The organism is Streptococcus hyointestinalis (assembly GCF_041225505.1).
Taxonomy (GTDB): domain Bacteria; phylum Bacillota; class Bacilli; order Lactobacillales; family Streptococcaceae; genus Streptococcus; species Streptococcus hyointestinalis_B.
This window is the reverse complement of sequence record NZ_JBCLSK010000001.1, coordinates 1-56386: the sequence shown is the minus strand read 5'-3', so window position 1 is coordinate 56386 and position 56386 is coordinate 1. Positions and strand designations below refer to the sequence as shown.

The following is a 56386-nucleotide window of genomic DNA, read 5'->3' as shown; positions in this document are numbered from 1 at the left end:
TCAGCTCACCCTCTGCCTTTAAGTCTGCCATATCAACAGCTCTAGCCGTATCAAAGACAAGACTAGCGTCATACTGCACCAAGTCAGGCACCTCATCTGCTAAGGCATAGTAACTCTTATCTCCCGTCAGCGTCAAGCAGACCTCAGGATAGCTAGCGCAAACCTGCGCCAAGCGCTCAATCTCATCATAGGTCAACTCCTCAGAAACCATCAAGTCCCAATTTTTAGTGTTGTAAACACTACAGCCATTGTTCATGATGATGTACTCCTCATCTGTCAACCCAAGCTGCTCAAAATAGGGCACAATGCCAGATTTTGGACGCCCTGTACACAGAACAATCTTGATACCTGCTTGGCTGGCTTTTTGGATGGCAGCGATATTTTCAGCAGGAATTTTCTTTTGGCTGTTTAAAAGCGTCCCGTCCATGTCAATGGCAATCAATTTTACACTCATCTTTTCTCCTCATTTCTAGCGTTCTTGTGACTATACTTTTAGTTTACCATTTTTAGTGCCGTCTGAAAACAATCTTGTCAAACAAAGTGACTTTTAGTACAATAAAACCAGTAACTACACACAAGGAGATGTTATGCCTACTATCGTTGCTAAGCGTGTTTCAAACTATGAATTGTTTTATGATTTGGTCTTTGTCTATGCGACCAGTCGCCTAACGACGCTGCTCCACCAAGATCATCTAGCTTTTGGAGTCATTCTCAACTTCATCATCTCAAGTATCCTAGTGCTATCCATATGGATGCAACAAAATTTTTACCTCAATAAATACGGCGAGCGTGACCGGCTTGATATTTTTACAAATATCCCTTCTATGTTTATCGTAGGGAACTTTGCGCTTAATATCGGCAAGCTCAACTACACGACAGTTGATGTCCTCGTCTACAATGGGCTCTTGATACTGGCTTATGCACTCATCGTTTACTAGTACTACATGCGAGGGCGCCAGCACGGCTTCACACAAGACATCAAGGTCAGCATGTGGACTTTAACGGGCTCAATGGTAGGCTTTGCCCTTTTGACAGGACTCTGGCTTTTGATGGCACCTCTGGCTCACTCTGGCTGGATTGCTACCATTCATCGCTATTTCTATGTGGCTTGGCTCTTGCCCGTTATTTTTCCCTTTTTCTTTTACAAGCGTTTTGATGAGACCTTGATGAATTTTCCACACCTTGTGGAGCGTTGTCAGTTGATTACCATTATCAGCTTTGGTGAGACGGTGCTTGGTATCATCCAAACCTATCCGCTAGTCGATTATCCTATAGCTGGCTTTGCTTTCTTTGTCGGCATGTCTATGATGTTTATCGCCTATATCTCACAGACCTATCTCAACATTGAGCACCACCAAATGATTCAGGCGCATGGATTGATTGCCGCTCATGTTATCTTGGTCATTGGGGTCAACATCATGACAGTAGCTATTGAGTTTTTTGCCAATCCACACCATGCTGAGGCTGGCTTTATCCTCTTTTTAGTCTCTCTTTATATCTACTATATCGGGCTACTCTCAACATCTATCTACAATCGTGAGACCTATCGGATACGCAGACGTAACCTCGCTGAGTATGCTTCATGGTTACTTATCTATAGTTTCCTCTTTTACGCCTTACGTCACGACCTTGTCTTTCTCAGCATTGCCTATGCTGTCTTTGGCTATATCATGACTCGTGTTGGCATGCTACAACGCAGACGAGCTCGAGAAGCTGCAGGAATTACACTGTAAACTAAAAAAGCGACTAGGTCGCTTTTTTAGTTTAGACTTCATCACCAAGCTCGTACTTGGTATCTTTTAGGGCACGTTTTAGGGAAAGTTTGAAGGGTTTACCTGTCACTGTGACTTGCCCTTTTTCAAGGTTGACGTCTACTTTTTCAACGCCACGAACAGCACTTAATTTTTCGGTTACGGTGTTTGCACACCCTTCACATTTCATACCTGATACTTGATATGTTTTTTCCATAAGAATACCTTCTTTCTATGATATACGGTTATTCAAAATACATAGGCGAACAATGGTGATGGTGTTCAAAAGAACTCCGATCACACTCAACAGCTGACTCGATGATATTTTGCGCTTGAAAGATATGATGAATCTGGTCTCGCACCAAGTCCATATCAGCGCCCTTTTGGCACTCGATATGCACCATGGCGATGTGATGTCTGCCATCAATTGACCAGACATTGAGCTGATTGATAGCCTTTAGACCGTCAATGGTCATCATTTCTCTCTTTAGCGGTTCAATAGCCAAGCTCGCTGGGCGTTTTTCTAAAAAGATTTGAAGATTTGAGATAAATTTTGGCAGTGCTTTATAGAGGATAAAGACTGCGATAACAAGGGACAATAAAGGATCGAGGAAGTACCAATCGGTAAAGCGTAAGATGATAGAAACAACAATCACAGCCAACCAACCCAGCGTATCCTCCAAGAAATGCAGGCTCAAAATCGACTCCTGCTCTGAGTGCTCACCGTCTAAAACACGACTAGCAAGCACATTGACCACAACGGCTAGAATTCCTAAAACCAGCATGCCATCATAGTTGACTGGCTGCGGGTTAAAGAGCTTGCCGACATTTTCAATCAAGACAAAGAGCGAACCTACAATGAGGATAACCGAGGTTAGCATGGCGCCTAGAAGGCTAAAGCGCAGGTAACCAAGCGTATAGTTACCATCGCTCTCCCGCCTTGAGAAGCGCTCAAAGTAGTAAGATAGACCAATGGCTAGCGCATCTCCCAAATCATGCACCGAGTCCGCTACAATGGCACTGGAGTTAAAGAGGGTACCAAAGAGCAGCTCGACAATGGCAAAGCCTAAATTTGAGATAAAGGCGATAAATATCGGTCGGCTAGAACTTTTCTGTGACTTCGTTGTTGTCTCCATAAATACTCCTTTATGATAATTTCATGACCTTTAGACGTAGAGCATTTAGGATAACTGATACAGAGCTAAAGCCCATAGCAAGTCCTGCTAGCATTGGATTGAGGAGCGGTCCACCAAACAAGTGAAGCACACCCATAGCTACTGGGATAGCAAGGACGTTATAGATAAATGCCCAAAAGAGATTCTCTTTAATAATTTTAATCGTCAAACGACTAATTGTCAAACTTTTTACCACATCAGGGAGTTCAGGCTTCATGAGGATAATATCCGCAGACTCGATAGCAATATCAGTCCCAGACCCCATGGCAATACCTACGTCACTGCTTGCAAGGGCAGGTGCGTCATTGATACCGTCCCCGACCATAGCGACATTGCGTCCTTTTTCTTTTAGGTCAAGAATAGCTTGCGCTTTTTGGTCAGGAAGCACGTCACTGATGACTTGGTCGATACCGACTTGTTTGGCAATGGCTTTTGCGGTCTTGCTGTTATCACCTGTTAACATAACAACATTGAGTCCTAGGCTATGGAGTTTATCCACAGTTTCTTTACTGTCTGCCTTGACTTGGTCAGCTAGGGCAATCACAGCAAGAACCTTGCTGTCTTGTCCCACATAGATAGGGGTTTGACCAAGCTCAGCTGCTGTGTGTACAGCTTCTGTAGCTGGTACGATGTCAATCGCTTTGTCTGCCATGAGTTTGTCATTGCCGACATAGAGGGTGCGTCCTGCAATATCCGCTTGCAAGCCAAGACCTGTCAGAGACATGAAGTTATCCACAGTGTGGAGAGCAAGTCCTTTTTCAGAAGCTTTTTCCACAATCGCTTGGCTGAGTGGATGTTCTGAGAGTTTCTCGATAGAAGCCACTTGAGCTAGCAAGTCATCTGCATCCACACCAAAGGTAGTGAGGTTGACCACTTCTGGTTTTCCTTGAGTGATGGTACCTGTCTTGTCAAAGACAATAGTGTCCACATGGTGAGCATTTTCAAGCGTGTCGCCATGTTTAAAGAGGATACCATTTTCAGCGGCACGTCCAGTACCAACCATGATGGCTGTCGGAGTAGCAAGACCTAGCGCACATGGGCAGGCAATGACAAGAACAGCGATGGCAGTCTTGAGGGCAAAGACAAAGCTCTCACCCATAGCAAAGTACCAGAAGATACCTGTCACAAGAGCAATCCCAATCACAATCGGTACAAAGACACCAGACACACGATCCGCAATCTTGGCGATTGGCGCCTTAGTTTGTTGCGCATCCTCAACCAATTTGATAATTTGAGAGAGAAGGGTTTCGTCTCCGACTTTTTCAGCACGGATTTTCAGAGAACCTTGTCCATTGATAGAAGCGCCGTAGACTTGGCTGTCCACAGTCTTTTCAACAGGGATAGACTCACCTGTCAGCATAGACTCATCAATAGCAGAATGCCCAGAGATAACAACACCGTCAACAGAGATTTTTTCACCAGGTTTGACAAGGATGATGTCACCAACAACCACTTGGTCAATCGGGATAGACGCTTCCACACCGTCACGGATAACCGTTGCTTCCTTAGCAGACAAGGTTGAGAGTTTTTTAATAGCGTCAGAGGTGCGTCCTTTCGATAAGGTTTCAAAATATTTCCCAAGAGTGATGAGGGTTAGGATAACCGCTACAGACTCAAAGTAGAGGTCGTGAGCGTGGTGGGCGTGACCAAGTCCGATATGATACATGCCATAAAGGCTGTAGATAAAAGCTGCCAAGGTCGCAATCGCTACCAACGAGTCCATGTTAGGATGTCCCTTAAAGAGGGAGCGAAGCCCATTGACATAGAAACGACGACCAAAGTACATAACAGGAAGTGTCAAAATCAACTGCACCACCGCAAAGGTCATCGGAGCGTGGTGTGGAGATAGGAAGTCCGGCACCCAAAGCCCCATCATGCTCCCCATAGAGATGTAGAGAAGCGGAACTGCAAAGACAGCAGACCAGAGAAACTGGTGCCACATGTTTCTGGTTGCCTTGTCTTGGCGCTCAGCCTGCGAGCTGCTCGTCTCAGGGTCAAAGATACTAGCAGAGTAACCTGCGTCTGCAACTGCCTTTTTGATGGCTTCTTCGGTTGCTTCGCCACCTTGATAGTCAACAGTCATCTTTTCTGTAGTGAGATTGACAACAGCATTGTCCACATTGTCCAGTTTGTTGACCGCTTTTTCTATCGTTAGTGCACAAGACGCACAGGTCATCCCTTCAATCAAAAATACATCTTCTTTTTCAGCCATGTGATGCCTCCAGTTCTAAGTGTTCTTTACAGGTGCATTGCCCAGGAATGCAGGTACAAGTCACCTCATCAACTGCAGTTGCTTTTTTGGCTTCAAGTAGCTCTCGCAACTGCTCTATATCATCTAGCGTCATATCAGTTCGTGTGATGACATGACGGATAATATCCAAGTGCTTGGTCGGACAAAACTTATCAAAAAGCTCATCGACCTGATGATAAATGGCTTCCTGCTCAGAAATCAAAGCTGAATAGACAAAGCCCTTGCCGACTTTCTCTGTCGCTAGATAACCCTTATCCACTAGGCGCTTGAGCAGCGTCTTGATGGTAGAGGACGTCCATTGCAACTTTTGGTTTAAAATAGTGAGAATAGCAGAGCTTGTGACACGCTCTTGTGCCCAAACCACTCGCATAATGTCCCATTCGGCATTTGATATGGTCATCACTGACTCCTTTCGTTTACGTTTGTAGATTCATTATAAATCATTCGTCTACATTTGTCAACAATAAAATCTAAAAAAATAACTTCTTTTGACAAGAAGCTATCTATATGTCCATAATCTGCAGGTTTTTCCATTTATTTCGCCAGTCTTTTTTCTGCTGTCGCTTGCGGTAAGTCTCCATCCGAGCGCTATTTTCTGTAAAGTGTGGCGTGGGACGAACGATAAAGTTCATAATATCCTCATCTCCATAGGGAAGAAACAGCTCCAGTTTATCCTCTTTGAGCCTTGCAGCAATGGCAGTGCAACGCTCAGGGTACTTAGAAACAGCGTCGCAAGCGCTGGTGTAAGGAAGTGTGTTTGGACTGTGAATGTGCATGTAGACTTGATTTTTCAGCTCCCACTGATAGTTTGGAAAACGCTTCTGCAGGTCACGCTCTATCTGACAAGACGCCTCGTAGGACAGCTCTGGGTCAAAAAAGACCACGTCAAGATCAGACATCTCCTCTAACCCATTTTTACCTGAGAGGGAGTTCCAGACATAGTTGCGAAGCGTCCCAGCAGCCAGCCAAGCATCCTTTAGTCCCAAGTCCGCAATGATGGACAAAATCGCCATCAACTCCTCATCACTAGTAAATAAACGCTCTAAATCCATAAAATATTCCCTTCTAATACCAATCACGGATGTACATGGCACTCATGGCAAAGCCTTTTTCGAGATTTTCTCTCAAGGAAGAAGACGACAGCTTGTGATAGAGCTGACTGACTCCCACGCTCAGCTTTTCTTTTTGCACCAGCTGTCGAAGAGCTAATCTCTCAAGAGCTGACTTGAGCTCACGACAAGCGACTTCAAAGTCTTTCCCAGACTCGACACTATGGTTAAATACCTGCAGGAGCTTGCGCTCTTTCGCACTCGTCCTATCATCTAACTTTTTTAGTTTAAGCATTTCTAAACTGATCGATAGCCGTACGAATCCGCTCAAAGCTAGCCTCTAAGCTCTCACCTTGCCTAATCAGCTCTTCTGTGGACCAGCCTAGGAGGTCTTTTTCCTTCCACCAGCGACGCATATCATCTACAGTAAATTCGTCCTTCTTAGCCCGTGTTGCATGGCGTCTAGCCGTCTCCTCAAAGGGTAAATCGTAATAATAGGCTAGAACCTTTGGAGCAAACAAATCTCGCAAGTCAGCCAGCATGGTACCGTAGATATCTGTCTCGTAAAATCCCTCAACCAAGACCAACAAATGATTCTCGTAGCCAAAGCGTGCGATTGTTTCCGTTAGCGAGATAGAGAGATTTCCTGGGCTGACCTTTTCCTTGAGCATACTTCTTCTGAAATTGTCCTGTGCAATCAAGAGGCATCCACGTCCATAATGATCTTACAATTTCTGCGCCAGGCTGGACTTGCCAGAGCCTGAATTGCCCCGAATAATGACCAAAGTCGCCCTCAACTCCTCATCACTGGTAAATAAACGTTCTAAATCCACAAAATATTCCTTTCTAGTACCAATCACGTATAGACATGGTGCTCATGGCAAAGCCTTTTTCGAGATTTTCTCTCAAAGAAGAGGACGACAGCTTGTGATAGAGCTGACTGACTCCAACGCTCAGCTTTTCTTTTTGAGCTAGCTGTTGAAGAGCCAATCTCTCAAGAGCAGACTTCAGCTCACGACAAGCGACTTCAAAGTCTTTCCCAGACTCGACACTATGGTTAAACGCCTGCAGGAGCTTGCGCTCTTTCTCGCTCGTCCTCTCATCCAGTATCACATTATAGCTCTCGGTTAAGAGAAGTTCTCTTTCCTTTTTCGTTTTCATGATACACCTCAACTCTTTCTTTTGTTGGCGGTCAGCTGTTTGATACACATTACTATAAGTATTGAAAAGCCTACAAAACCAATGGTATTACAAACAAATAAGAACGGATTCAAAGGTTTTGAGTAGTAATTATGTATAGCAGTGATGACAAAACCAATAGAGACAAGTAAGGGCATGATAAGATTTCTGATACGTTTCATAGTAATCTCCTCTCTAGACCATTAAGAATGACCCTTTTTCATAAATAGCATTTTGAGCTTATGGTTGATTGAATTTTCAACGGACACGAGTCTACCTAGTGACAAAATCGCACCAATGGCATAGTAAGTAATAACGATGTTACCGTAAAAATAAACGATAAGAGCTGACACCCCTCCTGTCAAAAGGTCATACACAAGGATAAGGACAATCACGATAGGCACTAGGCTGGTGTACTTGGCAAAGAGCCAAAACTGACTAGCGTATTCCTTTGCTGATAACACTTCTTTTGAGTGCCTATAGACTGCTAAAAAGGCTGTTAGGTAGAACATCAGACTCCATGCTATAAGAAGCAGATTTTTCGTCACAGAAAAGTGATAGAAGCTCCCAAGAGCAAACATGAGCAGAGCAGAAAGAATGACAATTCCCATAAATCTTAATGTGTTACGCATAAGAAACACCTCTTTTCCTTTTTAAAAATCAAATAATTGTACCTTTTTGTTAGTTTAAGTATATCATAAAAACAGTTACATGTTAATCAGATTTCCTAAATGGTCGCATTTTCGTCCTGAAAGGTCATCAAAAAACCAGTTTGACAAGCCAAACTGGTTTTTACTTTATTTTTTAGCGTCCAAATCACGCAACATCTGGTCAATCTTATTGCCGTAAGCGATAGACTCGTCCTTGATAAAGGTCAAGTCTGGAATCTTATACATGGATAAGTTCTTTCCAAGCTCACGTTTGATAGTACCTGTTGCTTTTTCAAGTCCGATTTGGGCTTTTTCATTGTCAGATGCTAGGTCGCTCATGACGGTGTAGAACACCTTAGCCATGGACAAATCCCCCAGCATTTGAACATCTGTTATCGTGACATTTTGCACACGTGGATCACGGACTTTTTTCTGCAAAATCTCGTTCACTTCACGCTTAATTTCCATACCGACACGATCAACACGAAATGAATTTGCCATAATAGTCCTCTCTATCTTCTAAAAACTGTTGATAAGTTTAGCGACGATCGATTTCTTCCATGATGTAAGCTTCGATCACGTCATCAACCTTGATGTCGTTATAGCCTTCAATCATAAGACCACCCTCTTGGGCATTTCCGATTTCTTTAACGTCGTCTTTGAAGTGTTTCAGACTAGCCAGTTTACCATCGTAGATAACGACACCGTCACGGATGACACGAACGCTAGAATCTCTAGTGACCTTACCACTTGTCACCATGAAGCCACCGATAGTACCCACTTTAGAGACCTTGAAGGTTTCACGGACAATCGCTTCACCGATGATTTTTTCTTCAAATTCAGGGTCAAGCATACCCTTCATAGCGTCTTCGACTTCTTCGATGACCTTGTAGATGATAGAGTGCAAGCGAATCTCAACATCGTCGCTATCTGCTTGCTGGCGAGCTTGTGGTGTCGGACGGACGTTAAATCCGATGATGACAGCGTTAGAAGCTTCCGCAAGTGTCACGTCTGACTCGTTGATGGCACCAACGGCAGAGTGAACGACATTGACCTTGACACCTTCAACATCAATCTTAAGAAGAGACGCAGCCAAGGCTTCGACAGAACCTTGTACATCTGCTTTGATGATGACGTTAACAGACTTGACTTCACCGGCTTTGAGGGTATCAAAGAGGTTTTCAAGGCTGACACGGTGTGTCATTTGACGTTGTTTGAGGAGTGCACGTTTAGCACGTTCTTCACCGGCAGCACGAGCAGCTTTTTCATCTGCATAAACCGCAAAGTGATCTCCTGCCATAGGCGCTTCATTGAGCCCTGTGATAGAGACTGGTGTTGATGGTCCAGCGACCTTAACACGACGTCCAAGGTCATTGACCATAGCACGGACACGACCAAAGGTATTGCCGACAACGATTGGGTCTTGAACATGCAAGGTACCTTGTTGCACAAGAAGGGTCGCAACAGCCCCTTTTCCTTTGTCAAGGCGTGCTTCGATAACAGTACCGATAGCACGAACCGTAGGGTCTGCTTTTAGCTCTTCCATCTCAGCAACCAAAAGAACAGTCTCTAAAAGCTCATCGATGTTTTGTCCAAACTTAGCAGAGATTTCGACAAACTCGCTATCACCACCCCAAGCAGTTGAGATGACACCGTGCTCTGCCAATTCACCGATAACACGCTCAGGATTAGCTCCTGGTTTATCAATTTTATTGATAGCAACGATGATTGGGACACCAGCTGCTTTTGAGTGGTTGATGGCTTCGATGGTTTGCGGCATAACACCGTCATCTGCTGCAACAATCAAGATGGTAATATCAGTGACAGAAGCTCCACGTGCACGCATACTTGTAAAGGCAGCATGCCCTGGTGTGTCAAGGAAGGTAATCTTCTTGCCATCTGCTTCGATCTGATAAGCTCCGATATGCTGAGTGATACCACCAGCTTCACCTGTCGCCACACGTGAATTACGCAGCGTATCTAGAAGGGTTGTCTTACCATGGTCGACGTGACCCATGATGGTAACAACCGGTGGACGCTCTTCCAGTTTATCTTTGTTGAGGTAATCGTCATCAACAAAGAAGCGCTCGATATCGGCTTCATCCACCTCTACCTTAGCATGCGCCTCGATACCATAATCCACCATCAAAAGCTCAATGGTATCACCATCTAGTGATTGGTTTTGTGTTGCCATCACACCCATCATAAAGAGTTTTTTAACAATCTCAGCGGGTTCACGTTTGATACGTTTTGCGATTTCGGCAACAGTCATGCCTTCTGTATACTCAAATTCTTTTGGCAATTCATGGAACTTACGCTCTGTGACTGGTTTTGGAGCGCTATTACGATTGTTCTTGCCTTTTTTGTTTTTCTTAGGATTCCAGTTACTATTTCGTTGATTTCTCACTTGGTTCTGACTATTCCAACTTCTCTTATTTTTTGTTTGTTTTGGTCCGTCCTCATTGTCACGATTGTAATCACGACTTTTATCGGGACGGTTTTGTTTTTTACGTCTTGTATCAACCACTTCTTTGACTGGCTCTTGAGCGACAGCCACTTTAGCCGCTGGGGCTTGTTTGGCTTTTTTAGCTTCTTCTTGAACTTTAGCTTCGCTCTTAGCTTTTTTAGCCAGAGCTTCTTCTTTTTGGCGGTTGGCTTTGGCTTCTTGTTCCTTGTGGAAACGCTCCTCGCTCATACGAGAATACTCTGCATTTTGCTCTGCCTTGAGCGCTGCAGCTCTTGCCTTAAAGTCAATGCGACCACCAGCTTGTTTATTGGCACGATTATCCGCTTGACGGTTGTTTGCAAAGCGACTTTGTCCATTTTGCGGACGATTGTTGCGGTTTTGAGATGATTTTTGGTTGCGATTATCACGACGCTCACCTCTATCAGCCCTGCGGTCGTTTCTGCGGTTATTTTGGCGACGTTGCTCTTGCTCACGTGCCTTTGCTTCACGCTCAGCCTTAAAGTTACGGCTTTGCGGTTTTGCTTGCGTAGCTGGCGCTGGCTGTGCTTTTTGCGCCTTAGGCGCTTCCTTACGCTCAGCAGCTAGTTTTGCTACGGCGTTCTTGTCATTTGTCTTTTGTGGAGCTTTTTCAACTTTTTTAGGAGCTGAAAAATTCGCTACAATACGTTTAGCATCGCTCTCTTCGACACTAGAAGAGTGGCTTTTCACCTCTAACCCCAGTGATTGAGCATAAGCGACAATTTCCTTACTAGGCTTGCCGACTTCTTTTGCGATTTCGTATAATCTCTTCTTTGACAAATTATGTCCTCCTATTCTATTCGTTCATAAGAGTCCTCATTTTCTTTGAAAATCCAGCGTCTGTAATGGCAAGAACCTTGCGAGCCTTGCCAACAGAAGCGCTTAATTGCAATGTTGTTAACACTGTGGAGACTTCTATTTGATAATATTTACCTTTATCTGTTATCTTCTTGGTCAGGTTGCTCTTAGCGTCACTCGCTAAAAAGACAAGCTGCGCTTTTTGCGTTTGGATGGCTTTAATCACCTGCTCTTCACCAGAGACAAGACAGCCTGCACGCTGCGCTAGACCAATCAGATTGCACAATTTTTCTACACTAGTCAAGACCGAGCTCTCTTCTTTTGACTTTATGATCGACATAAGCAATCAATTCATCATAAAAACTATCTGGTACATCCATGGAAAAACTGCGATTAAAGACCTTGTTTTTCTTAGCCAAAGCAGCCTCGCTATTATCTAACTTGATATAAGCTCCACGACCATTTTGTTTGCCAGTTGGATCAATGAAAATCTCACCGTCTTTGTTTTTGACGATACGCAGAAGGTCACGTTTGTTAATGACCTCCCCTGACACAACTGATTTGCGTAAAGGTATTTTTCTTGTTTTAGCCATGAAACACCTCTATTTCTGTTTTATTCTGCTGCAGTCTCTTGCTCATCACTTGTTTCTTGAGCTTCTTGACTGGTCAAATCTTCTGCCAATTCTGCGATATTTTCAGCCAAATCTTCTGCTAAGCTATCGCTAGCTTCAAGCGCTGCTTCTTCGATGACTTTAGCTTTTTCAGCTTCAATCTTCTCGTATTCACTAGCTGACTTGATGTCGATACGATAGCCTGTCAGATGTGCTGCCAAGCGGACATTTTGCCCACGGCGTCCAATAGCAAGAGAGAGTTTGTTGTCTGGAACGACAACGGTAGCTCGCTTGCTATCCTCATCATCAAATAAGACCATATCCACCTCAGCAGGTGCAATGGCATTGTAGATAAATTCAGCTGGATCTTCTACCCACTGGATGACATCGATATTTTCCTCAACAGGAATTTCGACGCCTGTCTTTGGATCAATACGTTTTGGATGGAAGTTGCTGACCACTTTTTTGATGTTGCTGCCACCACGACCAACGATTGTCCCGATAGCGTCAACATTTGGATTGTGACTACGAACAGCAACCTTTGTACGGTCTCCAGCCTCACGAGCCACACTCATAATCTCAACCGTGCCATCAAACACTTCAGGAATTTCACGCTCCATAATGCGCTTGATGAACTCTGGGTGGCTACGGCTTACAAAAACGTTGACCCCCTTAGGATTGTTTTCAACCTTGTAGACATAAACATCAATCATGTCATGCGATTTGAAGCGCTCACCAGCAATCTGGTCTTGGTGAGACAATTGTGCCTCAAGTGAGCCAAGATTGACATAGATAAAGCGTTGGTCAAAACGCTCAACCGTTCCTGTCATGATTTCACCTTCATGCTCTTTGTATTCATTGTAAGTGATTTCACGCATTTGACGGCGCATTTTTTCCATGATGGTCTGCTTAGCGGATTGTGCTGCGACACGCCCAAATTCATTGACAGACTCTTCAAAGCGAATCTTGTCTCCCAACTCATAAGCTGAGCTAATCTTAAGAGCATCTTTTAAGCTAATTTCCAAGCGACTATCAAAAACTTCGTCTACAACCTCACGAACGGTAAAGACTTTAAAGTCACCTGCTTTTTCATCAAACTCAATGGCACAGCTCTCAGACTGTCCATAACGACGCTTATAAGCCGCTTTTAGGGACTCAGTCACAGCATCGATGATGTCAGCTTTATTGATGTGTTTTTCTTCTTCCAAAACGCGGAAGGCTTCTAGCATTTCTTTGCTCATAATGTCTTCTTCTTGCTTAACAAGAAATTTCCTTTCTTAAAGTTTAACAGCTAAGCGGGCTTTGGCTACCGTCTGATAGGGAATCGTAACGGTTTTTGTACGTGTCTTGTCCTTATAGTTTAGCGTCAGCTCATCTCCATCAAAAGCAATCAAGTCTCCCTCAAACACCTTGACCTTGTCAATAGCTTGATAAAGGCTAATATTGACATAAGAGCCAACAGCATTTTCTAGGCTTTCTTTGGTCTTTAACGGACGCTCTAAACCAGGACTTGAAATCTCTAGCATGTACTGCTCTGGAAATGGGTCTGGCTTTATGGTATCAAGTAGTGGGCTGATGACCTCAGTCAAATCTGCTGTATCCTCAACAGTGATCCCCTCTGGCTTATCCACCAAAATACTTAACACATAATCACCGCCAAGCTTTCCATACTCGACATCTACCAACTCAAATGGTGCCTTGATCACAGGACTCACAGTCTCTGTGACAATGGCAATAATATCTGCTGCTGCGATACTCATCCCCTCCTTACTCTCTAGCCTTAGAAAGACAGAGCTTTCTAAGCTATTTATTCAACTTGTGCTTTGGCACTTTTCGTACAAGATAAGAGGCGAAGTCATCAACTCCGCCCCTCCTATTCTAGTACTACTTTACAATCATTATACCACAGACTTGACTATAAGACAAGTCCTAAACTCAAAGGAGAGGAGGGGATTCGAACCCCCGAGCCCCGTTAAGGACTACACGCTTTCCAAGCGTGCGCACTCGGCCTCTATGCGACCTCTCCACATAAGAAGTCTATGATAGACATAAACTCCATTTATTGTATCATGAATTGAAAGAAACTTCAACCCTGTAGATCACCTGACCTTTGTTTGAAAATTTCTCTTCGTACTCTGTCATGACATTTCCCTCAAAGTCACTAGCATGCAAATCTAGCCAAACCTGCTTGATGGTCATGCCGTACTGGGACATACTAGCAAGACTGTACTCAAACAGACCACGATTGTCCGTCTTAAAGTGAATCTCACCCTTTTCAGGCAAAATCTGCTGATAAGTGTCCAGAAAAGTCTTGTAGGTCAAGCGACGTTTTTCATGACGTTTTTTAGGCCAAGGGTCGCTAAAGTTCAGATACATCAGATCCACTTCGCCATTTTCAAAATAATCGGTCAAGCTAGAGCCGTCTACTAAGAGCAACTTGACATTTGGGCAATCACTTGCAATCACTTTATCAAGCGCATAACTGAGCACGGACGGCTGCAGGTCAATGCCAATATAGTTGATGTCAGGGTGTTTTTTTGCCATTCCAGTGATAAAGGCACCCTTTCCTGAGCCAACCTCGATGTGGATGGGGTTGTTATTGCCAAAAAGCTCCTGCCAATGTCCTTTGGCGTCTTCTGGTTTTGAAACTACAAACTGAGGATAGTTTGCTAGGTGTTCCTCGGCACCTTTACGTCGTCTAACTCGCATCTTCTTTTGTCATCATTTCTCTAAATTTACGTAAACCATAGATTTCTTGGTTGACATACTCCATATCACGTTGGTCAAAACATGTGGTAATCTGATTGAGATAAGAGAATTGCCCAAACCAATTGATTTTACGGCGCACCTTCTCATTATCCTTGTAGCCATAGCCTTTTAGCCACTCGTGCCAACGATTTCTAGGGATGTAGTGACTAAGGAGATATGCCACGTCATACATCCGATCAGTCAAGCGTACAGAATCCCAATCTACCAGATAAATCAGCCCACTCGTTGTGATAATCCAGTTGCTGTTTTTAATGTCACCGTGGACAATGGTTGCAATATCTGAATTGAACTCAGGGAGACTACGGCGAAGGTCCTTGACAACGCTTTGCAGATAAGTATTTTCACGGATTTGCAAAGCAGCATTTTTCTCCCAAGACACTAGTAAATCATAGGGATTTTCAATTTTATAGTCCAACTGTAAGAGTTGGTTGACTAAGGGTCTTGACTTGTGCAGGCGCACTAGGATTTGCATGACCTGTTTACTGGTCATATCCTCACGTGTCAAAATCCGTCCGTCCAACCACTCCTGCGCACTCATCATATCACCATTTGCGGTACGTCTTGCCCACAAAAGTTGCGGGGCGATTTGTTCTTTTGCAAGGGCAGGTAAGATCGGAGTGGTATTTAACTTGACAAAGATACGCTCTCCATTAGGATATTGTCCGATATAAGCCTTGCCGCTCTTGCCACGTAAAGGCGTGAGGGTAAGCTCTTGTTCTGAATTAGCCACAGGCTTCTCCTTTCTAGATGACTTGATTTCTATCACCATTTTACTTGTTTTTAAGCACTTAGTCAATCATCTTCCGTATCTTGTAAGAAAGATAGCCCTCAACTAAGACAACCATCACAAGCACAAGTAAAAGGCTAGCTTGAAGATTAAAGGTAAATATCAGCTCGACAACTGTCATAAGATAAGCAAGCACACGTAAAAATTGCTTGAGATCTTGCTTTTTTTCTTGATTTCCAATCGGATAAAGTTTGATGAGGTATTGGTAATCATAATGACTATAGAGTGCTAAGAGCTGAAAGAGCAGGAGATAATTAAAAACGAGAGCCAGACCTGCTGCTAAAAAGCGGTTGCTGATAAAGAGCAGAGACAGCACAGCTAGCGCAAATAGACGCACAAAAAGTGAAAAATAATCCCCACTGCGTAGGAACGCTCTCACATAGAGATTGGACCAGAGTTTTTTCTTTTGTAGGGGCTTGAGCACACCGTCTAAGAATTTACGGCGCTTAACCGAAGTGGAGATACCCTTGACTGTTGTAAACAGAGCAAAGAACTTCAAGATAGATTGCTTGCGTCTCTCCTCATCAAAAATAGCACGCTCCCAGTCTAACTTGCCAGCTTGCACCCATTTTTTTGCCTTGTAGTCCATGATAAACCACTTGACAAAAGCCAGAATCACAAGCATGAGGACAAAACTCCAAGGCACAAAACCGAGCTTTAGAAAAATCGGTGCTAAGATAATAAGAACAATAGTCTGCACACTCACCCATACGCTGTAAGCTCTGGTCTTTGCACGCTTGATTTGCGTAAGGACTGCCTCTTCTTTTGGCAATAAAAACTGCTGATCAGCACTCTCCAAATAAGTCGCAATGCTTCCAAAACCTAGAAGAACGACTATCACCAAAATCATAACTAGCCGCACGACCCAGGTGTCTTTTGGAAAATGCGCTAGCAATTGGCTGTATTGCAACAAAACAAACCCAAGCAAGAACATAAGAGCTAGGACAAAATGGTCGTTAAAGACATAGCGCAAATACTTCAGCACCTGATTGGTAAAGGTGCGTCGCCTTTTATCAAATAGTTCTCTCATCCTAGACCTCTTTTGTTAGTAGCATGTAAATGTCATTGAGACTAGCGTTTTCCATGTGAAATTGCTGGCGCAAATCAGCCAGTGTCCCATCTGCCAAGACCTCGCCGTGGTGCAAAATGACAAAGCGATCACACATCTTCTCTGCCGAATCCAGCACATGCGTACTCATGAGAATCGACGTGCCCTTTTGTTTTTCTTCCTCCAAAAGAGCAATCAAGTCTGTAATCGCCAGAGGGTCAAGCCCTAAAAAGGGCTCATCCACAATCAGCAAACTCGGCTGAATGATAAAGGCACAGATAATCATGACCTTTTGCTTCATCCCTTTTGAAAAATGCGTCGGAAACCAGTCAAGCTTGTCCTTGAGTCGAAAGAGCTCTAAGAGATTCTCACTTCGCTCTAGGGCAGTCGCAACAGGAATGTCATAAGCCATAGCCACCGTCTCGATATGCTCACGAAGGGTCAACTCCTCATAGAGACTAGGCGTCTCAGGGATGTAGCCAATCTTTTTGCGGTAGCTTGCTTGATTTGCCTCAATCGTCTCATCATCAATCCTAATCTTGCCTTGATAAGGTGTCAAAAGACCGATGATTTCCTTAATCGTCGTTGACTTTCCAGCACCGTTTAGCCCAATGAGACCTACCAACTCACCGTCAGCGACCTCAAAAGAGACCTTTTTTAACACGGGGATATTGACATATCCGCCAGTAACATTTTCGAGTTTTAACATGCGATTTCTCTCTAACTTTGTTATACTTATAGTAAGTATTATAACAAAAAGACGGATAGAAAGGGTACTTTTATGGATAATTGTATTTTTTGTCGTATTGTCTCTGGAGACATTCCTTCTTCTAAAGTGTATGAAGACGATAAGATTTTAGCCTTTTTAGATATTTCTCAAGCCACAAAAGGACACACACTGGTCATTCCAAAGCAGCATGTGCGAAATGTCCTTGAGATGGACGAAAATGCTGCAAGAACTGTCTTTTCACGTGTCCCTAAGATTGCACGTGCCCTCAAAAAAGCAACTGGCGCTGCTGGCATGAACATCATCGCTAATAACGAAGAAATCGCTGGACAAACAGTCTTTCACGCTCATATCCATCTTGTTCCACGCTATGGTGACGATGACGGACTCGCTATTTCCTACACAGAGCATGAGCCTGACTTTGAAGCACTAGCTAAGCTTGCTGAAACCATCCAAAAGGAGATGATTGTATGAAAAAACGTCAAGCCATCACCTTAGGACTCGTCGCAACGGCTGGTCTTGCGACTTATCTGACTTACAAAAACCGCTACCGTATCCGAGCACTGCTCCAATTTGGTAAAGATGAGATAACAACAGCAGCCGCTTCTATGGATAATATCCAAAAGAACATCCAAATCATCCAAGATCAAACAGAGCTCATCAAAGAGCTGAGCCAAGAGAGCAAAGAAAAATGGCGTCTCTTTCAGCAAGAAACCGCACCAAGATTAACAGAAATCAATATAAGACTTGAGCACATCAAAGAACTCACTCAATAATAAGAAAAACTCTGAGGAAATCCTCAGAGTTTTTTTACTGCCCATAATTGTAGTAAGAGTTTTGTGTGCCGGTATCATAGGTCTGACCAGAGTAGGCACTACTTGCCGTTCCTGCATCTGAATAGGTACCGTATGTGTTTTGACTGCTGTAGTTATTATAAGTCGAGGTGCTACCACCAGTGTCATAACCGTAATAAGAACCATAGGACTGGTTATAATCCGTGCTATCACCTGATGATGACAGACCATAGTAATCTTCATAAGTGATAGCCGTTGTAGTCAGCGTCTTAGATGTTTTCTTACCAAGCGCTTTTTTGATAGTGTTTTGAATCTTGAGCAGGTGGTCATTACTTACAATCTGATAAGACACACCGTTGATCTCTTGACCGTCACCTTTTAGCTGGTAAGACTTGATATTTGAGAGGGCATCCGAATAGCCTAAGAGACTTGGAATGGTGCTAGAGTTAATCTCGATATTGGTTTGCATGTTCTTGCTGACCGCTGACAAAATCTTACGATAAGAAGCTACACTATCAAGTGACAAAATCTTCTTCATCACTTTTTGGATAACCTCACGCTGACGTTTCTGACGTCCATAGTCACCCTCTGGGTCGTCGTAGCGCATACGAGCGTAGACAAGTGCTTGATCACCATTGATTTTATGAGTTCCAGGCTCTACTGTCGCCGTGTAATCGGGCTCATTTTCGGCAATAGAGATTGGGAAATCAAAGTTATTGGTTACAGTGATACCACCAACGGCATTGACCAAGTCAACGAGTCCCTGCATGTTCATCTGCATGTAGTAGTCAATATTCATGTTGAGAAGCTTATTGACCGTCATCAGTGCCATCTCAGCATCACCAGAAGCGTAGGCAGCGTTGAGTTTTGCGGCAACACCGTCCATGTCATTGTCTTCTGGTCCTGTCAGATTGACATAAATATCACGCTCAAGACTGGTCATAGTCGTCTTTTTGGTTTTAGGATTGATGGTGACAACAATCATGGTATCACTATTTCCCGACCAAGTGTCTGTACGGTTATAAGTCCCTGTATCCACCCCCATAAGGAGAATGGAAATAGGTTTATTTTCCTTAATGGTCGTATTGTCAGACTTGATATTTTTGTAGTTTTTAAAGGTTTTTGAAAACTCATTGGCTGAGAAAAAGTAAGCAGAGGTGGCATAAGCCCCAATAGCAATCACCGTTGTCACAAAAATCGTGACAAGCATTATTAAAATCTTCTTTCCGATACTCATCTTCGTTTCTTTAGTTACCTTCGATCATTTTACTCATCATACAGACGTCTAAAAAATCACCTGTCTGGGCTCTTGCCCCTCGTTTTTTGATACCTTCTAGCAAAAAGCCATGCTTTTGGTAGATGTGAAGCGCCGCTTGATTACGCTTTTGCACGGTCAACTCTAAGCGCCTTATCACACCGCTGTGCTCTGCCCAGTCAATCGCTTCTGCTAAAAGAAGTTGCCCCAGACCGCAGCCCCAGTAGGACTTTTTCACCGCTAGAAAAATATCTCCGATATGGCTGACACTATAATCCTGCTTTCCTGCGACATTGAGCACTGCTATCGCTTCATCCTCTAACATCACCAGTAAACACAAGCAGTTGTCGTAAAGCTGACTTGAGCTGATAAATGCTTCCATCTCACTTTTAGTCAGATGTTCTTGACTATCTTCTGTGATAAAGTCAGACTCAAGTCGCACGCACTCTAGCAATTTAACAAGTGCACCAGCATCACTCGGTTCAGCCACTTTTACAATAACTTCTTTAGCTTCTTTCATGGATATCGTCTATAATCGCCTGAGAACGCTCGCCGTGCGCTTTAAATCTAAGCGTGCGTCCATCGTCTTTGCGCTCAAGGATAATTTCTAAATAATCGCCTAAAAGCGCATCATCTAACAGCTCACCCCACTCGATAACAGTGACACCCTCTCCATACAAAAAGGTATCAAGGTCAATCGAGTCTGGATCGTCACCGATACGGTAAACATCCAAGTGATAGAGCGGAAGTCTGCCCTCATACTCACGAACAATGGTATAAGTCGGGCTTTTCACCATCTGGCTAACACCTAGCCCTCTAGCTATGCCTTTTGTTAGCGTGGTCTTTCCAGCTCCCAAATCACCTGTCAAAACGATAATATCACCAGCTTGTAAGCTTCTAGCGAACTGCTCACCGTAAGCCTCAAGCTCTGTTTCATTATGACTATACAACATGACACCATTATACCAAAATTTAAAGAGACTTCCAAATTAAAATTGAGAGAAAAGTCAAAAAGAAATAGCACCTACCTAAGTAAGCGCTATTTCTGACCTCATTATAATAAAGCAAGACTGACAAAGTTTAGGATAAAGAGAATATCAAGAACCCAGATAAGTCCATGCACTTCTCTTGCTTCACCTTTAAAGATTTTTGCCAAGGTGTAAAAGAGGAATCCAACAGCAATACCGTGTGTGATACTGTAAGCAAATCCCATAAAGATAGAGGTAAAGAATGCAGGAATCGCAACGCTCAAATCATCCCACTCGATGTTTTTCAGATTAGACAACATCATAACCCCAACGATGATAAGAACAGGAGCTGTCGCTGCATTTGGCACAATAGCAAGTAGTGGACTAAAGAAACTTGAGATAGCAAAGAGAATAGCCACAACAAGAGCCGTCAAACCTGTACGTCCACCAGCACCAATCCCTGCTGCAGACTCAACGTAAGTCGTCACGTTTGACGTACCCGCAATAGCCCCAACGGTTGTGCCGACAAGGTCTGAAAAGAGGGCACGGTCAAGTCCTTTAGACTCATTGTTTTCCCCTGTTTGTGCTACAATACCAACCTTTTGCCCTGTTCCGATAAGTGTCCCAATCGTATCAAAGATATCTGTCAAAGAAAAGGCAAGAATTGCCATCAAGACACTTGGGATACGAGATACGTCTGAAAAGAGCGACCCTAGCCCCTCATGACCAAGTGCAACACCAAAGATAGATTTAAAGTCCTTGAAAGCAGCCGTAATATTGGTTGAGGCGAAGTTAATGTCTGAGAGATTAACCACACCTGCTAAAATCGCAACAACAGTTGTTAGGGCAATAGAGATGATAACCCCACCCTTGATGTTCTTGATAACAAAGAAAGCTGTAATCACAAGACCAATAATAGCAACAATTACAGATGGCTCTGTGAAAGCAACTAGAGACGGTGTTGCAGAAGCATTTGCTGTGATAGAAGCTTTAGCAGCGTCTGCACCTTTTCCAAGAACCGTGTACTTGCCTGGGTCAATAGCAAACTGCAAGAAACCAGCATTTTTAATCCCAACATAGGCTAAAAAGATACCGATACCAGCTGAAATAGCTGATTTCATAAAAACAGGAATGCACTCAATAATCATCTTGCGCACCTTGGTAACGGTGATGATGACCGAAATGACACCACACAAGAACACCATAGCAAGCGCTTCTTGCCAAGTATAGCCTAGCGACCCACAAACCGTGTAGGTGAAGAAAGCGTTAAGCCCCATCCCAGGCGCTTGCGCATAAGGCATGTTGGCATAAAAAGCCATCATCAAGGTCCCTGCGATTGCTCCAATGATAGTCGCTAAAAAGACACCTTGTGCTGGCATACCAGTTTGAGATAGCATGGCAGGATTGACAAAGAGAATGTAGCTCATTGCAAAGAAAGTTGTCAAACCAGCAGTCACTTCTGTTTTGACATCAGTACCATGCTCTGTTAATTTAAAAAACTTATCCATGATAATATACGGATACTCCTTTTGATAATAGCATCGTCTCTTATAAATACCGAACGATACTTCTATATTATCAAATAAATGTTTCTATTTCAAGCTTTATTTAAGGTTTCATCTTCTAGAAAGACAAGTGTCAAGATTTGTAAAAAAGTAAAGCCTAGCACAAAATAAGCAGCCGTTCCTGTCGACCACACGCTAGCTAACTCATCAATAACGACTTTTGGTCGGGTGAGAATATCCCAGCTGTTGAGCCTTGCGTAGCGTCCAATATGAATGGCAAAACTAGAAATCACAGATAAGGCGCAAATCAAAGCTAGACGCAAAGGATAAGAGGTCACCTTAAAGGATTTGAACATGACCTTGACACTCTCAATACCTGATAAAACGCCAAAAAGGATACTGGAGACAAAGAGCATATACAAAATCAAGCTAGTCTTTTCCCACAAGACTGTGCTTGTAAAGTTCATGTGCACGATGTCTGTTAGCATGTAAAAGGTATTGGGATAGAAAAAGAACCAAAAAAGTGCGAGAAAAAGCTTGACAATCGGCTGTTTCACAAAATAAACCAAGGCTGCAAAATCAAAAGCCACCAGCGCTAAAAACATATTCCAAACCAAATCTGGACCACTGGCCTGATAATACTTAATCCCTAATGAAATCACAGCAAAAAACAAGTGAATGAGGATGATTTTTTTCTTCATGAGTCCCTCCTTCTTTTGGTGAGTGTTTTTTATTATATCAAAAAAAGCGACTAAGACCCAAAAAAGACTGTCTAAAAATCGGACCGAAATGGATTTTTACAGTCAAAGATAAGCTTTTGTGCTATAATCTTAACATGACTAAAAAAATGATTGCACTAGATTTAGACGGTACTTTGCTACGCTCTGACAATACTATTTCAGATTACACGGTGGATGTGATTAACCGCATTAGCAAGCAAGGGCATAAAGTCGTCATTGCAACAGGGCGTCCTTATCGCATGGCGCTTGAGCACTACAAACGTCTGCAGTTAGACACGCCCATGATTAGCTTTAACGGCTCTCTTACTCATCTGCCAGAGAAAAAATGGAGTAAAGAGCAAAACGTCACCTTGGATAAGAAATATCTCCTTGGCACACTCCAGATGAGCGAGACCATCCAAGCTGACTTTATCGCTAGTGAGTACCGCAAAAACTTTTACATTACCCTTAACTACCCAAACAGTATCAATCCCGCTCTTTTTGGTGTCCATAAAATCACAGAAAACATGCGCATGGATGTGGATAAAATCACAAGAGACCCCAATGCCCTTCTCATGCAGACACGACATAAAGACAAGTATCAGCTGGCTAAAGAGCTGCGCAAGCACTTTGACTACAATGTCGAAGTCGACTCATGGGGTGGTCCGCTCAATATCTTAGAATTTTCACCAAAAGGTGTCAACAAAGCCTTTGCACTAAACTATCTCCTGTCTGCTCTCAATATGACCAAAGACCAGCTTATCGCCTTTGGAGATGAGCACAACGATACTGAAATGCTTGCCTTTGCAAAGACAGGCTACGCTATGAAAAATGCTAGCGAAACACTTCTGCCATACGCTGATAAGCAGACAGACTACACTAACGAAGAAGACGGTGTCGCAAAAGAGCTTGAAAAACTTTTCTTATAGCTTATGGTTTACACTTTTTGAAAAATACGATATAATGACAACAACGGATAAGTAACGCTATCACCCTTTTTAGAGAGTCTGCGTGTGGTGTGAGCAGATAAGAGTCAGCGTGAAATCTACCGTGACTATCTTTATCGTAATCAATAAATCAAGTGCACTCAGGTGAAGCTGGATGGAACCGCGCATAAAGCGCTCCAGCAGCTTTACTTGGGTGCTTTTTTGGAGGAAACTGATGTTAGATTTGAAACGTATCCGAACAGACTTTGAAGCAGTCTCAGACCAGCTCGCTACACGTGGTGTCAGCAAAGAGACGCTTGAAGAACTCAAAGCGCTTGACCAAAAACGCCGTGACTTGCTCGTGACATCCGAAGAGGCAAAAGCAAAACGCAACACAGCCTCAGCTGCCATTGCACAAGCAAAACGTAACAAAGAGGACGCTGGCCAACAAATCGCAGCCATGCAAGAATTGTCTGCGACTATCAAAGGCATTGACAAAGAACTGGCAGAGCTTGATGAGGCAGTTCACTCTATCATCACAACTCTTCCAAATATCCCAGCAAAAGATGTGCCAGTCGGTGCTGATGAGGACGAAAACGTTGAAGTGCGCCGTTGGGGCACACCTCGAAGCTTTGATTTTGATGTCAAAGCACACTGGGACTTGGGTGAAGACCTTGGTATTCTTGACTGGGAGCGTGGTGCTAAGGTCACTGGTTCACGTTTTCTTTTCTACAAGGGCTTAGGTGCTAGACTTGAGCGTGCACTTTACAACTTTATGTTAGACGAGCACGCTAAAGAAGGCTATACCGAAGTGATTCCACCTTACATGGTCAACCATGACTCTATGTTTGGTACAGGGCAATATCCTAAATTTAAAGAAGATACTTTCGAGTTAGCAGATAGCGACTATGTACTCATCCCAACTGCCGAAGTGCCACTCACTAACTACTACCGTGGCGAAATCATTGACGGTCAAGACTTGCCAATTTACTTCACAGCTATGAGCCCTTCTTTCCGCTCAGAAGCAGGTTCTGCTGGACGTGACACACGTGGGCTTATCCGCTTGCACCAATTCCACAAGGTTGAAATGGTCAAATTCGCTAAGCCAGAAGAGTCCTACGATGAGTTGGAAAAAATGGTAGCTAACGCTGAAAACATCCTTCAAAAACTAGAGCTTCCTTACCGTGTGATTACCTTGTGTACTGGAGACATGGGCTTCTCAGCTGCTAAGACTTATGATCTTGAAGTGTGGATTCCAGCGCAAAACACCTACCGTGAAATCTCATCATGCTCTAACACCGAGGACTTCCAAGCTCGCCGTGCGCAAATCCGCTATCGTGACGAGGCTGACGGCAAGGTGAAATTACTCCACACCCTAAACGGTTCTGGTCTCGCTGTTGGACGTACTGTCGCTGCCATCCTTGAAAATTACCAAAACGAAGACGGGTCTGTCACTATCCCAGAAGTACTTCGCCCATACATGGGTGGTGTTGATGTGATTAAGCCCTAATAAACCCTAAAAGACGATTCCAAAAGAAATCGTCTTTTTCTTATACTATAGCCACTTTTCCATGTAAACCATATCCATGCCTGCCTGCTCTGGTTCGACCTTGATAGGCTTGTAGCCTAACTTTTCATAAAAAGCGACCAGCTCTTTTGCTTGTAAAACTGTGTATAAAACCCAGCGCTTGACAGAAGGATAAAGCCTCTCCAAGTCTAACATAGCCTTGCTGGCATAGCCCTTTTTTCTGACACTAGGAGCTAGTCCAATCAGACCAAGCCAGCCTTCATCGGCATTTTCAGCCACAGTCGTCCGAATGAGACCGACAGTCCTCTTCTCCTCAACGATTTTATAGTAATGACAATTAGGTCTAGAAAAGCGTAAACGAAAATCCTCCAAGCTTTCTATAGCTGGATTGTACCGGTCATGGTAGGTCTCATAGAGTGCAGCAAAGGCACTGTGCTGCAAGTCTAACAATTTTTTTGCTTCTGAAACATCTTCTAATACTAACATCACAACCTCCACAATGACTTTATCTCTATCTTTCATTATACCATAAAAACGCTTTCAAAAATAGACTTGTTTTCTTCTAACTAATCTGCTAGTCTGATAGTGAAAAGGAGGAGTATTCTATGCTATTTATTGTCATCAAGTTATTTGCTCTAGTCATTTTTGGCTTTTTCCTCTTTTTGGGTATCGCTGTCATGCGTTTTGTCGCTAAGCGTTTATCACCCTTTTGGCAACTCGTCACCTTCATCCTTATCTGTATCGGGCTTGGTGCACTTCTTTACCCCGTCCTTTTTATCCTCATGTTTGGCTACAACTCCTAGCTTCCCAGACTAAGTCTGGGATTTTTTCAAATGCCCTAGCATCTCATCTATTGACAAGATAGTAGCAAACTCGTCCTTGAGACTAGCGAGATTGACCCTGTGGATAAGCTCCGCTGAGAGAAGGGAATTAGCCATATCAGGAAGGGCAAAGCTAGCTGTCGCATCGCTGATGAGATAGGCTGAAAAGCCAAGATTAGCCGCCATACGAGTGGTCGTTGATACACAGTGTGGCAAGGTCAATCCACAAATCACCAGCGTTTCTAGCTTTTCCTTGCGCAGATAAGTTTCTATCGCCGTCCCGATAAAAGCACTGTTGACCGCCTTTTGAAAAAGGACCTCACCTGCTAGAGGTTCAAAACCAGCCTTGAAAGCAGAGCCAGCTTTCTCCTCATAAAACTGCGACTCTGGTCTAGAACTCACGTACTGAATATGCACAATCGGCAACTCCTGCTCCCTAAAAAATGCCAGTAAACACTTAGCATTTTCTTCAGCGAAAAGGTTGTTGCGCTCACCCCAAGTGCCATTGTCAAAAGCTTGCTGAAAATCAATCATAACCAACGCTGTGTCCATCTACGTCTCCTTTGTCGCCCAATAATAAGGCAGAACCTTTTGAAAACCATCTGCTAACTTGTCCGTCAAGTCCTCTAACGTCTGCTCCTTAGAAAAGGGCACATCATACTTGACCAGCACTTTTCGAACCAACTTATCTCGCACCTGCTCTTTTAGCATTTGGCGATTGTCCTCACTTCCTGAAACAGGATAGCTCTCCCCATCTTTTTGCACTTGATAATAAAGAGGAGTAGCAATGGGCACATCCAAGACACGCTCCTGCCTAGTTAAGGTCGTTTCTGACTTTTTACGCTCAATGAAACTCACCTCGCAGCTAATCCCAAAATCATCCGTCTTGCCATAGAGTCTAATGGCTAATGCCACCTCATCCTCTCTGTCTTCTGGGCGCTTGAAATAGCACCAAAAATGCGGACGTCCAAGCTGTGCTTGACTCGCCCAATTGCTGACACGCTCCATCTGAAAAGGAGCAACATTTTCTTCTAGCGCCTTTGAAATAGCGGTAAAAGCCTTTCTCGCTTCCTGACCTGCCACTTTAAAGGTCAACATTTCCTGCTCTAGCACACCTGCTTTTTCAGGCTTGATGTACTTCATCCCTTGATAGGAGAGGTAGTGGTTTAGTGCTTGGTACATTTTGAATCTCCTTACAATCTCTTAGAACGACTAAAAAGACGACTCAGTCTTTGACGAGCAATCTTTTTAGTATTTACGAAAACGTTGATAACGCTCTTCTAGCAATTTTTCTAAAGGCAACTGGCTAAGCGAGTCTATCTCTTCAATGAGTGCTGCTTTTAGCATATCGACAATTTCACTGGAGAAATAGCCGTGCTCTGGGATAATACGGTCAATCACACCCATCTGCAGTAACTCACCCGCTGTTATCTTCATCAATTCTGCCGCCTCAGGTGCTCTGCTGCCATCTTTCCACAAGATAGAAGCAAAACCTTCAGGACTCAAAATAGCATACATGGTATTTTCAAGCATCCATACCTTATCTGCTAGCGCCAAGGCAAGCGCCCCTCCAGAGCCACCCTCACCGATGATAACGGCAATGATAGGCACCTTGAGGTCACTCATCTCAAGGAGATTGCGAGCAATCGCCTCACCCTGTCCACGCTCCTCAGCACCAACACCAGGATAAGCACCAGCGGTATTGATAAAGGTAATAACTGGACGAGCAAATTTCTCCGCCTGCTTCATCAAGCGGCATGCCTTACGGTAACCTTCTGGATTAGGCTGTCCGAAGTTACGCTTGAGGTTGTCTTGCAGATTCTTCCCTTTTTGGATACCAATGACAGTGACGGGACGACCATCTAGGCGTGCGATACCGCCGACAACAGCACCATCATCACCATAGTGTCTATCACCATGTAGCTCGATAAAATCGTCAAACACTTTCTCGGCATAATCTAGAGTTGTCAGACGATTTTGGTCACGAGCTTCTTTTAAAATGCGGGATACATCACTCATAACTCACCTCCGTGCAATGCTAATAGCTGAGCGATGGTCTGACGTAAGTCTGTACGCTCCACAATCTTATCCACAAAGCCATGATCCAAGAGGAACTCCGCCTTTTGGAAACGGTCTGGTAAATCCTCACGCACCGTTGTCTCAATAACACGACGCCCCGCAAAACCAATAAGAGCTTGCGGCTCAGCAAGGATAATATCTCCTTCCATAGCAAAACTAGCTGTCACCCCACCAGTCGTTGGGTCTGTTAGAACAGTCAGATAAAAGAGCCCAGCGTTCGAGTGACGCTTAACAGCCGCAGAAATCTTTGCCATCTGCATCAGACTCATGATACCTTCTTGCATCCTAGCACCACCAGAAGCAGTAAAAATAACAACAGGGAGCTTTTCTTTTGTCGCTAGCTCAAAGAGGCGAGTGATTTTCTCACCGACAACCGTTCCCATACTTGCCATGATAAAGTGCGCATCCATGATAGCAAGTGCTACTTTTTGGTCGCAAATAGTTGCTAAACCAGTAAGCACTGCTTCATCAAGACCAGTTGTCTCTTTTGCTTTTTCGAGTTTTTCCTCATAACCTGGAAATTGCAGTGGATTTTTACTAGCAATACCAGTGAACAGCTCTTCAAAACTGCCCTCATCCACCGTCAGCAAAAGACGCTCTTTGGCACTAATGCGAAAATTATAATGACACTGTGGACAGATCTTGGCAAGCCCTAGGTCCTTTTGGTAAATCATGTGCCGACATGCTGGACACTTAGCAAAGAGCTCATCAGGAACTTCTGGTAACTCTAGCTCTTCTTGACGGCGCACAGAACGGTTGGGATTGATACGGATATATTTATCTTTTTTACTAAAAAGTGCCATAAGTCCTCCTAGTCCTCAGTTTGTTCGTACTCGGGTAAAAAGGTTTCCATCAAAAAGGCAGTGTCGTAGTCACCAGCAATAACGCGAGCATCAGAGATCAAGTCCATCTGGAAATCACTATTTGTCATGACACCATTAATCTCAAGCTCATACAGGGCACGTTGCATCTTCATAAGCGCATCAAAACGGTTGCTGCCATGAACGATGATTTTAGCAATCATACTGTCGTAGTAAGGTGGGATGGTGTAGCCTTGGTAAACAGCAGAGTCCACACGCAAACCAACACCACCAGATGGCAAGTAAAGTTCAGTAATCTTACCTGGACTTGGTGCAAAGTTAAACTTAGGATTTTCAGCATTGATACGGCACTCAATAGCGTGCCCTTTTAGGCAAATATCCTCTTGTGACACAGACAATGGCTGTCCAGCTGCGATACGAATTTGCTCTTTAACGATATCAACGCCTGTAACAAACTCCGTCACAGGGTGCTCTACTTGGACACGTGTATTCATCTCCATAAAGTAGAACTCACCTGTTTTTTCATCAAGGAGAAACTCAATCGTTCCTGCATTTTCATAGGAAACAGCTTTGGCAGCTCGAACAGCAGCCTCACCAATCTTTTGACGAAGAGTCGCCCCAATCGCAATAGACGGGCTTTCTTCCAAGACCTTTTGGTTGTTACGCTGCAATGAGCAGTCACGCTCACCTAGGTGGACGATATTGCCAAAGTGATCCCCTAAAATCTGAACCTCAATGTGGCGTGCAGGGTAGATGACCTTTTCAATGTACATAGCACCATTACCAAAGGCTGCAAGAGCTTCCTGTGAGGCAGACTCAAAAGCTGCCACCAAGTCTTCTTGACGCTCAACCTTGCGGATACCTTTACCACCGCCACCTGCTGAGGCTTTAAGCATGACTGGATAGCCAATAGCGTCTGCCACTTCAAGCGCTTCTTGAGTCGTTGTGACCTCGCCTTTTGAGCCTGGAATGACAGGAACATTAGCCTTTATCATCTCAGCACGTGCATTGATCTTGTCGCCCATCTTGTCCATGACAAGTCCAGATGGTCCGATGAATTTAATGTGCATTTCCTCGCACATGGTGGCAAATTTTGAGTTTTCACTCAAAAAACCAAAGCCTGGGTGAATAGCTTGCGCTCCTGTGACAATGGCTGCAGAAAGCACAGTATTCATATTGAGATAAGAGTCGCTTGATTTACTAGGGCCAATGCAAATAGCTTCATCTGCTAGAATGGTATGAAGCGCCTCTTTATCAGCTTCTGAATAAACCGCAACCGTTGCAATTCCCAGTTCACGTGCTGCACGGATAATCCGCACCGCAATTTCCCCACGATTTGCAATCAATAGTTTTTTGAACATCCCATTCTTCCCTTCTAGTTACTCTCTAGTTTTTACCAAGCGCAAAGGTCAAAGTTCCACTAGCGGCTAATTGTCCGTCTACCTCTGCCTTAGCCTCGACTACAGCGATTGTGCCACGGCGTTTGACAAATTTTGCCGTCATGACAAGCTGATCGCCAGGAACAACTTGTTTTTTGAAGCGAACCTTGTCCATACCAGCGTAAAAGACGAGTTTTCCTTGGTTTTCTTCTTTTGACAATTCCAGGACACCTGCTGTCTGCGCAAGAGCCTCCATAATGAGAACACCTGGCATAACAGGGTATTCTGGAAAATGACCATTAAAGAAAGGTTCGTTGATGGTCACATTTTTAATAGCTGTGATTTCGTCCTCAGATACTTCTAGGACTCTATCAACCAAAAGCATGGGATAACGATGAGGAAGTGCTTCACGAATTTTTGTAATATCAATCATTTAATACGTACCAATCCTTTACCAAATTCTACAACTTCTTCATTTTCAACCAGAACTTCAGTGACCACACCGTCTTTAGGTGCCGGCACTTCGTTCATGACTTTCATCGCTTCGATGATAAGAAGCGTTTGTCCTTTTTTAACGCTATCGCCAACAGAGACAAAGTTTGGTTTGTCAGGTGCTGGTGCTAAGTAAGCCACACCAACCAAAGGACTCTCTACAAGGTCGCCCTCTGCAACAACTTCAGTGCTTACTTCCACCTCTACTGGTGCAGAATTAACACTAGCAGGCTGTGCTTCAATAGGTGTTAGCGGAACTTCTAAGATAGGCTCAACCGCTTTTTCAGCGGGAGCTAAAGTATTTTTGCTGAAGTGCAATTCATCACTAGCATTGCGATAAGAAAACTCACGTAAGCTAGAGCTGTCAAACTGCGCCATCAATTCTTTGATTTCTGAGATATTCACACTAATCCTCCCAACGTTTGAAAGCTGTCACGGCATTGTGTCCACCAAAGCCAAAAGTGTTTGACAAAGCATACTCAATTGGAGCGTCCACACCTTGACCATAGATGACATTTGCCTCGATATCTTCTGATAATTCTTTGGTACCAGCTGTCATTGGTACATACTGGTGACGAATAGCTTCGATAGTAGCGATAGCTTCAACACCACCTGCAGCCCCTAGAAGGTGTCCTGTAAAGGATTTTGTAGAAGATACTGGCACATCTTTTCCAAGAACAGCGACGATAGCTTGGCTTTCGCTGTGTTCGTTGGCTTGTGTAGATGTTCCGTGGGCATTGACATAGCCAACTTGACTAGCGTTAATACCAGCTTCATTCATCGCCAGTTTCATGGCTTTTGCAGCACCTGAGCCGTCTGGTGTTGGTGTTGTCATATGATAAGCGTCACAGGTATTTCCATAACCAACAACCTCTGCTAGAATAGTAGCGCCACGTTTTTGAGCGTGCTCTAGGCTCTCTAAAATAAGGATACCTGCTCCCTCACCCATGACAAAACCGTTTCTGTCCTTGTCAAATGGGATAGAAGAACGTGCTGGGTCTTCTGTTTGAGAAAGAGCTGTCAGGTTTTGGAAACCTGCGATACCGATTTTTGTTATAGAACTTTCAGAACCACCACAGATAACCACGTCTTGAAGCCCAAATTTGATTTCACGAAAGGCTTCGCCGATAGCGTCATTGGCAGACGCACAGGCTGTTGTGATAGACTTACATACCCCTTGAGCATTTAAGCGCATAGCGATATTTCCAGCAGCCATATTAGACAAGGCTTTAGGGATAAACATCGGCTGTACACGCTTTGGACCACGGGCATTTAAGCGTGTAATCTGATCTTCTAGCTCTTGTAGACCACCAATACCGCTTGATACGATAACACCGACACGGTCGTGGTCAAGATTGTCTGTCTCTAATTGTGCCATTTCTACAGCTTCTAGCGCTGCATAAATCGCATAAAGAGAGTACATGTCCATTCTATTTTTGTCTTTGCGTACAAAGTATTTATCAAATGGGAAATCTTGGATTTCACCGGCATTGTAAACACTAAAGTCTGTTGTGTCAAACTTTGTGATCGGACCAATTCCAATTTTTCCTGTTTTTAAACTGTTCCAAAATTCTTCTGGAGTATTTCCGATTGGTGATGTGACACCATAACCTGTTACAACTACTCTATTTTCAGTCATTAACCTATCCTCTTCTTATTGCATGGTCATGCCACCATCAATGGCAAGCACTTGACCTGTTAGATATTCTTGTTTTGCTAAAAATGCGACCACTTCAGCAACCTCTTCAGGTTTTCCGATACGCTTCATTGGGATTTGCGCTAGCATGGCATCCTGTAGCTTATCAGGAATAGCATCTGTCATATCAGACTCGATAAATCCTGGCGCTACTACATTGACACGAACACCACGACCAGCAACCTCACGTGCTACTGACTTGCTAAAACCAATCAAACCTGCTTTTGAAGCTGCATAATTGGCTTGTCCAACATTTCCAACCAAGCCAACAACACTTGAGATGTTGATGATAGCACCAGAACGTGCCTTGCTCATAGGCTTTAGAACTGCCTGTGTCATGTTAAAGGCACCTGTCAAGTTGACTTTCAAGACTTTTTCAAAGTCTTCTTGTGTCATTTTGAGCATGAGCTTGTCGTTTGTGATACCTGCATTATTGACTAGGACATCAATGTTGCCTAAAATCTTAGTTGCTTCAGCTACCATACGTTTGCTATCAGCCTCGTCAGACACATCGCCACTAACAGCTAAAACCTCGCCATTGTAGTGTGAAAATGTCTCAAGTAGGCTCTCAGGCACCGCACGACGTCCATTGAGGACAACATTGGCACCTAGTTGCGCAAATTTATGAGCGATCGCTAAGCCGATACCACGTGTTGAACCTGTTACAAAAACCGTTTTTCCATGAAGTTCCAAATTATTGCCTCCTATCTCGCAAGTAGTTCTTCCAAGCTAGCCTTGTCGTAGACAGAAACACTTGGAATTGTCTTATCAATTTTTTTCAAGAAACCAGCCAACACCTTACCTGGACCAATCTCAATCACATCTGTCATACCGAGTGAAACCATCGTGTCAATCGACTCATAAAAACGCACCGGCTCCATGACTTGACGAGCTAGTAGAGTCTTAATCTCACTTTTTTCCATGACACATGCTTTTGTATTGCCGATGAGTGGCAACTTAAAGTCCTCAAAAGTAACTGCCTCAAGCTCTTTAGCTAACTTGTCACTGGCAGGCTTTAACAAAGCCGTGTGAAAGGGACCAGATACCTTTAGTGGGACAAGGCGCTTAGCGCCTGCTTCTTTGAGGTAATCCACAGCCGCATCAACTGCTGCAGCCTCTCCACCGATAACGATTTGTGTCGGTGTATTGTAGTTGGCTAGAGAGACGATACCCTCTCTAGAGGCTTTCTTACATGCCTCCTCAATCGTATCCACTGGTGTATTGAGGACAGCGACCATCTTACCACTACCACACGGAGCAGCTGACTCCATGTATTCACCACGCTTTACGACAAGTGCCAAAGCACTTTCAAAATCAAGTGCTCCAGAAGCTACTAGAGCTGAGTACTCGCCCAAGGAAAGACCAGCAACCATATCTGCGGTAATTCCTTTTTCAAGAAGCAAGCGATGAATCGCAACAGAAGTTGTTAAAATAGCAGGTTGGGTGTAGCGGGTTTGATTGAGTTTTTCCTCATCTTCGTCAATCAACTTGCGCACATCATAGCCTAAAACCTGACTTGCTTGATTAAAAGTTTCTTGTACAATCGGGTAGGTCTCGTAGAGATCACGCGCCATTCCAAGACTTTGGGCACCTTGACCTGCAAATAAGAATGCGGTTTTCGTCATTTTGTCCTCCATTCTCTAAGATCAGTTAGAGAGTGTTTTTTGTTGAGCTCAAAAGAAGTGTTAATCTTCTTCCCAGCGTTTAGCTTCTTCTAGGATAACATCACGGGCGCCATAGTAGAGATCTTTTAAAATCTCTTCACAGGTTTCTTCTTTGCTAACAAAACCTGCAATTTGACCTGCCATCACAGAACCATAGTCGACATCACCATCAACAACGGCATTACGGAGTGCACCAGCGCCGAGTTCTTCGATTTCTTCTTGGGTGATTTTACCAGCTAAGAAATCTTTTTCAGCCTTAGCATAGGCTGTTGCCAATTTATTTTTAAGGGCACGTACAGGGTGTCCGACAACTTGTGCAGACACTACCGTATCGATGTCTTTTGCTTTTAAGATTTTTGCCTTAAAGTTAGGGTGAGCATTAGACTCTTTAGCGACAACAAAGCGAGTACCGACTTGGATAGCTTCAGCTCCCAACATAAAGCCTGCTGCAGCACCTCGTCCGTCAGCAATACCACCAGCTGCAATAACAGGAATAGATACCGCATCAACTACTTGGCGCACAAGTGTCATGGTGGTCAATTTACCAATGTGACCTCCTGCTTCCATACCCTCAGCAATAACAGCGTCAGCTCCCATTTTTTCCATACGACGAGCAAGAGCAACACTTGGAACCACTGGGATAACAGTGATACCTGCTTCGTGGAAACGATCCATATATTTTCCTGGATTACCAGCACCAGTTGTGACAACCTTGACCCCTTCTTCAATGACAAGATCAACAATATCTTCGACAAATGGTGAGAGGAACATGATATTAACCCCAAAAGGTTTGTCTGTTACGGCTTTAATCTTATCAATATTAGCCTTGACAACTTCTTTAGGAGCATTACCACCACCGATAATACCTAAACCACCTGCTTTTGATACGGCAGCTGCCAAATCACCATCAGCAACCCATGCCATACCACCTTGAAAAATAGGATATTTAATGTTTAATAATTCTGTAATACGACTTTTCATATCTACACTTTCTAAATCTTGGCTAAGCGACTAAAGCGGAAACAAAACGCTAGAAGCGTTCTATTCCACCTTTAATCGCTTATCTAGCTCTATATTACTAAAGCGCTTGTCAATAGAATTTGATAAAGATGTGACCTTTATAATTTGAAGGTCAAACTATCTAGCTACTAATAAGGAGCGAACACAAGCCTTTGTGCTTGCTGTCCACTCCTGCATGGTTTTTATGCTGTTGCAACCACCATGCGCTAAAAAAGCATCTGCGTTAGTTGCTAGTCTTTATTTTGTTTTTTCTTCAACGTAAGCAACCAAGTCACCAACTGTGTTAAGACCTTCTTCAGTTTCGATTTGGATGTCAAATTCATCTTCGATTTCAGAGATTACTTGGAAAACATCAAGTGAGTCTGCGTCAAGATCATCAAAAGTTGTTTCCATTGTCACTTCATCTGTCTCTTTACCAAGTTCTTCAACGATAATTTCTTGTACTTTTTCAAATACTGCCATGATATAGCTCCTTTTAAATAAATAATGTGATTGATTAGCTAATAACTAGCTAAAGTCTATATAACTGTGCTTATGCACAATATACCTAAATTTTAACAATTAGACTGCCCCATGTCAATCCTCCACCAAAACCTGATAGTAAAATTGTTTGGCTGCCGTCTAATCTAATAGTGCCATTGTCTACCGACTCGGATAATAATATCGGAATACTTGCGGCACAGGTGTTGCCATACTCCATCATATTGGCTAAAAACTTCTCTCTATCAACACCGATTTTCTTATCCATCTTGTCTAGGATACGGATATTAGCCTGATGAAGCAGGAGATAGTCAATGCTATCTGCTGTAAAGTTTGAGCTCTCAATGAGCTCTGCAATGCTTTTTGACACATCACGGATGGTAAAGTCAAAAATAGCACGCCCATCCATAGTCACATAAGGAAGATTGTCCTCAACTACTGAAAATGGTGAGTTAAGACCGACAACACCCGAGGTGAGCCCATCTCCTCTACTACCGTCTGAATGCAGAGACTCTGCTAAAAAGTGTGCTTTATCGGACGCTTCAAGCAAAACCCCACCAGCGCCATCACCAAACAGCACTGCCGTTCTGCGGTCGCTCCAGTCAATGGTCTTAGAAAAAGTCTCAGCACCAATCACCAAGCCCTTTTGGTAAAGCCCAGACTGGATAAACTTTTCAGCCGTTGATAAGGCAAATACAAAGCCACTACACGCCGCTGTCAAATCAAAGACAAAAGCATTTGTCGCACCGATAGCTGCTTGAACCTTGGCTGCGGTTGATGGCATCATACTGTCTGGCGTCACTGTCGCTACGATAATAAAATCAATGCTACTAGCCTCAGAAGAAGCTTTTTCAAGCAATTGTTTGGCTACTTGACTCGCTAAATCAGCTGTTGATTCATCTTTTGTGATATGGCGATTTTTAATGCCTGTACGGCTTGAAATCCACTCATCACTCGTATCCATTATCTGTGATAAATCATCATTTGTAATGACCTGTGAGGGCACATAATGCGCCACTTGACTAATCTTTGCATATCTCATTAGACGAGCTCCTCTAAAAATTGATGTAAATTGCTCAACCCCTTGGTCAGAGCTTTAACATCTGTTTCGTCAAAATCCTCGACAATTTGATCAACCAAACGCTTATGGAATTTGCTATGCAACCGATCAACCAAACGCCCTTTTTTCGTCAAACTCAGATAAACAACCCTACGATCAGACTGTGAACGCCTGCGCTCAATATAGCCTTTCGCTTCAAGCTTATTCAGACTTGCTGTTACTGTTCCTAGTGTGATCATCTGCGCACGAGCGATGTCACTTGGAGTCACTTTATCATCCTTACCAATAATTTCAATCGTGTGCATCTCTTTTAGCGAAATGTCACTAAACTGGCTTGTTTTCAAGCTCATTTCCTCGATGACTAAAACCTTGTTGAAAATATCTACGAGATAGGCATTGATTTGACTATAATCCAAGTTCCCTCACTCCTTTACATAAAACTTTGACTATCAAAGTTTAACAAAAGTCACGCTTTTTTGCAAGTCTTTCAAAGAATGGCTTTCTTTTATTTTCCCTTAAACTGAGGACGACGTTTTTCCGTGTAGGCACGCACACCCTCTTTAAAGTCGTCGGTAAAGGCTAAGGATTTTTGCAAATCAAGCTCTAGCTTCGCATAAGCCTCCCAGTCGGTAAAAGAACTTTGCCAAACCATTTCTTTGATGGCTTTAAAGGAGTTGACTGAGCTGCGCTTCAACTTTTTGATGAGTTGCTGCGCTGCTTTCTCTAACTTTTCAGACTCACAAACCTTGTAGACAATGCCGTATTCAAGAGCTTTATCAGCTTTTAGCCCTTCTCCTGTCATGGCAAGATGAGTGGCACGATTAACGCCAATAGCTTTTGCTAAGAGGTACAAACCACCTGCATCAGGCGCCAAACCAACGCCCACAAAAGCTTGGATGAACTTGGTCTTGTCAGAGGCAATGACAAAATCACAAGCCACTGCCATATTAGCTGCTGCACCTGCCAAAGCACCGTCTGTTAGCATGATAACAGGCTTTGGCAACTTCTTGATGGCAAAGGAAATGTCATTGACCAACTCAGCGATTCGAACAAGTGATTGAACGTCGTCTGCCGCAACAGCACGCTCCATCTCAACCAAGTCGCCTCCTACTGAGAAAACTTTCCCATTGGCAGCAAACGTAAGGATACGCACTGCTTCATCATTTGCTGCCATATCAAGAGCAGATAAGATTTCTTCGCAAATAGGGATATTAAAGCCGTTTGACACTTCTGGACGATTAAGCGTTAGTCTAGCGACCTCATCCTCCACATCATAGGTAATATATTTAAAAGACATCATGTCTCCTTTTCTCTATGCTTTTCATTTGATAATCAAACTATTCAAAAACAAAACTATTCTAGCATAAACTACGACTTAAAATCAAGTTATTTTAAGAATTTTTTAATTTGATAATTCAAGCTATTTTATGGAGCAAAGTAAAAAAGATTAGACATTCTGTCTAATCTTTTTCCAACAAATCACTCAAACGATGGATAAAACCTGCTGCTTGTGATTGGTCCATACCAAATCGTGTATCCTTGACTGCCCAAGTGGTTAGCCCAGCAGCCACTCCCGCTGCGATACCTTTTTCACTATCCTCAACCACTAAAGTGTCCTCTTTTGGACAACCAATTTGGCGTGCTGCCTCCTCATAGATGGCTGGATCAGGCTTACTTTCTACAAATTCCTCCCCAGATAAAATAACCTTAAAGTAAGACCTTATATTCATCGAATCCAGCGCTTTTAGGATATCCGACTTGGTCGAGCTGGATGCAAGACCAAGCACAATGCCTTTTTTGTCTAAAGCCTCAATGACAGACACGGTGTCATCAAAGATCAGACTGGGATAAGGCAGAGGGTGCTTATCCTTGTAGGCAGTATAGTCTTTTTGCAGCTTGTCAACATCCCACTTGTCATAGTCATCACGCAGTATATGCTGCCAAACCTGCTTCATATTGCCACCAATAAAGAAACTTGGCGGCAGGTGCTTGATGGAAATGCCTAGGTCATTTAAAAACACCTCACGACGCCGATAATAAAAACTCTCGGTGTCAAACAAAACGCCATCCATATCAAAAATTATCGCTTTAAAATTCATCATAGTTCTATTATACTATCATTTTCTTTGAAAAACTACTGACACATTGTCTGAATTTTGCTATAATTTAGACAAAACGCAATAAAGGATGTTTTCATGAAAGTTACAAAATTTGGAGGCAGCTCACTCGCCTCCGCAGCACAACTCTGCAAAGTCTTAGATATCATCAAAGCCGACTATGAACGCCGCTTTGTCATCGTCTCAGCCCCTGGAAAGCGCACGTCTGAAGATACCAAGGTCACAGACGCTTTGATTAAATATTATCAAAACTATAGGGCAGGTAACGACGTCACTGCTGATCAAGAGTGGATTATCGAGCGCTACCGTGCCATTATCGAGGAATTGAGCCTTGGCTCTGCTATTTTAGACAAAATCGCAAAAGCTATCAAAGATCTAGCTACTCTGCCTATTGAGAATAACCGCTTTTTGTACGATACTTTCTTAGCAGCTGGCGAGGACAATAATGCCAAGTTGATCGCTGAATTTTTCAGCCAAAATGACGTGCCTGCTCAGTACATTCACCCTAAAGAAGCAGGTATCATCGTCTCTAGCGAGCCTGGCAATGCCCGCATTCTCCCTAGCAGCTATGATAAACTAGAAAACCTACGTGAGTACAATGATGTGCTTGTCATTCCTGGATTTTTCGGAGTGACCGTTGACGATGAGATTTGTACCTTCTCTCGTGGCGGTTCTGATATTACAGGCTCTATCGTAGCAGCTGGCGTCAAAGCAGACCTCTATGAAAACTTCACAGATGTCAATGGTATCTTTGCCGCTCACCCTGGGGTCATTGACAATCCACACTCTATTCCTGAGTTGACTTATAAGGAAATGCGTGAGCTTGCTTATGCTGGCTTTTCAGTGCTTCATGACGAGGCACTTATCCCTGCCTACCGTGGGAAAGTCCCTCTTGTCATCAAAAATACCAACAACCCAGACCATCCCGGAACCAAGATTGTCATCGAGCATACTGGAAAGGACATCCCAGTCATTGGTATTGCTGGAGATGACCACTTTGTCAGCATCAATATGTCCAAATACCTCATGAATAGAGAGGTCGGCTTTGGACGTAAGGTCCTTCAAATCCTCGAAGACCTCAACATCCGCTTTGAGCACATGCCAACGGGTATTGATGATATGTCTATCGTTCTTCGTGACCGCGAGTTGACCCCAATCAAAGAGCAAGAAATCATCACGCAACTCACTCGCAAACTCGAAGTGGATCACGTTGATATCCAGCACGACCTCTCTATTATCATGATTGTCGGCGAAAACATGAAGAGCCAAGTCGGTGTCATGTCAACAGCCACCAAGGCGCTCTCTGACAACCATATCAACTTGACCATGATTTCACAAGGCTCAAGCGAGGTATCCATCATGTTCGTTATCAACAGCGAGGATGAGAAAAAAGCCGTTCGTGCCCTTTACGACGCTTTCTTTAAGTAAATGAAAAGCCACATCGTGGCTTTTTTCTGTGCTCATCCTTACTTAGGAAAACAAAAAAGCCGAGCTTCTTGCTCGACTAGTCTGCGGAAAGAGGGACTTGAACCCTCACGACCTAAAGCGGTCACAGGATCCTTAGTCCTGCGCGTCTGCCAATTCCGCCATTTCCGCTCATCAACATAATAAATTATATCAATTTACCTTGTTGATGTCAACACTATTTTCCATATTTTTTCAAAAAAAGTGAAATTTTTTCTTTATAGGTTTGCGGGTCTTTTTCAAAGGACTTGGCATGACCAGCTCCTTTGGCGATATAGAGCTCTTTTGGTCCTTTTGTGGCAGCGTAATTTTCATAGACCATTTCTGTCGGCACAAAGGTGTCATTGCCACCGTGGATAAAGAGCGTCGGCAAATGGTTTTTGGCTAACTGTTTGACACTGCTTGCCTCACCGTAGCTAAAGCCTGCACGAATCTTAGACAGAGCAGAGACCTCGTAGAGCAGTGGAAAGGCTGGTAGGTGGTAGAGTTTCTTGGCTTGATAGGCGAGCTCATCCCAGACACTAGTATAGCCACAGTCCTCGATAATGGTTGTAATCTGGCTTGGCAGTTCTTCACCACTTGCCATCATGACGGTAGCCCCACCCATAGAAACCCCAAACAAAGTGATTTCAACCGAAGGATTTTGACTGATGAGGATATCTGCCCACTTGAGGACATTTAAGCGGTCGTTCCAGCCGTAGCCGATAATTTGCCCCTTGCTGTTGCCGTGAGCGATGTTATCTGGCATGAGCACATTGTAGCCCAGCTCATGAAACATATAGCCATAGGCTTTCATGTATTTTTTACCGCTAGTAAAACCATGCACTACGATGACTGTTTTATCGGTTTTCTTTTCCGCTAGCACATACCATGCTTCTTGCTTAATCCCTTGATTTTCCATGGTATCTGTCTCATAGGTCAGCTTATCAAAAGCTTTCTCATAAGCGTACAGAGGGCTGGTCTTTGCGATACCGCCACTGCCGACAAAGGACTTCTCCCCACGCACTTGAGCGACATGGAAAAAGTAAAAACTGGCTAAAACCGTCCCTAAAAAAAGAATACCTACTATAATCGCAGCTAAGCGTCGTTTCCTTAATTTTTTCATAACACCTATTATACACTAATTTAGCAGATTGGCAACATGAGAAAAAGTGAGAAAACCAAGTTCTCTCACTTTAATCACTTATTAGTCATTCATATTTTCAACCGCAGCTGTCACAAAGGCTGTGTAGAGTTCTTCGGCACGGTTTGGACGTGATTGTAGCTCTGGGTGATATTGAGCAGCGACGAAGAATTTCTTGTCTGGTAATTCGACAATTTCCATGAGGCGGTTATCTGGAGAGACACCAGAGAAGACAAAGCCTGCTTCTTCAAACTGTTCACGGAAATATGTGTTAAACTCATAGCGGTGACGGTGACGGCGTTGCACCACTTCTTGGTTGTTATAAGCTTCAGCCGCTTTAGAGCCGACTTTTAGTTTACATGGGTAAAGCCCTAGGCGAAGTGTTCCACCCATATCTTCGATGTCAATTTGGTCACGCATGATGTCAATGATTGGATATGGTGTTTCTGGGTCTAGCTCAGCAGAGTTTGCCCCTTTAAGGTTAAGGACGTTACGAGCAAACTCGACACAGGTCAACTGCATACCAAGACAGATCCCTAGCATTGGCACATCATTTTCACGTGCATAGCGAATGGCTTCAATCTTACCTTCTGTTCCACGATGACCAAATCCACCTGGTACAATGATACCATCTGCGTCGCCGACAAGATCAGCGATATTCTCACTAGTCACATCATTGGCATTGACCCATTTGAGATCAATAGCCACATCATTGACATAACCTGAGTGCTTGAGGGCTTCTACAACTGACAGATAAGCGTCTGGCAATTCCACATACTTACCAACCAAGGCGATTTTGACTTTCTTCTCAAGGTTCATCACCTTGTCTACCATGGCTGTCCACTCAGTCATATCTGCCTTAGGCGCATCAATTTTCAGATGGTCACAAACAATCTGATCCATGTTTTGCGCTTGCATATTAAGCGGAATTTGGTAGATGTGATCAACGTCTAAGGACTCGATAACTGCTTCTGGTGCCACATCACAGAACTGTGCCAATTTGTTTTTGATGTTTTGACCAGCTGGCTGCTCTGTACGAATAACCAGCATGTTTGGCTGAATACCAAGACCACGCAACTCTTTTACAGAGTGTTGGGTTGGTTTTGTTTTCATCTCACCAGCAGCTTTTAGGTAAGGCAACAGCGTGGTGTGGATGTACATGACATTGTCAGAGCCGACATCTGCTTTCATTTGACGAAGCGCTTCAAGGAAAGGCAGGCTTTCAATATCACCAACAGTTCCACCAACCTCAGTGATAATCACGTCTGAGTCTGTTGTGGTCGCAGCACGTTTGATTTTTTCTTTGAGCGCATCTGTGATATGTGGAATGACCTGCACAGTCGCTCCTAGATACTCACCACGGCGTTCTTTTTTCAAAACTTCGCTGTAAATCTTACCTGTTGTGACATTAGAGTATTTGTTGAGGTTAATATCAATGAAACGCTCGTAGTGACCAAGGTCAAGGTCTGTTTCCGCCCCGTCATCGGTCACGTAAACCTCACCGTGCTGATAAGGACTCATAGTCCCTGGGTCAATATTGATATAAGGATCAAACTTTTGAATCGTCACTTTTAACCCACGATTTTTCAACAAGCGACCAAGACTTGCAGCAACAATCCCTTTACCAATAGAAGAAACGACACCACCAGTTACAAAAATATACTTTGTCATTAAAGCACTCCCCTAAAAATAAAATTAGTCGTCATATTCTGACGATTGCAAAAGAGAAAACCGATTGCTAAGCAACCGTTATTGACCATAAAACAAAAATAGCTCCCTATGGTACTAGGGAGCACGACCTCAAAATGAGGTGCCCGATATTTACTATAAACTATATGTGGGCTTTTGTCAATTAAAAATCAACAGAAAATCTTATTCTTCCTCATCGTCTTCATCTTCTTCGTTGATGTCGACTTCTTCGTCTAAGTCAGCGTCTGGGATGATTTCATTGATTTCAGAGTCGTAAGATTCGACTTCTGATTTTTCATCGTCTGGATTTTCATCGTCGTATTCGCTATTAGTATTAGCTGAGTAATCCTCATCTTCTGGATCATCGTCGTTGTAGTCAATAGCGTCTTCGTCACCATCCATAAAGGCATTGACACGTTTGTGTTTGCGTTTTGGTGCATTGTCATCCTCTTCTTCAAGGGTGATGACTTCTTCATCAATCTCATCAATAGCGTACCAAGAACGTAGTCCCCAACGGTTGTCCCCAAGAGGAATAAAGCTACCGTCAGTATTTAGGTCAGAGTAAAATCCTGGTAGTGCTTCACGAATAGTCGCATCTGATTTTTCAAGGTAGACTTGAATTTCATTGACAAGGTCACTGAAATACATCTCATGGTCACGTCCACGCTCTTCTAGGATGGCACGTGCCACTTCAATCATTGACAATTCGCTTTTTTCTTGCCCTTTAAATACATCTAATTCCAAAGCAGTTCTCCTTATCGATGTTAAAATTAGTGTCCTGCGCAAACAGTCCCCTAATTGTCATTACTCTCTATTGTACGCTATTTTTGCGGTTTCGTCAAAGGGAATTCAAGAAATTTGAACAAAATCAAGAAAAAACAAGCTTGGACATCTCCAAACTTGTTTTGGTGAAAATTATTTGACTTTTGCAGAGCTTGTCACAGCTTCGATCGCTTTTTTCATTGCGATGTCGTGTTTAAGCATTTCTGGTGAGAGAAGGTTGCGTACTTGTTCAGCTTCCATGCTGTATTCTGTAGCAAGGTCGTTGATTTCTTTTTCAACTTCTTCATCACTTGCTTCAAAGCCTTCTGCTTTAGCAATAGCTTCGATGACAAGGTTTGTTTTCACACGTTTGTCAGCGTCTGCTTCATATTGTTTGTGAAGGTCTTCTTGGCTTGTTCCAGTCATTTGGAAGTAAAGGTCTGGTGAGATACCTTGACGTTGAAGGTTACCAAGGAATTCGTTCATCGCACGGTGAACTTCGTCGTGAACCATTTCTTCTGGAAGGTCGATGATTTCAGCGTTAGCTACTGCAAGCTCGATAGCTGCATTTTCAACAGCGTCATCAAAAGCGATTTCTTTGGCAGCTTCAAGTTCTTTGCGGTATTTTGCTTTCAACTCATCAAGTGTGTCCACTTCTTCGTCGATGTCTTTAGCCAACTCATCGTCAAGCGCTGGAATTTCTTTGGCTTTGACTTCGTGAACAGTTGTCACAAACTTAGCGTCTTTACCAGCAAGGTCTGCTGCTTGGTAGTCTTCTGGGAAAGTCACATTGACATCTACTGTGTCGCCAGCTTTGCTGCCAACCAATTGGTCTTCAAAACCTGGGATGAATTGACCTGAACCAAGTTCAAGTGAGAAGTCATCACCTTTACCACCGTCAAATTCAACGCCGTCAACAGAACCAACAAAGTCAATCACAACAGTGTCACCTTTTTCTGCTGCGCCATCTTTGATAGCAAGTTCAGCAAGGTTGTTGCGTTCACGCTCAATCTTAGCGTCTACTTCTTCGTCAGTCACTTCTTTGCTCACTTCTACTGACACTTCAAGGTCTTTGTAGTCACCAAGTTTAACTTCAGGTTTTGTCACAACTTCAGCAGTGATAACCCATTCTTGACCTTTTTCCATAGAAGATACGTCAAATTTTGGTTGTGCAACAACATCCAAGCTAAGCTCAGCAACTGCTGCTTCGTAAGCTGCTGGTAAAAGAGCGTTCAAAGCGTCTTCGTAAAGCGCTTCTTCACCAAATTTTTGGTTGAAAACAGCACGTGTGATATGACCCTTACGGAAACCTGGAACAGTCAAATCTTTCTTAATTTTATTAAAGCTGTTGTCAAGTGCTGGCTGGATTTGGTCTTGACTAATTATAAATGTAACGACACCACGGTTTGTGGCTGTATTTTCAAATGATGTAGACATGACGTCATTTCTCCTTAAATAATATTAGATACAGTTTAGTTTATCATATTTTGGCGGCTTTTAAAAGTTTTTTATAGCTTTTTTATGCTTTGCAGGCTTTTTTGCCAATTTTCAATTAAGACTTGCTCTCTTTTTTATTTTTTACTAAACTTATCTTATGACTATTTTAGAAAAATACTGGGATCAACTCCATCTTGACCAAATTGGAGTGACACTCATCTCAAAGACAGTTGCTCTCATCAATCTTTTTATCCTCTTTCTGATTTTAAAGCGTGTGGCAGAGTTCTTCTTTAACAAGATGGTCGTCAAGTCTCTAGCACTCACGACCCAATCTGACGCTCGAAAAAAGACCATCGCAAGGCTACTGCACAACTGCCTCAACTACACGCTTTATTTCTTTTTGATTTACTCCATTTTAAATATCATCGGAGTGCCTATCTCAAGCCTTTTGGCTGGGGCTGGGATTGCAGGGCTAGCAATTGGTCTTGGAGCGCAAGGCTTTTTATCTGACGTGGTCAATGGTTTTTTCATTCTGCTTGAAAATCAATACGAAGTCGGAGATTCTGTTGTTATCGGCAGTGTCACAGGTACCATTACAAGCTTAGGACTGCGCACAACGCAAGTCAGAGATTTTGATGGGACACTGCATTTCATCCCTAACCGCAGCATTACTGTCGTTAGCAATCAATCACGTGGCGATATGCGGGCTCGAGTTGACCTGCCTATCTACGCCCATACAGACTTAAAAAAGGTCACTGAAGTGATCAAAGCGGTCAATAAAACCGAGCTTTCTAAATACCCACAAGTCGTTGAGACACCGAACATCCTAGGACCTGTCTATACGAGTGGGGGACAGCTGGTCTTTCGGATTGATTTGTTTGTGGATAGTGGGCAACAAAATAGCATGTACTCCACCTTTTATGGGCTTTATCAAACAGCGCTGATAGATGCTGGTGTGGAGCTGCCAACACCTATCCTAACCACTTCAAAAACTAATTCATCAACAAGCAAAAAGAGCTGATATCAGCTCTTTTTTAGTATTTTCGAATAGGATCTGCTAGATACTTGGCACGGCTGCCACCGATTAGCTTTGGACGGCTGGCAAGCGCTGTCACATGGGCGCCACAAAGCTCTCTTTGCAAGGGCACAAGAGGCACCTGCACACGCTTAATGTGCATGCCAATGCTGGTGTCACCAATATCAATCCCTGCATGTGCTGTGATTTCCTCCACCTCAACAGGGTCATCCATGAACTTAAAGGCAGCTAACTGCCCGCTACCGCCCGCATGGAGACTCGGTAAGACATTGACAATCTCTAAGTCTTTGTCTTCTGCGAGTCGTCTCTCCACAACCAAGGCACGGTTCAGGTGTTCACAGCCCTGAACTGCTAGAAACAGACCTCGCTTATCCAGCTCGTCAAGGATGGTTTTAACGATGACTTCGCCAACCTCGACGCTTGAATTTTGCCCAATGACAGAACCGAGCACTTCACTGCTTGATAGCCCTAAAACAAAGATATTCCCTGCTCTTAGGGCACTTTTGTCTAAAATATCGCAAACAATCATCTGCGTTTGCTCTTTAAGAAGCTGTAAATCCATCTAATCTCCTTTTGTCATCTCAACATCATAGCTAATCTCTCTCAGGTAAAGCCCTTGCCCGCTAGCTGTTGGACCTGCCAGCTGTCTATCCTTTGTCTCAAGGACGTTTTTTATCTGGCTGACTGGCATGCGGTTATTGCCGATTTTGAGCAGCGTTCCCACCATATTACGCACCTGCTTATAGAGAAATCCTGTTCCTGTAAAGGTAAAGGTGATGAGGTGACTTTTCTCATCATAGCTCAGCTCTGCTCTTGTAATGGTGCGCACCTTATTGACAACGCTGGTGCCTGAGGCGGTAAAGCCTGTAAAGTCATGCTCCCCCACCAAGTCTTTTATCGCCTCTGCCATCTTCTCCATATCAAGCTCATAGGGAAATGGCGTTGCGTAGTAGCGCATCATGGGATTTTTAGGACGACCATTGTCCACCAAAAACTCATAGGTTTTGAGGTGCTTGTTGTAGCGAGCGTGAAAGTCGCTAGACACTTTCTCCACACTGACCACGTCAATATCATCTGGCGTCTGGGTATCAAAGGCAAAGCGCAGCTTTTCTAGGTCCCTATCCTGCGGTAAGTCAAAGTGGACCACCTGCCCATAAGCATGCACACCACTATCTGTCCTACCAGCTCCATGCACCGGCACTGGCTCACCACTATTTAAGCGCTGTAATGTCTTTTCTAGCTCTCCTTGGACAGAGCGCATGCTTGGCTGGCGTTGAAAACCAGCAAATAAAGTCCCGTCATAGGAGATGATAGCTTTATATCTTGTCATAGGTTGATTATACTCTATTTTCAGCTCTAATTTCAACTATTTTGGTAAAGAAAGGTATTCAAAAAGAAAAAACGATACCGTTTTTTCTTTTTGTCATCATTAAGGTTTAATACGGTGAAGCATGCGTGGGAATGGGATGGCTTCACGGATGTGTTTTGTTCCTGATACAAAGGTCACCATACGCTCTAAACCAAGTCCAAAACCACAGTGTGGGACAGAACCATACTTACGCAAGTCAAGGTAGAAAGCGTAGTCTTCTGGGTTTAGACCATTTTCTTTGATTTTCTCAAGTAGCTTGTCATAGTCAGTCTCACGCTCTGAACCACCGATGATCTCACCATAGCCTTCTGGTGCTAGCAGGTCAGCACACAAGACACGCTCTGGGTTGCCTGGGACAGGCTTCATGTAAAAGGCTTTAAAGCTTGCTGGGTAGTTGACGATAAAGGTTGGCACACCAAAGTAGTTTGAAATCCATGTTTCATGTGGTGAACCAAAGTCATCCCCATGCTCAAGGTGCTCATAGTCAGCCCCTTCTTCACCCTCATGCTCTTGCAGCAGCGTGATGGCGTCGTCATAGCTGATACGTTTGAACGGTTCTTTGATGTATTTTTCCAGCAAAGTCACATCACGCTCTAAGATGTCAAGAGCTTGCGGTGCACGATCAAGCACACCTTGGATGAGCGCTTTGACATAAGCCTCTTGTAAATCAAGCGATTGGTCATGGCTAAGGAATGGATACTCCGCATCCATCATCCAAAACTCAGTCAAATGACGGCGTGTTTTTGATTTTTCCGCACGGAAAACAGGTCCAAAGTCATAGACACGACCAAGCGCCATTGCACCTGCTTCTAGGTAAAGCTGACCAGATTGACTGAGAAAGGCTGGGTTACCAAAGTAGTCTGTCTCAAAGAGTTCAGTTGTGTTTTCAGCAGCATTTCCAGACAAAATCGGGCTATCAAACTTGATAAAGCCATTCTTGTCAAAGAAATCAGCTGAAGCGTAGATGATGGCGTTGCGGATTTGCATGATTGCCATTTGACGGAGTGAACGCAACCACAAGTGGCGGTGGTCCATCAAAAAATCTGTACCATGCTCTTTTGGTGTGATAGGGTAGTCAACAGACTCACCGATGACCTCAAGATCTGTCACATCAAGCTCATAGCCAAATTTTGAGCGTTCGTCCTCTTTGACGATACCTGTCACGTAGACAGAAGTTTCTTGGCTGAGGTGTTTGATGGTGTCAAACTTTTCAAGACCCAGCTCTTCACCGTATTTTTCGATGAGATTTGGCTTGAAGGCAACAGCTTGGAAGTAAGCTGTCCCGTCACGCAATTGCAAGAAGGCTAATTTTCCTTTTCCTGATTTATTGGCAACCCAAGCGCCGATAGTCACTTCCTGACCAAGGTGCTTAGGCACATCAATAATGGATACTAGTTCTTTTGACATAAGATTCTCTTTTCTATTTTTATTCGGCTTCCATAAAGGCTTTGAGGCGAGAGACCGCTTCTTTTAGCGTGTCAAGGTCGGTGGTATAAGACAAGCGCACATTTTTAGGTGCTCCAAATCCCTCACCTGTCACCAGCGCAACACCTGTCTCTTCTAGGATAGCGTCGGTGAAGTCTGTGACGTTGGTGTAGCCTTTCATCTCCATGGCTTTTGTGACATTTGGGAAGAAATAAAAGGCACCTTGTGGTTTAACCACCTCAAAACCTGGCACTTCACACAGCAATGGATAGATGGTGTTTAGTCTTTCTTCAAAAGCTTGGCGCATGGTCTCAACCGTATCTTGAGGACCAGTCAGCGCTTCGATGGCTGCGTATTGAGAGACGGTGGTCAGATTTGAGGTTGTCTGGCTGATAACCTTACTCATGCCTGCGATAATCTCGCTATCCCCAACGGCAAATCCAACACGCCAGCCTGTCATGGCATACGTTTTTGACACACCATTGATGACAATGGTTTGTTTTTTAATGGCTTCTGACAAGCTTGAAATCGGTGTGAAGACCGTGCCATTATAAACCAAGCGTCCGTAGATATCATCAGCTAGGATGAGAATATCATGCGCTACCGCCCAGTCTCCGATAGCCTGTAGTTCTTCTCTTGTGTAGACCATGCCTGTCGGATTTGACGGGCTGTTGAGTAGAAGCACTTTTGTCTTAGTAGTTCTGGCAGCTTCTAGCTGGTCAACAGTGACTTTGAAGTGATTCTCCTGCGTGGCATCCACAAAGACGGGCATACCCTCTGCCATCTTAATCTGGTCGGCATAAGACACCCAGTATGGCGTTGGGATGATGACCTCATCAAGCGGATTGATGACCGTCATGAAAAAGGCATACAGGATAAACTTGGCACCAGTCCCTGCAACAACCTGATTTGGCGAAATCGTATAGCCGTAAAACTGCTCAAAGTAAGTCCCAACAGCCTCTTTTAGCTCAGGCAGACCGCTCGCCTGCGTATAAAAGCTCGCACGCCCGTCTGTGATAGCAGAAATCGCTGCTTCTTGGATATTTTGAGGCGTTACAAAGTCAGGCTGCCCCAAAGTCAAGGGCAGGATGTCACGTCCTTGACTAGCTAATTGCTTCGCTTTTGCGGCTGCCTTTAAGGTAACACTCTCTTCCATGGATAAAACACGCTCGGATAATTTTGTCATTTAGATCACTCCCTCTAGAACGGCGTAGTTAGTATTATTATAGCAGAAAAAAAGCGATATGGGTATAGCATTTCCGCTTTAATACAAAAGAACTTGGACAAGTCCAAGTTCTCTTTTCTATTCTTGATGTTCTTTTTTGAAGTTTTCAGCTTCTTCTTCTGTTGACCAGACAAAGTGCCCTGGTGTGATTTCACGCATTTCACGCTCTTGCCCATCAAGCTCAGCATTTGGGTCATACAGGGTATGAACACGTTTGCGTTCTTTGATTGGGTCTGGCTCTGGAATAGCAGAGAGCAGGCTCTTTGTGTATGGGTGGATAGGATGATTGTAGACATCATCTGACGCTCCAATCTCAAGAAGTTTACCCCAGTGCATAACACCGATACGATCTGAGATATACTTAACCATAGACAGGTCATGGGCGATAAAGAGATAAGTCAACCCTTGCTCATGTTGCAGCTTTTGCATCAAGTTAACGACTTGGGCTTGGATAGACACGTCAAGCGCTGAAATCGGCTCATCAGCGATGATGAATTTTGGCTCAACTGCCAAAGCACGAGCGATACCGATACGTTGACGTTGTCCACCTGAAAACTCATGTGGGTAGCGTGTTAGGTGGTCTTTATTGAGACCTACAAGCTCTAGCAACTCCTCCACTCGTTGATCACGCTCTGCCTTGCTGTGGACGAGATTGTGAATATCAAGCCCTTCAGCCACGATGTCACGGATTTTCATACGACCGTTAAGACTGGCTTGCGGGTCTTGGAAAATCATCTGAGCGTCCTTACGGAAACCGTGGAACGCTTTTCCTCTGAGGTTTGAGATGTTTTCTCCGTTGAAAATCATCTCACCACCGTCGATATCGTACAGTTTTAAAATCGCACGTCCGACAGTCGTCTTACCAGACCCAGACTCACCAACAAGTCCAAAAACCTCTCCCTCATAGATGTCAAAGCTGACATTGTTAATCGCTTTAACTTCGTTTGATTTTCCTTTGTTAAATGTCAGGGAAACATTTTTCAATTCCACTAACTTTTTAGAGTGGTTCACCATGTCTAGTTAGCTCCTTTCATTTTTTCCCATCTCGCCCAGCGTGCTTTGATTTTTTCAGGGACGTCCACTTTTGGTGCACGCTCATCTAAAAGCCAAGTCGCTGCATAATGGGTATCTGAAACCTTGAAAAATGGCGGTTGTTCCTCGTGGTCAATATCAAGCGCAAAGGCATTACGTGCCGCAAAGGCATCTCCTTTTGGCGGATGAAGGAGGTCTGGCGGTGTTCCTGGGATAGACTGGAGACTACCAGACTCGGTATCTGTCGTTGGCATAGAGTTCAATAAGCCCCAAGTGTATGGATGTTGTGGGTAATAAAAGACCTCATCAACCGTTCCGTACTCAACGATTTTACCAGCATACATAACCGCCACACGATCAGCCATACCTGCAACCACACCCAAATCGTGCGTGATAAAGATGATAGACGACTCACGCTCTTTTTGGATTTTTTTCATCAATTGTAAAATCTGTGCTTGAATAGTCACATCAAGCGCTGTCGTCGGCTCATCGGCAATCAAGACCTGCGGATTAGCAGCTAGGGCAATGGCGATAACCGCACGTTGACGCATCCCACCTGACCATTGGTGAGGGTAGTCGTTGATATGCTCTTCCGCATTTGGAATACCAACGTCCTTCATCAATTGGAGAGCTCTATCAAGTGCTTCTTTTTTCGAAATCTTTTCGTGAATCAAGATAGGCTCTGCAATCTGCATGCCAATACGCATAGTAGGGTCAAGGCTGGTCATTGGATCTTGGAAAATCATGGCAATATCATTTCCACGCACCTTTGTCCACTCGCTCTCAGTAAGCTGTGTCAAATCACGTCCTTGATAGAGGATTTCCCCAGAGATTTCAGCATTTTTAGCGTTTAAGCCGATAAGAGTCTTTGTGGTAACAGACTTACCAGAACCAGACTCCCCAACGATAGCCAGCGTTTCTCCTTTTTTAAGGTCAAAATTGACATCACGAATCGCCTTTACTTCCCCAGCATAAGTATGAAAATCAACGTGGAGATTTTTGACGTTTAAAAGTGTTTCTTTAGACATGTTTCTTCTCCTTAGTCGTTACTTGATTTAGGGTCAAAGGCATCACGCAAACCATCACCCAAAAGGATAAAGGCAAGTGAGATAACCACAAGAGCCAGGGCTGGTAGCACCACTTGGTAAGGGTAGTATTGCAGATTTTCCTGAGCATCCGCAATCAATGAACCTAGAGACGCTGTTGGTGGTTTCACCCCAAGGTTGATGGCAGAAAGCACCGCTTCGTACATGATGGCACTTGGAATAGTCATCATGATTTGCACGATGATAATCCCAGAGATATTTGGCAAGATATGCTTAAAGGCAATCTTTGGACCACTCTCACCTAGAGAGCGTGCAGCTAGGACAAAGTCCCGCTCACGATAGGACAGCGTCATGTTACGCACCTGCCGTGACATACTAGTCCAACCTGTAAAGGCAATGGAGATGACAATAGCGGTAATCCCATTTCCTAGCAAAAGTCCAAGCATGGTCACGATAACAAGGTTCGGAATAGAAGAGACGACCTCAACGATACGCTGCATGATCGTATCTACCTTACCTCCGACATAACCTGAAACCAGACCATAAGTCACCCCGATAATCAAGTCGATGATGGTCGCAGAAATAGCAACCAATAGAGAGATACGAATCCCTACAATCAGACGTTTTCCAAGACTACGTCCGACACTATCTGTACCAAAAAGGAAACTTTGATTGTCTGGCACACCTTGGTCTTTGTAGACATTGGTGCGCTCTGTCGCTCCAGCATACTTCATGGTACCATTCCAAAACGGCAGATTACCACTTAGTTTTGGTGGCAAGTTACGGTAAACTTCAACTTCTTTGTTGTTGATAAGGGTATTTGCGGACTTACTTGAGACAAATAAGTTAGACGCTAATGAAAAGATAATCAAGAAAATCAAAAACCACATGGAGATAACGGCAAGCTTGTTTTTCTTGAGACGACGCCAAGCATCCTGCAAGAATGATAAGGCTGGTTTTTCAATTTTTTCCTGTTCACTGGTTGAACTAACCCCAACCAGTTTAAATGATTTTGTTGTGTCCATGTATCCTCCTTATTGCAAACGCACACGTGGGTCAACGATACTTGTGATAACGTCAGTAATCAAGATAGCGACCATGAGCATGGCTGCATAGACAATCGTTGTTCCCATGATAACGGGATAGTCCTTGGCTGGGATAGAGGTGACAAAGAGTTGTCCGATCCCAGGGATTGAGAAGATTTGCTCAATCAAAGCAGAACCCGTCAACAGACCAGCGGTTGTTGGACCGATAAGGGTCAAAACGGGAATCATCGAGTTGCGGTAAGCGTGCTTAATGGCAACTTGACGTCCATTTAGCCCTTTAGAGCGAGCCAGCTGGATGTAGTCTGAGTTGAGCGTTTCAATCATCTCACTTCTAAAGAAACGTGATACTGTCGCAAGTGTTGGAAGACCAAGTGAGAGTGTTGGAAGCACGGACTGTGCAAAAGTTCCCCAACCTGATAGCGGAAGAAGGTTCCACTTGAAACCAAAATAATCTAATAAGAAAAGACCGATAATGAATGAAGGCATTGAAATCGCCAAGGTCGCAAGCACACTAAGTGTTGCATCAATCTTGTCATTTTTGTGACTAGCAGAAATCCCACCAACAATGATACCGCCGACCAAACCAACAATCAAGGCTTGGATACCCAGCTGAACGGAAATACCAAGACGTTGGGCAATCATACGTCCTACAGGTTGGTTGACAGACTGATAACTTGTCCCAAAGTCACCGTGGAGAACATTCCAGAGGTAGCTTAGGTATTGTTGCCAGACAGGCTTGTCTAGTCCATACTGTTTGTTCAACAAAGCAATCATCTCATCGCTAAGTTTAGGATTGTTATAAGGGGTTCCTGGCAAAATCTGCATCAGAAAGAATGAGAAAGTTACCACGACCCACAGTGTTACTAATAAAATAGCAAGGCGTTTTAAAATATACTTGACCATTATACCATTCCTTTTTTCACTAGTTTGTTTGTCGCTGTTTCAGCTATTTCCAAAAAACAATCTCAAAAAACTCATTACTATATTATCAGCTTTCTGTCAAAATAGCAAAGTTCTTTTGAAATATTGTGAAAAAAGCTAAAGCAGTTTTGATGATAAAACCCCTTAGCCTTCTTCTTTTTCTCCTGAAATAACCCATTAACAAAAGCAAGAATTGGGGCTTGCCAATTCCTGCTTTAACGGTTAAACGACAATGTCTATTGATTATTTTTTATAAGCGTGAGTGAAGTCTGTTTTCAGACCTGTTGTGTTTTCAACAAGTCCAGTAAGTTTTGGATTGCGAAGCGCTTTTGTATTACGGAAGTAAAGTGGGTTGTAAGCTGCTTCATCGTAAAGTACTTTTTCAGCTTCTTTGTAGTCTTGAGCGCCAGCGTCTTGGTCTGTAGCGTCTGTTGTGATGGCTTTAGTGTAAGCAGCATCGTAAGCTTCACTGTTAAACTTACCGTAGTTGTAGGCTGATGTTGATTGGAAGAGGCTATAGAAAGTAGAACCTTCTGGATAGTCACCGCCCCAAAGTGTTACAACGATGTCAAAGTTTTGGTTCTTAGAGTCTTCAAGACGTTGCTTGAAGGTAACGAATTTTTCCTCAACAGTAAGACCTGGAAGTGTTGATTCCCAAGTAGACTTGATGTAGTCTACAAGGTTCTTAGCTGCTGGGCTATCTGCGTCCGCTGTAACAGTTAATTTAAGGCTTGTTAGACCTGCTTCAGCAAGACCTTCCTTGAAGAGCTTAGCTGCTTCTTTAGCGTCGTACTTGTAGCCTGGTGCAACGATGTCTGTCAAGTCTTTACCGGTTGATAGTGTTTCAAGCTTGTAAGGGACAAGGGCAGTTGCGGCAGTTGAACCTGTATCAACAGCGGCTTTTACGACAGCGTCACGGTCAGTTGCCAAGTTGAGGGCTTGACGGATTTTCTTGTTATCAAGACCTTTTGTTGAACCTGACATGTTGTAAGCCATGTAAGCTGTTGTTGCTTCAAGAACGTCTACAACGTCTTTGTTGTTTTTGTTAGCATTGTAGATAGCTGATGTTCCTGAAATGTTAGCGTTATCAAGTTCGCCACGTTTGTACATTTGAACGGCTGTATCTGGTTTTTTGATGGTTTGGATGTTGACAGTGTCAGTCTTAACGTTCTTCGCATCCCAGTAGTATTTGTTTTTCTTCAACTTGAAGGTACCGTTTGAGCCGTTCCAGCCTGTCACAGTGTAAGGACCAGAGTAGACTTGGTATTTAGAAGCAGTCGCATAGTTTTTACCATATTTTTTAACAACTGATTCTTTTTGTGGCATGAAGTTTGTAAATGACAAGAAATACTTGAACTGAGGTGATGGGCTTGTCAAAGTAAAGACAAGTTTCGTGTCACTCTCAGCCTTAACACCAAGTTGGTTAAGGTCTGTGATTTGACCAGAGTTGATCTCAGCAGCGTTTGCCACGTGTGCTTCACTGACAAGGTAAGCGTACTCAGACGCTGTCTCTGGATTAACAATACGTTGCCATGAGTAGACAAAGTCTTTGGCAGTTAGTTTGCTACCGTCTGACCATTTTAGGTTGTCACGAAGGGTAACTGTGTAAGTTTTACCGTCATCAGAGACGTCCACTTTTTTAGCAAGGTCAAGCTCAAGCTTGTTATTTTTACCCATGCGATAGATGTTACTTCCAGAGTTACCGATAGCGGTATTAGAGTAAGTATCTGTCGCTTTAGAGTTGTCCAGTGTCAAAATCTCAGTTGGCAAGTACCAATTGATGTCTTTTGATGAGCTTGCGCTACTAGAGCTGTTACCGCAGGCTGCCAAAGTAGCAGCTGCCACTAAGGCAGTTCCTGCTGCGACGAGCCATTTTGTTTTTTTCGCCATAAACATTTCACCTCATAGTTAATTTTTTCTTAATGTCTCAAAAAGACGTTATAACGAACACCCTTATTATACCTTAAAAGTTCCTAAAAGAAAAGTTTTATTGTGTTATATTCTGAATATTTGTACAAGCATTGTCTAAAAAATCCTTAAAATATGCGTGTTTTTGGCATATTTTTACAATAAAAAGGACTTAGCAGGTGAACAGCTCCCTGTCAAGTAGACAGTGAAATAATAAAATGATTAAGCAACCTGATTCCTGAATTCAAAAGGAGTCAGGTTGCTTAATTTTGCTTGATACCGTTGTGTATTGTAGAAAT

The 56386-nt window shown here is 43.6% G+C and carries 62 protein-coding genes, 2 tRNA genes and 4 pseudogenes (1 of these 68 cut by a window edge); 8 read left to right on the top strand and 60 right to left on the bottom strand.

The annotated features are described in order from the left end of the window. Positions 1 to 454: the 5' portion of a Cof-type HAD-IIB family hydrolase gene (locus tag AALA56_RS00340; RefSeq protein WP_369908242.1), read on the bottom strand. 359 nt of this gene lie to the left of the window's left edge; only the first 454 of its 813 coding nucleotides appear in the window; it begins with the start codon at positions 452 to 454; its stop codon lies off the left edge, out of view. A gap of 133 nt (positions 455 to 587) precedes the next feature. Here AALA56_RS00340 and AALA56_RS00335 point away from each other — a divergent pair. Next, positions 588 to 1733, top strand: a pseudogene (locus AALA56_RS00335) (low temperature requirement protein A). 31 nt (positions 1734 to 1764) lie between these two features. Here AALA56_RS00335 and AALA56_RS00330 read toward each other — a convergent pair. The 22 genes and pseudogenes from AALA56_RS00330 to AALA56_RS00225 form a co-directional block, all read right to left on the bottom strand. Beyond that, positions 1765 to 1968, bottom strand: coding sequence for a heavy-metal-associated domain-containing protein (locus tag AALA56_RS00330; RefSeq protein ID WP_115268400.1), 204 nt, complete (start codon positions 1966 to 1968; stop codon positions 1765 to 1767). Positions 1969 to 1996: 28 nt separating this feature from the next. Then, entirely contained in the window at positions 1997 to 2887 is an 891-nt protein-coding gene (locus AALA56_RS00325) for a cation diffusion facilitator family transporter (protein WP_369908241.1), read from the bottom strand. A gap of 10 nt (positions 2888 to 2897) precedes the next feature. Beyond that, on the bottom strand, positions 2898 to 5138 hold the full coding sequence (locus AALA56_RS00320) for a heavy metal translocating P-type ATPase (protein WP_369908240.1): 2241 nt from the start codon (positions 5136 to 5138) through the stop codon (positions 2898 to 2900). Beyond that, complete coding sequence (locus AALA56_RS00315) at positions 5131 to 5577, bottom strand: CopY/TcrY family copper transport repressor (RefSeq protein ID WP_369908239.1); 447 nt, start codon at positions 5575 to 5577, stop codon at positions 5131 to 5133. Before AALA56_RS00315 ends, AALA56_RS00320 begins: the two co-directional genes overlap by 8 nt. Positions 5578 to 5680: 103 nt before the next feature. Beyond that, a complete protein-coding gene (locus AALA56_RS00310) occupies positions 5681 to 6229 on the bottom strand; it encodes a nucleotidyltransferase family protein (RefSeq protein ID WP_369908238.1) in 549 nt (182 codons plus the stop codon). A gap of 13 nt (positions 6230 to 6242) precedes the next feature. Then, complete coding sequence (locus AALA56_RS00305) at positions 6243 to 6521, bottom strand: hypothetical protein (protein WP_369908237.1); 279 nt, start codon at positions 6519 to 6521, stop codon at positions 6243 to 6245. Next, positions 6514 to 7023: pseudogene (locus AALA56_RS00300) on the bottom strand (kinase). The gene AALA56_RS00305 and the pseudogene AALA56_RS00300 overlap by 8 nt, the downstream one beginning before the upstream one ends. A 49-nt stretch (positions 7024 to 7072) precedes the next feature. Beyond that, entirely contained in the window at positions 7073 to 7387 is a 315-nt protein-coding gene (locus AALA56_RS00295; RefSeq protein WP_369908236.1) for a bacteriocin immunity protein, read from the bottom strand. A gap of 8 nt (positions 7388 to 7395) precedes the next feature. After that, positions 7396 to 7587, bottom strand: coding sequence for a hypothetical protein (locus AALA56_RS00290; RefSeq protein WP_369908235.1), 192 nt, complete (start codon positions 7585 to 7587; stop codon positions 7396 to 7398). Positions 7588 to 7608: 21 nt separating this feature from the next. Then, positions 7609 to 8037, bottom strand: a complete 429-nt coding sequence (locus AALA56_RS00285; RefSeq protein ID WP_369908234.1) for a hypothetical protein — start codon at positions 8035 to 8037, stop codon at positions 7609 to 7611. A 165-nt stretch (positions 8038 to 8202) separates the two neighbouring features. Beyond that, on the bottom strand, positions 8203 to 8556 hold the full coding sequence (gene rbfA / locus AALA56_RS00280) for a 30S ribosome-binding factor RbfA (protein ID WP_115268380.1): 354 nt from the start codon (positions 8554 to 8556) through the stop codon (positions 8203 to 8205). A gap of 37 nt (positions 8557 to 8593) precedes the next feature. Next, positions 8594 to 11047, bottom strand: a pseudogene (infB, locus tag AALA56_RS00275) (translation initiation factor IF-2); the annotation flags it as partial. A 110-nt stretch (positions 11048 to 11157) separates the two neighbouring features. Next, a pseudogene (locus AALA56_RS00270) lies at positions 11158 to 11320 on the bottom strand (translation initiation factor IF-2 N-terminal domain-containing protein); the annotation flags it as partial. A gap of 16 nt (positions 11321 to 11336) precedes the next feature. Further along, positions 11337 to 11642, bottom strand: coding sequence for a YlxQ-related RNA-binding protein (locus AALA56_RS00265; RefSeq protein WP_115268375.1), 306 nt, complete (start codon positions 11640 to 11642; stop codon positions 11337 to 11339). Continuing rightward, positions 11635 to 11931 (bottom strand): RNase P modulator RnpM, encoded by a 297-nt coding sequence (rnpM, locus tag AALA56_RS00260; RefSeq protein WP_277650360.1) that lies wholly within the window; start codon positions 11929 to 11931, stop codon positions 11635 to 11637. Before rnpM ends, AALA56_RS00265 begins: the two co-directional genes overlap by 8 nt. A 20-nt stretch (positions 11932 to 11951) precedes the next feature. Beyond that, a complete protein-coding gene (gene nusA, locus AALA56_RS00255) occupies positions 11952 to 13190 on the bottom strand; it encodes a transcription termination factor NusA (protein WP_369908233.1) in 1239 nt (412 codons plus the stop codon). 36 nt (positions 13191 to 13226) lie between these two features. After that, the gene (gene rimP, locus AALA56_RS00250) at positions 13227 to 13709 is read right to left on the bottom strand and encodes a ribosome maturation factor RimP (RefSeq protein WP_369908232.1); all 483 of its coding nucleotides are present in this window, start codon (positions 13707 to 13709) and stop codon (positions 13227 to 13229) included. Positions 13710 to 13888: 179 nt separating this feature from the next. Then, positions 13889 to 13975: transfer RNA gene (locus AALA56_RS00245), tRNA-Ser, on the bottom strand. A 41-nt stretch (positions 13976 to 14016) separates the two neighbouring features. Then, the gene (gene trmB / locus AALA56_RS00240; protein WP_369908231.1) at positions 14017 to 14658 is read right to left on the bottom strand and encodes a tRNA (guanosine(46)-N7)-methyltransferase TrmB; all 642 of its coding nucleotides are present in this window, start codon (positions 14656 to 14658) and stop codon (positions 14017 to 14019) included. Continuing rightward, the gene (gene ccrZ / locus AALA56_RS00235) at positions 14648 to 15448 is read right to left on the bottom strand and encodes a cell cycle regulator CcrZ (RefSeq protein WP_115268365.1); all 801 of its coding nucleotides are present in this window, start codon (positions 15446 to 15448) and stop codon (positions 14648 to 14650) included. Before ccrZ ends, trmB begins: the two co-directional genes overlap by 11 nt. A 58-nt stretch (positions 15449 to 15506) precedes the next feature. Next, entirely contained in the window at positions 15507 to 16535 is a 1029-nt protein-coding gene (locus tag AALA56_RS00230; protein WP_369908230.1) for an ABC transporter permease, read from the bottom strand. A 1-nt stretch (position 16536) separates the two neighbouring features. Further along, the gene (locus tag AALA56_RS00225) at positions 16537 to 17262 is read right to left on the bottom strand and encodes an ABC transporter ATP-binding protein (protein WP_369908229.1); all 726 of its coding nucleotides are present in this window, start codon (positions 17260 to 17262) and stop codon (positions 16537 to 16539) included. Positions 17263 to 17334: 72 nt separating this feature from the next. Between AALA56_RS00225 and AALA56_RS00220 the strand changes: the two genes are divergently transcribed. Then, positions 17335 to 17754, top strand: a complete 420-nt coding sequence (locus AALA56_RS00220; RefSeq protein ID WP_369908228.1) for an HIT family protein — start codon at positions 17335 to 17337, stop codon at positions 17752 to 17754. Continuing rightward, on the top strand, positions 17751 to 18056 hold the full coding sequence (locus AALA56_RS00215; RefSeq protein WP_369908227.1) for a hypothetical protein: 306 nt from the start codon (positions 17751 to 17753) through the stop codon (positions 18054 to 18056). Before AALA56_RS00220 ends, AALA56_RS00215 begins: the two co-directional genes overlap by 4 nt. A 34-nt stretch (positions 18057 to 18090) precedes the next feature. Here the strand turns inward: AALA56_RS00215 and lytR are convergent, their stop codons facing one another. The 5 genes from lytR to AALA56_RS00190 form a co-directional block, all read right to left on the bottom strand. Further along, a complete protein-coding gene (gene lytR / locus AALA56_RS00210; protein ID WP_369908226.1) occupies positions 18091 to 19311 on the bottom strand; it encodes a glycopolymer--peptidoglycan transferase LytR in 1221 nt (406 codons plus the stop codon). 10 nt (positions 19312 to 19321) lie between these two features. Next, entirely contained in the window at positions 19322 to 19849 is a 528-nt protein-coding gene (locus AALA56_RS00205) for a GNAT family N-acetyltransferase (protein ID WP_369908225.1), read from the bottom strand. Then, on the bottom strand, positions 19836 to 20282 hold the full coding sequence (gene tsaE, locus AALA56_RS00200; RefSeq protein ID WP_369908224.1) for a tRNA (adenosine(37)-N6)-threonylcarbamoyltransferase complex ATPase subunit type 1 TsaE: 447 nt from the start codon (positions 20280 to 20282) through the stop codon (positions 19836 to 19838). Before tsaE ends, AALA56_RS00205 begins: the two co-directional genes overlap by 14 nt. Before the next feature lie 101 nt (positions 20283 to 20383). After that, on the bottom strand, positions 20384 to 21805 hold the full coding sequence (locus AALA56_RS00195) for an NCS2 family permease (RefSeq protein WP_369908223.1): 1422 nt from the start codon (positions 21803 to 21805) through the stop codon (positions 20384 to 20386). An 89-nt stretch (positions 21806 to 21894) separates the two neighbouring features. Then, positions 21895 to 22503, bottom strand: a complete 609-nt coding sequence (locus tag AALA56_RS00190; protein WP_369908222.1) for a DUF1361 domain-containing protein — start codon at positions 22501 to 22503, stop codon at positions 21895 to 21897. A gap of 134 nt (positions 22504 to 22637) precedes the next feature. Here AALA56_RS00190 and AALA56_RS00185 point away from each other — a divergent pair, with 134 nt between their 5' ends. Continuing rightward, positions 22638 to 23450: a Cof-type HAD-IIB family hydrolase gene (locus AALA56_RS00185; protein ID WP_369908221.1), complete on the top strand. Its 813-nt coding sequence runs from the start codon at positions 22638 to 22640 to the stop codon at positions 23448 to 23450. Positions 23451 to 23682: 232 nt separating this feature from the next. Next, a complete protein-coding gene (gene serS / locus AALA56_RS00180) occupies positions 23683 to 24957 on the top strand; it encodes a serine--tRNA ligase (protein WP_369908220.1) in 1275 nt (424 codons plus the stop codon). 45 nt (positions 24958 to 25002) lie between these two features. Here serS and AALA56_RS00175 read toward each other — a convergent pair whose 3' ends face one another. After that, positions 25003 to 25461: a GNAT family N-acetyltransferase gene (locus tag AALA56_RS00175; protein ID WP_369908219.1), complete on the bottom strand. Its 459-nt coding sequence runs from the start codon at positions 25459 to 25461 to the stop codon at positions 25003 to 25005. 119 nt (positions 25462 to 25580) lie between these two features. Here AALA56_RS00175 and AALA56_RS00170 point away from each other — a divergent pair, with 119 nt between their 5' ends. Then, entirely contained in the window at positions 25581 to 25778 is a 198-nt protein-coding gene (locus AALA56_RS00170) for a hypothetical protein (RefSeq protein ID WP_369908218.1), read from the top strand. 9 nt (positions 25779 to 25787) lie between these two features. On the opposite strand, the gene AALA56_RS00165 is transcribed toward AALA56_RS00170, so the two are convergent. The 16 genes from AALA56_RS00165 to AALA56_RS00090 all read right to left on the bottom strand — a co-directional run bounded on the left by AALA56_RS00165 (position 25788) and on the right by AALA56_RS00090 (position 38589). Further along, positions 25788 to 26348 carry a cysteine hydrolase family protein gene (locus tag AALA56_RS00165; RefSeq protein ID WP_369908217.1) on the bottom strand — a complete coding sequence of 187 codons (561 nt, stop codon included), beginning with the start codon at positions 26346 to 26348 and terminating at the stop codon, positions 25788 to 25790. Continuing rightward, positions 26349 to 26978, bottom strand: a complete 630-nt coding sequence (locus tag AALA56_RS00160) for an HI_0552 family protein (protein ID WP_369908216.1) — start codon at positions 26976 to 26978, stop codon at positions 26349 to 26351. 66 nt (positions 26979 to 27044) lie between these two features. Beyond that, complete coding sequence (locus tag AALA56_RS00155; protein WP_369908215.1) at positions 27045 to 27815, bottom strand: acetyl-CoA carboxylase carboxyl transferase subunit alpha; 771 nt, start codon at positions 27813 to 27815, stop codon at positions 27045 to 27047. Further along, entirely contained in the window at positions 27812 to 28678 is an 867-nt protein-coding gene (gene accD / locus AALA56_RS00150; protein ID WP_276763086.1) for an acetyl-CoA carboxylase, carboxyltransferase subunit beta, read from the bottom strand. The genes AALA56_RS00155 and accD overlap by 4 nt, the downstream gene beginning before the upstream one ends. Positions 28679 to 28686: 8 nt before the next feature. Continuing rightward, positions 28687 to 30057 (bottom strand): acetyl-CoA carboxylase biotin carboxylase subunit, encoded by a 1371-nt coding sequence (locus AALA56_RS00145; protein WP_369908214.1) that lies wholly within the window; start codon positions 30055 to 30057, stop codon positions 28687 to 28689. 25 nt (positions 30058 to 30082) lie between these two features. Then, positions 30083 to 30508 (bottom strand): 3-hydroxyacyl-ACP dehydratase FabZ, encoded by a 426-nt coding sequence (fabZ, locus tag AALA56_RS00140; RefSeq protein WP_115268327.1) that lies wholly within the window; start codon positions 30506 to 30508, stop codon positions 30083 to 30085. Beyond that, a complete protein-coding gene (accB, locus tag AALA56_RS00135; RefSeq protein ID WP_369908213.1) occupies positions 30505 to 30972 on the bottom strand; it encodes an acetyl-CoA carboxylase biotin carboxyl carrier protein in 468 nt (155 codons plus the stop codon). Before accB ends, fabZ begins: the two co-directional genes overlap by 4 nt. Position 30973: 1 nt before the next feature. Then, the gene (gene fabF, locus AALA56_RS00130; RefSeq protein ID WP_369908212.1) at positions 30974 to 32206 is read right to left on the bottom strand and encodes a beta-ketoacyl-ACP synthase II; all 1233 of its coding nucleotides are present in this window, start codon (positions 32204 to 32206) and stop codon (positions 30974 to 30976) included. 15 nt (positions 32207 to 32221) lie between these two features. Then, complete coding sequence (fabG, locus tag AALA56_RS00125) at positions 32222 to 32956, bottom strand: 3-oxoacyl-[acyl-carrier-protein] reductase (RefSeq protein ID WP_369908211.1); 735 nt, start codon at positions 32954 to 32956, stop codon at positions 32222 to 32224. An 11-nt stretch (positions 32957 to 32967) separates the two neighbouring features. Further along, positions 32968 to 33888, bottom strand: coding sequence for an ACP S-malonyltransferase (gene fabD / locus AALA56_RS00120; protein ID WP_369908210.1), 921 nt, complete (start codon positions 33886 to 33888; stop codon positions 32968 to 32970). 60 nt (positions 33889 to 33948) lie between these two features. Next, complete coding sequence (gene fabK, locus AALA56_RS00115) at positions 33949 to 34908, bottom strand: enoyl-[acyl-carrier-protein] reductase FabK (RefSeq protein ID WP_369908209.1); 960 nt, start codon at positions 34906 to 34908, stop codon at positions 33949 to 33951. Positions 34909 to 35184: 276 nt separating this feature from the next. After that, complete coding sequence (locus tag AALA56_RS00110; RefSeq protein WP_115268315.1) at positions 35185 to 35409, bottom strand: acyl carrier protein; 225 nt, start codon at positions 35407 to 35409, stop codon at positions 35185 to 35187. Positions 35410 to 35494: 85 nt separating this feature from the next. Beyond that, entirely contained in the window at positions 35495 to 36469 is a 975-nt protein-coding gene (locus AALA56_RS00105) for a beta-ketoacyl-ACP synthase III (protein ID WP_369908208.1), read from the bottom strand. Then, positions 36469 to 36903, bottom strand: coding sequence for a fatty acid biosynthesis transcriptional regulator FabT (gene fabT, locus AALA56_RS00100; RefSeq protein WP_276763117.1), 435 nt, complete (start codon positions 36901 to 36903; stop codon positions 36469 to 36471). Before fabT ends, AALA56_RS00105 begins: the two co-directional genes overlap by 1 nt. A gap of 89 nt (positions 36904 to 36992) precedes the next feature. Continuing rightward, positions 36993 to 37784, bottom strand: a complete 792-nt coding sequence (gene fabM / locus AALA56_RS00095; RefSeq protein WP_369908207.1) for a trans-2-decenoyl-ACP isomerase — start codon at positions 37782 to 37784, stop codon at positions 36993 to 36995. A 163-nt stretch (positions 37785 to 37947) separates the two neighbouring features. Next, positions 37948 to 38589 (bottom strand): HAD family hydrolase, encoded by a 642-nt coding sequence (locus AALA56_RS00090; RefSeq protein WP_369908206.1) that lies wholly within the window; start codon positions 38587 to 38589, stop codon positions 37948 to 37950. A gap of 93 nt (positions 38590 to 38682) precedes the next feature. Here AALA56_RS00090 and AALA56_RS00085 point away from each other — a divergent pair, with 93 nt between their 5' ends. Then, positions 38683 to 40032: an aspartate kinase gene (locus AALA56_RS00085; protein WP_369908205.1), complete on the top strand. Its 1350-nt coding sequence runs from the start codon at positions 38683 to 38685 to the stop codon at positions 40030 to 40032. A gap of 82 nt (positions 40033 to 40114) precedes the next feature. Here AALA56_RS00085 and AALA56_RS00080 read toward each other — a convergent pair. The 5 genes from AALA56_RS00080 to tig all read right to left on the bottom strand — a co-directional run bounded on the left by AALA56_RS00080 (position 40115) and on the right by tig (position 45079). Continuing rightward, positions 40115 to 40200 (bottom strand) — tRNA-Leu (locus AALA56_RS00080). Between the two features lie 46 nt (positions 40201 to 40246). Next, on the bottom strand, positions 40247 to 41173 hold the full coding sequence (locus tag AALA56_RS00075; protein WP_369908204.1) for an alpha/beta hydrolase: 927 nt from the start codon (positions 41171 to 41173) through the stop codon (positions 40247 to 40249). Positions 41174 to 41254: 81 nt separating this feature from the next. Further along, positions 41255 to 42862, bottom strand: coding sequence for a CTP synthase (locus AALA56_RS00070; RefSeq protein ID WP_369908203.1), 1608 nt, complete (start codon positions 42860 to 42862; stop codon positions 41255 to 41257). A gap of 201 nt (positions 42863 to 43063) precedes the next feature. Beyond that, a complete protein-coding gene (gene rpoE, locus AALA56_RS00065) occupies positions 43064 to 43624 on the bottom strand; it encodes a DNA-directed RNA polymerase subunit delta (protein ID WP_369908202.1) in 561 nt (186 codons plus the stop codon). A gap of 171 nt (positions 43625 to 43795) precedes the next feature. Further along, positions 43796 to 45079 carry a trigger factor gene (gene tig / locus AALA56_RS00060; RefSeq protein WP_369908201.1) on the bottom strand — a complete coding sequence of 428 codons (1284 nt, stop codon included), beginning with the start codon at positions 45077 to 45079 and terminating at the stop codon, positions 43796 to 43798. 157 nt (positions 45080 to 45236) lie between these two features. Between tig and AALA56_RS00055 the strand changes: the two genes are divergently transcribed. After that, positions 45237 to 46100: a mechanosensitive ion channel family protein gene (locus AALA56_RS00055; protein WP_369908200.1), complete on the top strand. Its 864-nt coding sequence runs from the start codon at positions 45237 to 45239 to the stop codon at positions 46098 to 46100. Between the two features lie 13 nt (positions 46101 to 46113). Here the strand turns inward: AALA56_RS00055 and AALA56_RS00050 are convergent, their stop codons facing one another. From AALA56_RS00050 to AALA56_RS00005, 10 genes are all read right to left on the bottom strand, one after another. Further along, positions 46114 to 46677 carry a TIGR01440 family protein gene (locus tag AALA56_RS00050; protein WP_369908199.1) on the bottom strand — a complete coding sequence of 188 codons (564 nt, stop codon included), beginning with the start codon at positions 46675 to 46677 and terminating at the stop codon, positions 46114 to 46116. Beyond that, positions 46678 to 47445 carry a tRNA pseudouridine(38-40) synthase TruA gene (gene truA, locus AALA56_RS00045; protein ID WP_369908198.1) on the bottom strand — a complete coding sequence of 256 codons (768 nt, stop codon included), beginning with the start codon at positions 47443 to 47445 and terminating at the stop codon, positions 46678 to 46680. A gap of 99 nt (positions 47446 to 47544) precedes the next feature. Next, positions 47545 to 48891 (bottom strand): asparagine--tRNA ligase, encoded by a 1347-nt coding sequence (asnS, locus tag AALA56_RS00040; RefSeq protein WP_369908197.1) that lies wholly within the window; start codon positions 48889 to 48891, stop codon positions 47545 to 47547. Between the two features lie 19 nt (positions 48892 to 48910). After that, complete coding sequence (locus AALA56_RS00035) at positions 48911 to 50095, bottom strand: pyridoxal phosphate-dependent aminotransferase (RefSeq protein ID WP_369908196.1); 1185 nt, start codon at positions 50093 to 50095, stop codon at positions 48911 to 48913. A 117-nt stretch (positions 50096 to 50212) separates the two neighbouring features. Next, positions 50213 to 51148, bottom strand: coding sequence for an ABC transporter ATP-binding protein (locus tag AALA56_RS00030; RefSeq protein WP_369908195.1), 936 nt, complete (start codon positions 51146 to 51148; stop codon positions 50213 to 50215). A gap of 2 nt (positions 51149 to 51150) precedes the next feature. After that, on the bottom strand, positions 51151 to 52194 hold the full coding sequence (locus AALA56_RS00025) for an ABC transporter ATP-binding protein (protein ID WP_164682311.1): 1044 nt from the start codon (positions 52192 to 52194) through the stop codon (positions 51151 to 51153). Between the two features lie 11 nt (positions 52195 to 52205). Further along, positions 52206 to 53237 carry an ABC transporter permease gene (locus tag AALA56_RS00020; protein WP_277294892.1) on the bottom strand — a complete coding sequence of 344 codons (1032 nt, stop codon included), beginning with the start codon at positions 53235 to 53237 and terminating at the stop codon, positions 52206 to 52208. Between the two features lie 9 nt (positions 53238 to 53246). Beyond that, positions 53247 to 54161, bottom strand: a complete 915-nt coding sequence (locus AALA56_RS00015) for an ABC transporter permease (protein ID WP_164682309.1) — start codon at positions 54159 to 54161, stop codon at positions 53247 to 53249. 261 nt (positions 54162 to 54422) lie between these two features. Next, positions 54423 to 56069 (bottom strand): peptide ABC transporter substrate-binding protein, encoded by a 1647-nt coding sequence (locus AALA56_RS00010; protein WP_369908194.1) that lies wholly within the window; start codon positions 56067 to 56069, stop codon positions 54423 to 54425. A 240-nt stretch (positions 56070 to 56309) separates the two neighbouring features. Further along, the coding region (locus AALA56_RS00005; protein ID WP_369908299.1) for an IS3 family transposase at positions 56310 to 56386 on the bottom strand (77 nt) is incomplete at its 5' end.

Coding starts and splice junctions, on each gene's coding strand:
- AALA56_RS00330 (WP_115268400.1), bottom strand. CDS start 1,968: ATGGAAAAAACATATCAAGTATCAGGTATGAAATGTGAAGGGTGTGCA.
- AALA56_RS00325 (WP_369908241.1), bottom strand. CDS start 2,887: ATGGAGACAACAACGAAGTCACAGAAAAGTTCTAGCCGACCGATATTT.
- AALA56_RS00320 (WP_369908240.1), bottom strand. CDS start 5,138: ATGGCTGAAAAAGAAGATGTATTTTTGATTGAAGGGATGACCTGTGCG.
- AALA56_RS00315 (WP_369908239.1), bottom strand. CDS start 5,577: ATGACCATATCAAATGCCGAATGGGACATTATGCGAGTGGTTTGGGCA.
- AALA56_RS00310 (WP_369908238.1), bottom strand. CDS start 6,229: ATGGATTTAGAGCGTTTATTTACTAGTGATGAGGAGTTGATGGCGATT.
- AALA56_RS00305 (WP_369908237.1), bottom strand. CDS start 6,521: ATGCTTAAACTAAAAAAGTTAGATGATAGGACGAGTGCGAAAGAGCGC.
- AALA56_RS00295 (WP_369908236.1), bottom strand. CDS start 7,387: ATGAAAACGAAAAAGGAAAGAGAACTTCTCTTAACCGAGAGCTATAAT.
- AALA56_RS00290 (WP_369908235.1), bottom strand. CDS start 7,587: ATGAAACGTATCAGAAATCTTATCATGCCCTTACTTGTCTCTATTGGT.
- AALA56_RS00285 (WP_369908234.1), bottom strand. CDS start 8,037: ATGCGTAACACATTAAGATTTATGGGAATTGTCATTCTTTCTGCTCTG.
- rbfA (WP_115268380.1), bottom strand. CDS start 8,556: ATGGCAAATTCATTTCGTGTTGATCGTGTCGGTATGGAAATTAAGCGT.
- rnpM (WP_277650360.1), bottom strand. CDS start 11,931: ATGGCTAAAACAAGAAAAATACCTTTACGCAAATCAGTTGTGTCAGGG.
- nusA (WP_369908233.1), bottom strand. CDS start 13,190: ATGAGCAAAGAAATGCTAGAAGCCTTCCGCGTTTTGGAAGAAGAAAAA.
- rimP (WP_369908232.1), bottom strand. CDS start 13,709: ATGAGTATCGCAGCAGCAGATATTATTGCCATTGTCACAGAGACTGTG.
- trmB (WP_369908231.1), bottom strand. CDS start 14,658: ATGCGAGTTAGACGACGTAAAGGTGCCGAGGAACACCTAGCAAACTAT.
- AALA56_RS00230 (WP_369908230.1), bottom strand. CDS start 16,535: ATGAGAGAACTATTTGATAAAAGGCGACGCACCTTTACCAATCAGGTG.
- AALA56_RS00225 (WP_369908229.1), bottom strand. CDS start 17,262: ATGTTAAAACTCGAAAATGTTACTGGCGGATATGTCAATATCCCCGTG.
- AALA56_RS00220 (WP_369908228.1), top strand. CDS start 17,335: ATGGATAATTGTATTTTTTGTCGTATTGTCTCTGGAGACATTCCTTCT.
- AALA56_RS00215 (WP_369908227.1), top strand. CDS start 17,751: ATGAAAAAACGTCAAGCCATCACCTTAGGACTCGTCGCAACGGCTGGT.
- lytR (WP_369908226.1), bottom strand. CDS start 19,311: ATGAGTATCGGAAAGAAGATTTTAATAATGCTTGTCACGATTTTTGTG.
- AALA56_RS00205 (WP_369908225.1), bottom strand. CDS start 19,849: ATGAAAGAAGCTAAAGAAGTTATTGTAAAAGTGGCTGAACCGAGTGAT.
- tsaE (WP_369908224.1), bottom strand. CDS start 20,282: ATGTTGTATAGTCATAATGAAACAGAGCTTGAGGCTTACGGTGAGCAG.
- AALA56_RS00195 (WP_369908223.1), bottom strand. CDS start 21,805: ATGGATAAGTTTTTTAAATTAACAGAGCATGGTACTGATGTCAAAACA.
- AALA56_RS00190 (WP_369908222.1), bottom strand. CDS start 22,503: ATGAAGAAAAAAATCATCCTCATTCACTTGTTTTTTGCTGTGATTTCA.
- AALA56_RS00185 (WP_369908221.1), top strand. CDS start 22,638: ATGACTAAAAAAATGATTGCACTAGATTTAGACGGTACTTTGCTACGC.
- serS (WP_369908220.1), top strand. CDS start 23,683: ATGTTAGATTTGAAACGTATCCGAACAGACTTTGAAGCAGTCTCAGAC.
- AALA56_RS00175 (WP_369908219.1), bottom strand. CDS start 25,461: ATGTTAGTATTAGAAGATGTTTCAGAAGCAAAAAAATTGTTAGACTTG.
- AALA56_RS00170 (WP_369908218.1), top strand. CDS start 25,581: ATGCTATTTATTGTCATCAAGTTATTTGCTCTAGTCATTTTTGGCTTT.
- AALA56_RS00165 (WP_369908217.1), bottom strand. CDS start 26,348: ATGGACACAGCGTTGGTTATGATTGATTTTCAGCAAGCTTTTGACAAT.
- AALA56_RS00160 (WP_369908216.1), bottom strand. CDS start 26,978: ATGTACCAAGCACTAAACCACTACCTCTCCTATCAAGGGATGAAGTAC.
- AALA56_RS00155 (WP_369908215.1), bottom strand. CDS start 27,815: ATGAGTGATGTATCCCGCATTTTAAAAGAAGCTCGTGACCAAAATCGT.
- accD (WP_276763086.1), bottom strand. CDS start 28,678: ATGGCACTTTTTAGTAAAAAAGATAAATATATCCGTATCAATCCCAAC.
- AALA56_RS00145 (WP_369908214.1), bottom strand. CDS start 30,057: ATGTTCAAAAAACTATTGATTGCAAATCGTGGGGAAATTGCGGTGCGG.
- fabZ (WP_115268327.1), bottom strand. CDS start 30,508: ATGATTGATATTACAAAAATTCGTGAAGCACTTCCTCATCGTTATCCC.
- fabF (WP_369908212.1), bottom strand. CDS start 32,206: ATGACTGAAAATAGAGTAGTTGTAACAGGTTATGGTGTCACATCACCA.
- fabD (WP_369908210.1), bottom strand. CDS start 33,888: ATGACGAAAACCGCATTCTTATTTGCAGGTCAAGGTGCCCAAAGTCTT.
- fabK (WP_369908209.1), bottom strand. CDS start 34,908: ATGAAAAGTCGTATTACAGAATTATTAAACATTAAATATCCTATTTTT.
- AALA56_RS00110 (WP_115268315.1), bottom strand. CDS start 35,409: ATGGCAGTATTTGAAAAAGTACAAGAAATTATCGTTGAAGAACTTGGT.
- AALA56_RS00105 (WP_369908208.1), bottom strand. CDS start 36,469: ATGAGATATGCAAAGATTAGTCAAGTGGCGCATTATGTGCCCTCACAG.
- fabM (WP_369908207.1), bottom strand. CDS start 37,784: ATGTCTTTTAAATATATTACCTATGATGTGGAGGATGAGGTCGCTAGA.
- AALA56_RS00090 (WP_369908206.1), bottom strand. CDS start 38,589: ATGATGAATTTTAAAGCGATAATTTTTGATATGGATGGCGTTTTGTTT.
- AALA56_RS00085 (WP_369908205.1), top strand. CDS start 38,683: ATGAAAGTTACAAAATTTGGAGGCAGCTCACTCGCCTCCGCAGCACAA.
- AALA56_RS00075 (WP_369908204.1), bottom strand. CDS start 41,173: ATGAAAAAATTAAGGAAACGACGCTTAGCTGCGATTATAGTAGGTATT.
- AALA56_RS00070 (WP_369908203.1), bottom strand. CDS start 42,862: ATGACAAAGTATATTTTTGTAACTGGTGGTGTCGTTTCTTCTATTGGT.
- tig (WP_369908201.1), bottom strand. CDS start 45,079: ATGTCTACATCATTTGAAAATACAGCCACAAACCGTGGTGTCGTTACA.
- AALA56_RS00055 (WP_369908200.1), top strand. CDS start 45,237: ATGACTATTTTAGAAAAATACTGGGATCAACTCCATCTTGACCAAATT.
- AALA56_RS00050 (WP_369908199.1), bottom strand. CDS start 46,677: ATGGATTTACAGCTTCTTAAAGAGCAAACGCAGATGATTGTTTGCGAT.
- truA (WP_369908198.1), bottom strand. CDS start 47,445: ATGACAAGATATAAAGCTATCATCTCCTATGACGGGACTTTATTTGCT.
- asnS (WP_369908197.1), bottom strand. CDS start 48,891: ATGTCAAAAGAACTAGTATCCATTATTGATGTGCCTAAGCACCTTGGT.
- AALA56_RS00035 (WP_369908196.1), bottom strand. CDS start 50,095: ATGACAAAATTATCCGAGCGTGTTTTATCCATGGAAGAGAGTGTTACC.
- AALA56_RS00030 (WP_369908195.1), bottom strand. CDS start 51,148: ATGGTGAACCACTCTAAAAAGTTAGTGGAATTGAAAAATGTTTCCCTG.
- AALA56_RS00025 (WP_164682311.1), bottom strand. CDS start 52,194: ATGTCTAAAGAAACACTTTTAAACGTCAAAAATCTCCACGTTGATTTT.
- AALA56_RS00020 (WP_277294892.1), bottom strand. CDS start 53,237: ATGGACACAACAAAATCATTTAAACTGGTTGGGGTTAGTTCAACCAGT.
- AALA56_RS00015 (WP_164682309.1), bottom strand. CDS start 54,161: ATGGTCAAGTATATTTTAAAACGCCTTGCTATTTTATTAGTAACACTG.
- AALA56_RS00010 (WP_369908194.1), bottom strand. CDS start 56,069: ATGGCGAAAAAAACAAAATGGCTCGTCGCAGCAGGAACTGCCTTAGTG.